Raw genomic sequence first — 55,361 nt, 5'->3', positions numbered from 1 at the left:
GTTCGCCGCCCAGGAAGCCCACGACCTGCTGGCCTGGCTCAAGGCCTGCGCCGAGCCGGACGTAGAACGCCCGCTGCGCGCCGCGTTGGCCTGCGTTACCTTGAACCTGTCGCTGCCGGAATTGGAGCGTCTGAACCAGGACGAACTGGCGTGGGAAACCCGCGTGATGCAGTTCCGTGGCTACCGCGCGATTTGGCGCACCCAAGGCGTGCTGCCGATGCTGCGGCGCCTGCTGCATGATTTCAAACTGCCGCAAACCCTGATCGCGCGCAGTGATGGCGAACGCGTGCTGACCAACCTGCTGCACCTCAGCGAACTGTTGCAACAGGCCGCCTCGGAACTGGACGGCGAGCAGGCACTGATCCGCCACCTCGCCGAGCACCTGGCGCTGTCGGGCCAGGCCGGTGAAGAGCAGATCCTGCGCCTGGAAAGCGATGAGCAACTGGTCAAGGTCGTGACCATCCACAAGTCCAAAGGCCTGGAATACGACTTGGTGTTCCTGCCCTTTATCTGCTCGGCCAAGCCGGTGGACGGCAGCCGCTTGCCGCTGCATTACCACGACGCGCAGGATAAACCCCAGGTGAGCCTGCGCCCGACCGCCGAGTTGATCGCCCGGGCCGACGACGAGCGCCTGGCCGAAGACCTGCGCCTGTTCTACGTGGCCCTGACCCGCGCTAAACACGCGTGCTGGCTGGGCGTCGCCGACCTCAAACGCGGCAATAGCAGCAGCTCCGTGCTGCATTTGTCTGCATTGGGCTATCTGCTCGGCGCCGGCGCATCCCTGGGCGAGTCCGCCGGGCTGGCGCGCTGGCTATTGGATTTGCAGGAGGGCTGCGCCGCCATTCATTACGCCCAGGTGCCCGACGCGCAAGACATCCTTTTCCACCCGCCGCGCAACGAAGCCAGCTTGCTCGCGCCGTTGCTGCCCAAACGCAAGGCCGCCGAAAATTGGTGGATCGCGTCCTACAGCGCCTTACGAATTGGCGACAGCATGAGCGCCGCGAGTCTCGAGGCTCCCGAAAGCCCACAAGCGCAGAAGCTGTTCGATGACGAGCGCCTGGACCCCGACGCACCGCGCGAAGTGGTGGCGTCTGGCGACGATATTCACCGTTTCCCACGCGGGCCCAACCCCGGCACCTTCCTCCACGGTTTACTGGAGTGGGCGGGTGAGGAAGGTTTCAACGTGACCCCGCAAGCGATCGAAAAAGCCGTGGGCGCACGCTGCAATCGGCGCAACTGGGAAGGCTGGATCGTCACCCTCAGCGGCTGGCTTGGGCATCTGTTGCAAACGCCGCTGCCGGTGGATAACGATCGAGTCAGCCTCAGCGGCTTGAAGCAGTACCAGATCGAAATGGAGTTCTGGTTCGCTAGCCACAAGGTCGACGTGCTCGCCCTCGACAAGCTCGTGTGCCAGTACACCCATAACGGCGTGTCCCGCGTTGCCGCCGAACCGGTGTTGCTCAACGGCATGTTCAAGGGGTTTATCGACCTGACGTTCGAACACGACGGCCGTTACTACGTGGCCGATTACAAATCCAACTGGCTCGGCCCCGACGATTCGGCCTACACCCATGACGCCATGGAGCAGTCGATCCTCGAGCATCGGTACGACCTGCAATACGTGCTTTACCTACTGGCCCTGCACCGCCAGCTCAAGGCACGCCTGCCGGACTACGACTACGACCGGCACGTCGGCGGCGCGCTGTACCTGTTCCTGCGCGGCACCCAGGCCGCCAGCCAGGGCGCGTATTTCACCCGGCCGCCGCGCGAGCTGATCGAAGGCCTGGACCTGTTGTTCCAGGGCAAGCCCATCCCGCCCAAGGTTGAGCCCGCCTGGGAACAAGGAGTGTTGTTATGAGCCTGTCGCCGTTACCGTTGGAAGCGCTGGCGCCGCTGAGCCACGCCGCCGACCTGCTGCAGCTATTGGAGCGTTGGGTTGAACGCGGCTGGCTGCGTGCGCTGGACAAAGCCTTCGTCGGCTTCCTGCACGAACTTGACCCGCAGGCCGACCCCTTGGTGCTGCTGGCTGCGGCGCTTACCAGCCATCAGTTGGGCCACGGCCACGTGTGCCTGGACTTGTTCGAAACCCTCAACGCACCGGACTTCGCCCTCTCATTGCCCCCCGAAGGCGACCTGCAGACCGGCGCCATGCTGCTGCCGTCGCAATTGCTCGATGGCCTCGACGGTGCGCATTGGTGCCAGGCCCTGGCTGCCAGCCACTTGGTCGCGCTGGCGGTGGATGGCAGTGAGTCCGCGCAAAGCCGCCCCTTGGTGCTGTCGGGCAAGCGCCTGTACTTGCGCCGCTACTGGACCTACGAACGGCGTATCGACACGGCTTTGCGACTGCGCCTCGCGACCCGGGAAACCGTCGCCGCCGATCTGCCGCAACGCCTCAACAGCCTGTTCGACCAGGCGCCGCCCGACGGCGTGATCGACTGGCAGAAACTCGCCTGCGCCTTGGCCACTCGCGGTGCATTCAGCATCGTCACCGGCGGCCCCGGCACCGGCAAGACCACCACCGTAGTGCGCCTGCTCGCGCTGTTGCAGGCGCCCGCCGTGGAAGCCGGCATCCCGTTGCGCATCCGCCTGGCCGCGCCCACCGGCAAGGCCGCCGCGCGCCTCACCGAGTCCATCAGCCAGCAAGTGCTGTCGCTGAAAGTGCCGGAAAACGTGAAGGAAAAAATCCCGACCCAGGTCACCACCGTTCACCGCCTGCTGGGTAGCCGCCCGGGCACCCGCCATTTCCGTCACCACCTGGGCAACCCGTTGCCGCTGGATGTGCTGGTGGTGGATGAAGCGTCGATGATCGACCTGGAAATGATGGCCAACCTGCTCGACGCCTTGCCGCCCCACGCCCGCCTGGTGCTGCTGGGCGACAAGGACCAGCTGGCCTCGGTGGAGGCCGGCGCCGTGCTCGGCGATTTGTGCCGCGACGCCGAAGCCGGCTGGTACAGCGCCCAAACGCGCCAATGGCTGCAAACCGTCAGCGGCGAAGACCTCGGCGCCAGCGGCCTGCACGAAGACCTCGACGGCAGCCACCCGCTGGCCCAGCAAGTGGTGATGCTGCGTTACTCGCGGCGTTTCGGCGAGGGCAGCGGCATTGGCCAACTGGCCCGCTGGGTCAACCAGCAAAACGCCGACGAAGCGCGCAAGCTGCTCGCCGCGCGCAGCCACGCCGACCTGTTCTGCGTCAGCCTCAAGGGCGAGCACGACACTGCCCTGGAGCGCTTGGTACTGGACGGCCAGGGCGGTGGCGCCGAAGGTTATCGCTACTACCTCAACCTGCTGCACAGCGCGCGCCCGGCCCTCGATACCCCGCGCGAAGACCTCGCCTGGACCCACTGGGCGCAACACCTGTTGCAAGCCTTCGACGCGTTCCAGTTGCTCTGCGCCGTGCGCAAGGGCCCTTGGGGTGTAGAAGGGCTGAACCTGCGCATCACCGCGGCCTTGCGCAAAGTGCGGCTGATCGAGGGCGACGAGCAATGGTATGAAGGTCGCCCGGTGCTGATGACCCGCAATGATTACGGCCTGGGCCTGATGAACGGCGATATCGGCATCGCCCTCAAACTGCCCGAAAGCGACGGCGGCCCTCAGGTGCTGCGCGTGGCCTTCCCACGTAACGATGGCCAGGGTGGCGTACGATTTGTACTGCCCAGCCGCCTGAATGATGTGGAAACCGTGTACGCCATGACCGTGCACAAATCCCAGGGCTCGGAGTTCACCCACACCGCGCTGATCCTGCCGGACGCCCTCAACCCGGTGTTGACCAAAGAGCTGATCTACACCGGCATCACCCGGGCCAAGCGCTGGTTCAGCCTGATCGAACCGCGTGGCGGGGTGTTTGAAGAGGCCGTGCGGCGCAAGGTCAAGCGCCTGAGCGGGTTGATGCTGGAGCTGGGGGCGGAGTAAGAAAAATCTTACGCTGTGCTATCGTTGCGGCATCACCCCGAAGACACCTGAGAGAATCGCTGCATGAACGTGGCTGTCTCATCCACAGAGCGTAGTTTGAGCTGGAGACACCTGCTGCTGATGGCGGTTCTGTGTCTGCTCGCACCTGACACTTTTGCCCTGGCCCCCAGCCCAGCCGACTCCCGCGCCCAGGCGGTGACCCAAGTGGTGCTGGGCATCCTCAGTTACGCGCGCTGGCCGGTAGAGCCTGTGCAACTGCGCCTGTGCATTGTCGGGCCGACCCAATACACCGACGACCTGGTCAAAGGCACCACCCAGGCCACCGGCCGCCCGGTGGAGGTGCAGCGCCTGCTGGCCGACAATCCCGATATCGCCAATGCCTGTGACGCCGTGTACATCGGCAAGCTCACCGGCGATGAACGCAGCCGTTTATTCGCCTCGCTGATCGGCCACCCGGTGCTCAGCATCAGTGAAGGCGGCGACCAGTGCACGGTGGGCAGCCTGTTCTGCCTGCGGGTGGCCGATGAGCAGGTGTCGTTCGAGGTCAACCTCGACTCGGTGGCGCGCAGCGGCGTGCGCATTCACCCCAGCGTGTTGCAACTTTCTCGCCGTCGGGCGCCCGCGCCATGACCATCCAGACTGTTCGCCCCACCCTGCGCTCGGTGATCGGCAGGGGGCATCTGATCCTCGCCCTGGTGGCCGTGACCCTGGCCAGCGTGTCCCTGACCCTGCTCGGCGTGCTGGCGCTGCGCGTGTATGCCGAGCACAACCTGCACCTGATCGCGCGCTCCATCAACTACACGGTGGAAGCGGCGGTGGTGTTCAACGACCGCGCGGCAGCCACCGAAGCGCTGAGCCTGATTGCCTCCACCGAAGAAGTCGCCGAGGCCGATGTGCTGGACGCCAATGGCAGGTTGCTGGCGCACTGGGCTCGGCCGGAAACCGGCGTGCTGTCACGGGTTGAGCTGCAACTGGCGCACGCGCTGCTCGAACAGCCGATCAGCCAGCCGATCCTGCACCAGGGGCGCACCGTCGGCAGCATCCACCTCACCGGGCACGGTGGCAGCCTGTTGCGCTTTCTGCTCAGCGGGCTGGCCGGGATTCTGGTCTGCACCGCCCTCAGTGCCTGGGTGGCCCTGCACTTGGCGCGACGCCTGCTGCGCGGCATCACCGGCCCGCTGCAAAGCCTCGCCGCCGTCGCCCACGCCGCCCGCAGCGAGCGCGACTTCGACCGCCGCGTGCCGCCGGCCCGCATCGCCGAACTCGACAGCCTGGGCAGCGACTTCAATGCGTTGCTCAGCGAAATGGAAGCCTGGCACAGCCACCTGCAAAGCGAGAACGAAACCCTCGCGCACCAGGCCAGCCACGACAGCCTCACCGGCTTGCCCAACCGCGCGTTCTTCGAGGGCCGCCTGATTCGCGCCCTGCGCAGCGCGGCCAAGGTCAACGAGCGGGTGGCGGTGCTGTTCCTCGACAGCGACCGTTTCAAAGACATCAACGACAACTTCGGCCACGCGGCCGGCGATGCGGTGCTGGTGGCCGTGGCCGACCGCGTGCGCGCGCAACTGCGCGACGATGACCTGGTGGCACGCCTGGGCGGCGATGAGTTCGCCGTGCTGCTGGCGCCGTTGCACAAGGCTGAAGATGCCCAGCGCATCGCAGACAAGATCATCGCCAGCATGGACACGCCGATTGACGTGCCCGGCAACACTCAGGTGTTGACCTCCCTCAGTATCGGCATCGCCCTCTACCCCGATCATGGCGCCACGCCCGGCACCTTGCTCAATGCTGCCGATGTGGCGATGTACCAGGCCAAGCGCTCGTCCCAGGGCGGCCAGCACACGGCGGCGCCGCAGAGCCCTGTCGTCAACGTACAACACAGGAGTTGATCCCTTGTTCTCGACTGCACGTTTTATGTTTATCACTTTGCTGCTGGCCTGCCTGGCCCTCGGCGGCTGCCAGAGCGCCCCGCCCAAAGGCCTGACCCCGGCGCAAGTGGCCGTGCTCAAACAACAAGGCTTTGAGCTGACCGACGAAGGCTGGGCGTTTGGGCTGTCCGGCAAAGTGCTGTTTGGCAGCGACGTCGAAACCCTCAACCAGCCCAGCACCGACATCGTCCAGCGCATCGGCAAGGCCCTGTTGGGCGTTGGCATCGAACGCGTGCGCGTCGACGGCCACACTGACGGCTCAGGTAAGGAAACCTACAACCAGCAACTGTCCCTGCGCCGCGCCAAAAGCGTGGCCACGGTATTGGTTGGTGTGGGCATGAAAGAACAAAACGTCCAACTGCGCGGCCTGGGCAGCAGCGAGCCGGTGGCGTCTAACGACACGGCGGCGGGGCGCACCGAGAACCGGCGCGTGTCGATAGTGGTGATGGCCGATTAAGCCGCCGTAGACACGGCGAGTGTTACCTCAGAGATACTTATCTGCCTGGGCGGAGGCTGCCTACAGTGGGCCTGTCAGTACCTTCGCTGACACAACTTCCGTCCAGATAGAGGTGACATCATGAGTATTGTAATTGTTGAAAAGAATCAGAACAGTGCACCCAATGACATTCAACTTCGAGGCGCCATTGAGGCCGGCGGCGGCGTTCTGGTCTCGGTAGAAGGAGACAACGCGTCGCGCACTGTCACGTTTACCGGCGAGATCAACCACACCGACTTTGAAAATAACCTCATCAATACGGTTCACGGCGCCAGGCGCACCAGCTGGAACTTTGTGTGGGGTGATGCAGGCTGAACCAGCTCGCCAGTTCCAATATGAAATGCAATCAAAGGTGGGAGGGGGCAAGCCCCTCCCACATTTTCAGTGTTCGCTTAACGTTTAATCCGCGAACGTTATCTCCCGCGTTTCCCCCATCAACAACCCCTGGTTCTGCTCCGTCACCTCGCGGATGTAATCCCACAACAACGTAATCCGTTTCAACTTCCTCAAGTCCTCCCGGCAGTACATCCAGAACTGCCGCGTAATCGCAATCTGCTCCCCCAACACCGGCAGCAATCGCGGATCCTGCGCCGCCAGAAAGCACGGCAATATCGCCATCGACCGGCCCTGCTGCGCGGCCACGTACTGGGCGATCACGCTGGTACTGCGCAAACTCGCGCTGGCGCCGGGCACTACGTTGGCCAGGTAGAGCAGCTCGGAGCTGAACGCCAGGTCATCCACATAGCTGATAAACGGATGCTCGGCCAAATCCGCCGGTTTGCGGATGGGCGGGTGCTGGTCGAGGTATTCCTGGGTCGCGTACAGCTGCAATTTGTAGTCGCACAGTTTGCAGCACACGTAAGGCCCGTGCTCGGGGCGTTCCAGGGCGATGACGATGTCGGCTTCGCGCTTGGACAGGCTGATGAAGTGGGGCAGGGGCAGGATGTCCACCGAGATGGCCGGGTAGGTGTCGACAAAGTGGCTCAGCTGCGGGGTGACGAAGAAGCTGCCGAACCCTTCGGTGCAGCCCATGCGCACGTGGCCGGACAGCGCCACGCCGGAGCCGGAGACCTGCTCGCAGGCCATGTGCAGGGTGCTTTCGATGGACTCCGCGTAACCCAGCAAACGCTGGCCTTCGGTGGTGAGCACAAAACCGTTGGTCCGGGATTTTTCGAACAGCAACGTGCCGAGTGACACTTCCAGCGAGCTGATGCGTCGCGACACCGTGGTGTAGTCCACCGCCAGGCGTTTGGCGGCCACGCTGGCCTTGCGAGTGCGAGCGACTTCGAGGAAAAACTTCAGGTCATCCCAGTTCAGGGAGCCCAATGATGTGATGTTTTTTTGCATATTGGACCGGCTTTTATGTGCGTTCTTATTAGAGATTTGCACATCTATACTCCAAAAACAGTCCGAACGCCTCATTCTTCAAGGCGATTCAACGCCTTGGTTCTCTAGCATAACTATAAGATTTGGAGACCACATGAACGCATCCGCCGATATTTCCGTGCAGCAGGTCAAGCTGCTGATCAACGGTGAATGGGTCGAGTCCAAGACCACCCAGTGGCAAGACATCGTCAACCCGGCCACCCAGCAAGTGCTGGCCAAAGTCCCTTTCGCCACCGCCGATGAAGTCAACGCCGCCATCGACGCCGCCCATACAGCCTTCCAGACCTGGAAGCTCACGCCGATCGGCGCGCGCATGCGCATCATGCTCAAGCTGCAAGCCTTGATCCGCGAACATTCCAAGCGCATTGCCGTAGTCCTCAGCGCCGAGCAGGGTAAGACCATTGCCGATGCCGAGGGCGATATTTTCCGTGGCCTGGAAGTGGTGGAACACGCGTGCTCCATCGGCACTTTACAGATGGGCGAGTTTGCGGAAAACGTCGCCGGTGGCGTCGACACCTACACCCTGCGCCAACCTATCGGCGTGTGTGCCGGCATTACCCCGTTCAACTTCCCGGCGATGATTCCGCTGTGGATGTTCCCGATGGCGATTGCCTGCGGTAACACCTTCGTCCTCAAGCCGTCCGAGCAAGACCCGCTGTCGACTATGTTGCTGGTGGAGCTGGCGCTGGAAGCCGGCGTGCCGCCTGGCGTGCTCAACGTGGTGCACGGCGGCAAGGATGTGGTGGATGCGCTGTGCACCCATAAAGACATCAAGGCCGTGTCCTTCGTCGGCTCGACCGCTGTTGGCACCCACGTGTACGACCTGGCCGGCAAACACGGCAAGCGCGTGCAATCGATGATGGGCGCCAAGAACCATGCGGTAGTGTTGCCGGATGCCAACCGTGAACACACCCTCAACGCGCTGGTCGGCGCCGGTTTTGGCGCGGCGGGCCAGCGGTGCATGGCCACCTCGGTGGTGGTGCTGGTGGGCGCGGCCAAGCAATGGCTGCCGGATCTGAAGGCGCTGGCGCAAAAGCTCAAGGTCAATGCGGGCAGCGAAGCCGGCACCGATGTCGGCCCGGTGATTTCCAAACGCGCCAAAGCGCGCATCCTGGAGCTGATCGAAAGCGGCGTGAAAGAAGGCGCCAAGCTCGAGCTGGATGGCCGCGACATCAAGGTGCCGGGCTTCGAGCAGGGCAATTTCGTGGGGCCGACCCTGTTCTCGGGCGTGACCACCGACATGCAGATCTACACCCAGGAAATCTTCGGTCCGGTGCTGGTGGTGCTGGAAGTGGCCACGCTGGATGAGGCCATCGCGCTGGTCAACGCCAACCCGTTCGGCAACGGCACCGGTCTGTTCACCCAAAGCGGTGCGGCGGCGCGTAAGTTCCAGAGCGAAATCGATGTAGGCCAGGTCGGCATCAACATCCCGATCCCGGTGCCGGTGCCGTTCTTCAGTTTCACCGGTTCGCGTGGCTCCAAGCTCGGCGACCTGGGCCCGTACGGCAAGCAAGTGGTGCAGTTCTACACCCAGACCAAAACCGTCACGAGCCGCTGGTTCGACGACGACACGGTCAACGATGGCGTCAACACCACCATCAACCTGCGCTGATTCCGGGAGACGACCATGAAGATCGCATTTATCGGCTTGGGCAACATGGGTGCGCCCATGGCCCGCAACCTGATCAAGGCCGGCCACGCGCTGAACCTGTTCGACCTGAACCAGGATGTGCTCAAGGAACTGGCCGAGCTGGGCGGCAGCATCAGCGACTCGCCGCGTGATGCCGCCCAAGGCGCCGAACTGGTGATTACCATGCTGCCGGCCGCGGCCCACGTTCGCGCCGTCTGGTTGAATGAAGACGGTGTGCTCGCCGGCATCGGCCAAGGCGTGCCGGCGGTGGATTGCAGCACCATCGACCCGCAGACCATCCGCGATGTGGCCGCCGCGGCGGCCAAACAGGGCGTGACCGTGGCCGACGCCCCGGTGTCCGGCGGCACTGGCGGCGCACAAGCCGGGACGTTGACCTTTATGGTCGGCGCCACCCCGGACCTGTTCGCCACCCTGCAACCGGTGCTGGCGCAAATGGGCCGCAACATCGTGCATTGCGGCGATGTGGGCACCGGGCAAATCGCCAAGATCTGCAACAACCTGTTGCTCGGCATCAGCATGGTCGGCGTCAGCGAAGCCATGGCCCTGGGCGATGCACTGGGCATCGACACCCAAGTGCTGGCGGGCATCATCAACAGCTCCACCGGGCGCTGCTGGAGTTCCGACACCTACAACCCCTGGCCGGGCGTGATCGAAACCGCGCCATCATCGCGTGGCTATACCGGTGGGTTTGGTGCCGACCTGATGCTCAAGGATTTGGGCCTGGCCACCGAAGCCGCACGCCAGGTTAAGCAACCGGTGATCCTCGGCGCCGTGGCCCAGCAGTTGTATCAATCGATGAGCCAGCGTGGGGAAGGGGGCAAGGACTTCTCGGCGATCATCAATAGCTATCGCAAGCCGTAACGCGAGCTTGCTCGAAAAAATTTGCGACCACCGCGTTCATTCTGAATGAACGCGGTGGCCTGAAAAGTCTTGAATTCATCCAGAACTCAAAGCCGTGTTCGATCTTGTTATGGTTTGCGCCGTTTTCAAGAATCTGATCGTTATGGCACGTCGCTACTCGAATTTTCTTAAATACCTGGTCTTCCAATCGCAATCGAGAAAGTCAGCATTGGCGGCTTTCGTTGAGCAATGGGCGCAATGGGGAGATCAGTCACTCGACGCTTCGAAAGTTCGCCTTGATGTCATTGATACCACGGCGATTGGGGCATTTAACCGCTGGGGAGGAGATAATCAATTTCCCTGGGAAGATGTTCCTGACTGGAAGGCGTTGGACGTCAAAGGGTTTGATTTGTCCATTTGGCATGATGAGCAGCTATGCGGCCTTTGTTATGCCACACCTCGCGACAGCAAAGTCACGATCAAAATCGTGCTCCTCGAAGGGAGCCCGGACAGTCAACATCCTTTGAAAGGCTTGATTGCTGCGCTTGCCCTTGGCTCCGTTGATGCCTATGCGCGTGTCATTGGTTGCTCATGCATCGAAATTCAAGAACCGCGGCCCGATGCCGTACCCACTTATGAGCGACTTGGCTTTGGGTTTGACGCCAGGCAACGCCTTGTGATTTCGGTCGAGCGCACCTAGTATTGGGCGCATACCCAAGGCTTACAGAGGCTTGATTTGATGAAAATGTCTCCCCGGAAAACCAATGCGCAACTGGTTGCGAGCTTTTCTGCCGAAGCTAAAAAACTCGGAGGATTGATGTCAGCTAACCAAAAAAGATTTTTCAGCGTTGCGATTGCGCATGGCAAAGACATGGAGCCTACAGGCCCCTTGGCTGGCGAGAGTCGCTAACCCATTCAAAAAAACCGCCTTCATGGGCGGTTTTTTTATTGAAGTGCGGTTGCGGATTACCCCCTCAAGCAAACACAAAATACTTACGCACCGTCTCGACCACTTCCCACGTGCCTTTCATCCCCGGTTCCACCACGAAGATATCCCCAGCCCGCAGGTGAATCGGCTCCATGCCTTCCGGGGTGATGATGCAGTAGCCTTCCTGGAAATGGCAGTATTCCCACTTCACGTAGTCCACGTACCACTTGCCCGGTGTGCAGATCCAGGTGCCCATGATCTTGCTGCCGTCTTCGCTGGTATAGGCGTTGAGGTTGACGGTGTGCGGGTCGCCTTCGAGCTTTTCCCATTTGCAGGCATCCAGGACCGGCAAAGGGTGGGTGTCGCGCAGTACGGTGATGGGCTTGGACATGATGTCTCCGAGGCAGGGGAACGAGAGTTGAACCCTATAGCGTCGAGGTGCGCGCCGGTGGTCTGAACTCGACATCTGGATGCCCAGAAGCGCAGGTGAATGCAATCCCCCAGGCCCAGTGCAGTCCATGTGGGAGGGGCGGTGCGACGATTCGACTTGCCCCCGATAGCTGAGTGTCGGCTGGCACAGGTGTCCACTGACCCACCGCTATCGGGGGCAAGCCCCCTCCCACATTGATTCTCGTACGGCAGTTCCGAGCGCGAATCAGCCATTTCCTCGCAGTAAGTGCGAAAGATTTCGCGCTTGGCGCAGGAATTCGCAAGAAAATTCGCAGCAGGCCCTCGTATCATTCACCCCAGTACCGACCGAGAGCCTTGAAATGAACCCAATAAAAACGTGGTGGGATATCAGCCCGCCCTTGAGCGCGGCGACCCCGACCTGGCCGGGGGATACGCCGTTTCAGGAAGAGCGTGTGTGGCAGTTCGGCCCCGAGTGCCCTGTGAATGTGGGGCGCGTGACCTTGTCGCCGCACACCGGCGCCCACGTGGACGCGCCGCTGCATTACAGCGCCGACGGCGCGCCGATTGGCGAGGTGTCGCTGGATGTGTACATGGGCCCATGTCGCGTGTTGCATTGCCTGGGCAGTGGCGCGCTGGTGCAGCCACATCAACTGCAAGGCCGTGTGGATAACCTGCCGGAGCGCGTGCTGCTGCGCACTTATCCACAAGCGCCGTTGACGCAATGGGATTCGAATTTCACCGCCATCGCGCCGCAAACCATTGAGCTGCTTGCCAGCCTGGGCGTGCGTTTGATCGGGATCGATACACCCTCGCTGGACCCGCAACAGTCCAAGACCATGGATTCGCACAACGCCGTGGCGCGCCATGGCATGGCGATTCTCGAAGGCATCGTGCTCGATGACGTCCCCGAGGGCGACTACGAACTGATCGCGCTGCCACTGCGCTTTGCCAACCTCGACGCGAGCCCTGTGCGCGCCATTCTCCGCCCGCTCAAGGAGCCCACGCGATGAGCCAGTGTCCCTTTTCTCCCGATTATCAGCCGCCCGAAGAATGGCATAACGCCGAGCTGAATTTCTCCGAGTCCATGAGCTACGGCGACTACCTGGACCTGGGCAAAGTGCTCAGCGCCCAGCACCCGCTGTCGCCGGACCACAACGAGATGCTGTTCATCATCCAGCACCAGACCTCCGAGCTGTGGATGAAGCTGATGCTCCACGAACTCAAGGCCGCCCGTGAACACGTGCGCCTGGGTGAGCTGGCGCCGGCGTTCAAGATGCTGGCGCGGGTGTCGCGGATTTTCGACCAACTGGTGCACGCCTGGGCAGTGCTGGCGACCATGACGCCGTCGGAATACAAGGCGATCCGCCCGTTCCTGGGGCAGTCGTCGGGGTTCCAGTCGTTCCAGTACCGTGAGATCGAATTTATTCTCGGCAATAAAAGCGCGGCGCTGTTGCGGCCGCACGCCCACCGGCCCGAGTTGCTGAACGAGTTGAAAGTGGCGATTGCCACGCCGTCGCTGTATGACGAGGCGGTCAACCTGATGGCCAAGGCGGGGCTGGCGATTGACCCGGCGCGCGCCGAACGCGACCCGACGGCCGCCACGGTGCACGATGAATCCGTGGAGGCGGCGTGGCGCGAGGTGTATCGCGACCCGAGTCGGTATTGGGATTTGTATCAGTTGGCCGAGAAGTTTATCGACCTGGAGGACTCGTTCCGCCAGTGGCGCTTCCGGCATGTGACTACGGTGGAGCGGATTATCGGCTTCCAGCCCGGCACCGGCGGTACTGAAGGCGTGGGGTATTTGCGCAAGATGCTCGACACGGTGCTGTTCCCAGAGCTGTGGCGAGTGCGTTCTACCCTGTAAATGCAATCAAATGTGGGAGGGGGCAAGCCCCTCCCACAGGGTTACTGCGCTACGGCTACTTTCGCGTTTCTGACCCGCAACCGGTAGGCAACATAGATAACCCCCACCCACACCGGCATCGCATACACCGACTCGCGAATACCCGGGATCGCCAGCATCACGCTGATGATCATCAGCATGAACGCCAGGCACAGGTAGTTGCTGAACGGGAACCAGAAGGTCTTGAAGAGCGGGGTCACGCCTTGCTCGCCCATGGCCTTGCGGAACTTGATGTGGGTGATGCTGATCAGCGCCCAGTTGATCATCAGCGAAGCAACCACCAGCGCAAACAGCAGCTCCAGCGCGCTCTGCGGTGCCACGTAGTTGACCACCACGCAGAGCATCGTCACCAGGGCCGAAATCGCCAGGGCACGCAGCGGTACGCCTTGCTTGTTGAGCTTCATCAGCGCCTTGGGCGCGTCGCCTTGCTCGGCCAGGCCGAACAGCATGCGGCTGTTGCAGTACACGCCGCTGTTGTACACCGACAGCGCCGCGGTCAGCACCACGAAGTTGAGGATGTGCGCAGCGGTGTCGTTACCGATCAGCGAGAAGATCTGCACAAACGGACTGCCGCTGTAGGCATCGCCCGAGGCGCCGAGGGTTTGCAGCAACTGGTCCCACGGGTACAGCGCCAACAGCACGGTCAGTGCGCCCACGTAGAAAATCAGGATGCGGTACACCACCTGGTTGATCGCCTTGGGGATCACCTTGCGCGGCTCGCTGGCCTCGGCGGCGGTGATGCCCACCAGTTCCAGGCCACCGAACGAGAACATGATGAAGGCCATCGCCATCAACAGCCCCATGCCGCCATTGGGGAAGAACCCGCCGTGGCTCCACAGGTTGCTGATCGAGGCTTGCGGGCCGCCGGTGCCGCTGAACAGCAGGTAGCAGCCGAGTACGATCATGCCGACAATCGCCACTACCTTGATGATCGCGAACCAGAACTCGGCCTCACCGAAGAACTTCACGTTCAGGGTGTTGATCAGGTTCACCGCCACGAAAAACACCAGTGCGCTGACCCAGGTCGGGATTTCCGGCCACCAGAACTGGATGTACTTGCCCACGGCCGTCAGTTCGGCCATGCCTACCAGCACGTAGAGCACCCAGTAGTTCCAGCCCGCCAGGAAGCCTGCGTAGCCGCCCCAGTATTTGTGCGCGAAATGGCTGAAGGAGCCGGCCACCGGCTCCTCGACGATCATTTCGCCGAGCTGGCGCATGATCAGGAACGCGATAAAACCGGCGATCGCGTAGCCCAGGATCATCGACGGCCCCGCCGACTTGAGCACCCCGGCCGAGCCGAGGAACAGCCCCGTACCAATCGCCCCTCCCAAGGCGATCAGCTGAATATGCCGGTTCTTCAGGCCACGCTTGAGGCCTACCGGGTTAACCATGTCATCCGCCATTAACATTCCCTTCTACTTGTATTTCTCTGGGTTGAGCCCATCAGAAGTGCTGAGGGGTCAGATATTACTCTGCGTAAACTTTTCGTAATACAGCTGAACGCCATCAAGTGCCTGATCCGCCAGCCATTGTTGGATCGATTCGACCATCGGCGGGGGCCCGCACAGGTACATATCCGCCGATGTGTCCCGCAATTCGGCCAGGTCGAAATGCTCGGTGAGGTAACCGCGCTTGCCGGGCCAGTCTGCCGAGGGCGCGCTGAGCACTTCGGTGTAGCGAAAGCCCGGGATTGCCCGGCCATAGGCCTGGATGCGCGCCGCCTCGCACAAGTCCTCGGCACCGCGCACGCCGTAATAGAGGTGCACGGGCTGCTCGCAGCCATTGGCGACCAGTTCATCGAGCATGCCCAGCAGGGCCGACAGCCCGGTGCCGCCCGCCACCAGCACCAGCGGTTTGGTCACGTGGCGCAGGTAGAACGCACCCAGCGGCGCCTCCAGCAGCAGTTCATCACCGACCTGGCAGCGCTCGCGCAGGTAGTTGCTCATCACCCCATCCGGCAGCAGGCGGATGAGGAATTGCAACTGATGGCCCGGCAGGTTGGCGAAGGAGTACGAGCGCCAACTGTCGGTGCCGGGCACCGACAGCCGCGCATATTGGCCGGGCAGGAAATCCAGCGCCTGGTCCACCTGCACCTGCAGGATCGCCGTGCTGGCCGACACCTGCTGCACTGCGCTCACCATGCCGCGCACCTGCACCGGGCCCGGCGCGTTGCACAGGCTGGAATCGAAGTCGAAGTAGAACGCGGCGTCGGACTGCACGCGGGTCTGGCAACTGAGCATCTTGCGCTGTTGCAGGTCGAGGCTGGAGAGGGCTTCCTCATCCACATAATCCTGGGTGTAATCGCCCGACTCGCAACGCCCCTGGCACGTGCCGCACACACCTTCGCGGCAATCCAGCGGGATTTTGATGCCATTGCGCAGCGCCGCGTCCAGCAGGATTTCATTCGCGCCCACCGGGAAAAACAGGGTCTTGCCATCGGCAAAGCTGAAGGCCACTTTGTGATTCATCTGAAAGCTCCGGTGCCTAAAGGTGATAGAAATCCAGCACCGAGTTGATGGTGTCGTTGAGCAGCAAGGCGTGTTTGCGGGTGATCAGCCAGCTGTCGCCATCAGGCTTGAGGGTGTAGGTGGCAGGCCCGTAAAACTGCTCCGACGTGGCCAGGCGATAAAACAGCGTGTGCCAGTTCACCTTCACCTCCAGGGTGCCGTCTGCCTGTTCGGCGATGCGCACGTTGTTGATCAGGTGTAAGGTGCGCGGCATCGGCGTGGCCGACGCGGCCTTGCCGGTGCGCAGGCGGAAGATGCGGTCTTCCAGGCCCGAGCGGTTGGCGTAGTAGATCAGCGACATCTCGCGCTTGGGGTCGCGGGTGTACACGTGCTCCGAATCCCACTGCGGCAGGTGGAACTCACTCTGCGGGTCGAACAGCTGCACGTAGGCGTCCCAGTCTTGGGCGTCGCACAGTTCGGATTTACGGTAGAAGAACTGCTCGATCTGGTACTGCAATTGGGCATTCATCATTCCACCTCCCGCAGGATCAGCGCTTGGCGGTCCAGGCCCTTGAGCAGGAATTGCTGCCAGTTACGGTGCTGGTTGACGTACAGGCCTTCATGGGTGAATTCGGTGCCGGTCATGGCTGGTGTAATGCCGATGGCTTCGCTGTTCGGCGTGGGCCCTGTTTCCCAGCGATGGCTGCCACGGGAGATATCGCTCCAGCGTTCAAGCCTGCCCTGGAAACCGCGCTGGGCTTCGCGAAATTCCACCAGGTCATCCGGCGTGCCCATGCCCGAAACGTTGAAAAAATCCTCGAACTGGCGAATGCGGTTTTCGCGGTCGGCGTCGGACTCGCCCTTGACCCCCAGGCACTGGCTGATGATCTCGGTCTTGTTCCACGCCACGGGGCGGATGATGCGCAGCTGCGAGCTGATCTGGTCGAGGAAGAACAGGCTCGGGTAAATGTTCAGGTTGCGCAGGCGGTGCATCATCCACTCGGCTTTTGGCTGGCCGTGCTCGGCCACCAGGCGCGGCATGATGGTGGCGTAGCCGGAGCGTACGCTGGGGTTGGGCATGTCACTGAACAACAGGCTGTGGCCGTTGTTGAAGGCAAACCAGCCGTCATCGGTATTCGCGTCGCCGGCGCCGAGCTTGCTGTAGTCCAGGGTGCTGCCGGCGCCGGTGCCGTTCTCGGTGTTCACCTGCTGGCGATGCTGCACCGTGGCCACGTAGTTGTAGTGCACGGTACTGACGTGATAACCGTCCAGGCCGTTTTCGTTTTGCAGCTTCCAGTTGCCGTCGTAGGTGTAGGCGGATTTACCCGGCAGCACTTCCAGCTCACCGGTGGCCGACTGCGCGACCATCATGTCGAAGAACACTTTGGCGTCGCCGAGGAAGTCCTCGAGGCTGTCGCTGCCGTTGACGTCGAGGCTGATGAAGACGAAGCCCTTGTAGCTGTCGATGCGGGCTTTTTTCAGGCCGCGCGTGGCTTTGTCGAACCCGTCCGGGTATTCCCCCGGCGCCTTGACCTTCACCAGCCGGCCGTCACTCTTGTAGCACCAGGCGTGGAACGGGCAGGTAAAGGTCGACTGGTTGCCCTTGCCCACGCGGGTGAGGGTGGTGCCGCGATGCTGGCAGGCGTTGATCAACGCATTGAGCCGGCCCTCGCCGTCGCGGGTGATGATCATCGGCTGGCGCCCGGCGCGCATCGTTACGAAGTCGTGGTTATTGGCCAGTTCGCTTTCGTGGCAGGCGTAGATCCAGTTTTTCTCGAAGATCAGTTCCATCTCCAGGTCGAACAGCTGCGGCTCGGTGAACATGTCGCGGGCGATGCGGAACACTTCATCGGCGGGGCGAAAATCCAGGCAGCTTTCGATAAAACTTTTCCATTGCTCGACGCTTCTTGCACCACTCATGGGAGGCACCTTGGGTTAATGGCTAAACGGGTAGGCCATTAAGAGGCTGCGACGCGGTGGCGGGCTATCCGCTTAGTGGGGGAAGGTGGGCCGGATAATTGGGCAGCAACTACCCAATACGGTGCGACGCGGTGACGTGTTGCGCTACTGTCTTCCCAGGCTGCTGTAGGAATGGTCGTGTTCTTATCCACATAGTCGGCCGTTGCTATCCACCCCGTTGCATTTGTGCCGGCGTGGCGTAGAACTTGCTGTTCAACAACAATAACGACGCGCCGTCAGAGCGCGCGAAGCCTAACCGCCGTGGGTGCCCCTGATGAGTAGCCATACACGCGATATCCAGATTCAACGCTTCGACCTGGAAGGCGCCCGCAGCTGGATGTCCGGCATCTGCGGGCCGCACCGCCTGGCGACGGCCACGCCCGAGCGCTTGCGCTTCAACCACAGCGCCAATGTGTTCAAGTCCCGGGCCACCACCCTGGGCGTGATCGAATACGGCACTGATGTGACCATCGATATCGAAGACGCCGAGCAGTTCAGCAGCTACAGCCTGAGCCTGCCGCTGGTGGGCGAACAGGAACTGAGCCGTAACGGCGAGCGCCTGAGTTCCAACCGCGATCAGGGCGTGATCATCTCGCCCAACGAACACCAGGTGCTGGAGATTTCCGGCGATTGCCGCAAGCTGCAGGTGGTGATCACGCGGGCGGCCATGAGTGAATCACTGGAGGGTTTGCTGCAACGGCCGATCGAGGCGCCGCTGCGCTTTGAGTCGGTGATGGACGCGGTGGACGGCGCGTCGGCGTCGTGGTGGCGCATGGCGCGCTACTTCATCGCCGAGCTGGAACGCAGCAGCGAATTGTATGAACAGGCGGCCTTTACCCGCGACCTGGAAAGCTCGCTGATCAAGGGGCTGATCCTCGCCCAGCCGAATAACTATTCCGAAGAATTGCGCGATGTGCTCGGCGTGAAGCTGCCGCACTATCTGGTCCGCGCGCGGCAGTACATCCACGACAACGCCCGCGAGGCCGTGCACCTGGAAGATTTGGAGGCCGCTACCGGGGTTTCGCGGTTCAAGCTGTTCGATGCGTTTCGCAAATACTTTGCGCTGTCGCCCATGGCTTACCTGAAGAAGCACCGGTTGGGTGGCGTGCGTCAGGAAATTCTTGAGCAGGGCTCGATTCGAACCATTTCCGAGATTGCCCTGGGCTGGGGGTTTACGCATTTGGGGCGGTTTTCGGCGGAGTACAGAAAGCTCTTTGATGAATCCCCCAGCCAGACCCTGCAGCGCAACCGCCTGCGCAGTCTCTGATCCTGATGAAGATAAAAATGTGTTGTTTGCGAGGTCTCAGATCAACTCTTCAACCAGCTGCAAACAATGACTCAGCCCCGGCGACTGATCATTCACCCGCCGGCTCAGAATGATCGGCGAAGTCGCCGTCGCTTCCACCACCGGCGTATAGCCGATATCCGCACGGTGCAGCACCTGCACCGACGCCGGCACCAGCGTCACACCCATGCCCGCGCCGACCAGGCCGATGGCGGTTTGCAGTTCGTTGGTCCACTGCGCCACCTTGAGGCTCAAGCCATGGGCGTCGAACAGCGCGATTACATGGTCTGCGTAGCTCGGCCGTGGGTTGCCCGGGTACAGCACAAACGGTTCGGCGGCCAGTTGGGCGAGGGTGGCGGGGGCGTCGAGCAGCGGGTGGCCGGCGGGCAGTACGGCCACCAACCGGTCTTCGACCAGCACGCGCTGGACGATGGCCGGGTCGTCGATACGAATGCGCCCGAAACCCACATCAATGCGCCCGGCCTTGAGCGCTTCGACCTGCTGCAAGGTGGTCATTTCCGACAGGCCCAACTCCAGCTCGAGGGTGTCGTGGTTGCGCAGCCGGCGAATCAGCTCGGGCAGCACGCCGTACAGGGTCGACGGCGCAAAGCCGATGCCCAGCCAGGTCTTCTCGCCCTGGCCGATACGGCGGGTGCTGTCGCAGACTTTGTTGAGTTGTTCGAGCAGCACATTGGCGTGCTCATAAAAAAACCGCCCGGCCTCGGTCAGCCGCAACGGGCGGCCACGCTCGAGCAAAATCACCCCCAACTCATCTTCCAATTGCTGGATCTGCCGGCTCAACGGCGGCTGGGCGATGTGCAGGCGTTCGGCGGCGCGGGTGAAGTTGAGGGTTTCCCCCAGTACCTGGAAATAGCGCAGGTGACGCAGTTCCATGACGGCTCCTTTCATACCTTGAGGGTATTGCGTGAGACTAATTCTATATTGGCCGCCTGGAAAGATGCGGGACAAAATCGGCTCAAACCTATAAAGAACCCAACGGGTATTGCCATGCCGATTTGCGCCATCGAGTCGATCGACACCATCATCGTCGACCTCCCCACCATCCGCCCGCACAAGCTGGCGATGCACACGATGCAAAACCAGACCCTGGTAATCATCCGCGTGCGTTGCGCCGACGGCATCGAAGGCATTGGTGAGTCCACCACCATCGGTGGCCTGAGCTACGGCAATGAAAGCCCCGACAGCATCAAGATCAATATCGACCGGCATTTTGCGCCGCTGCTGGTTGGCCAGGATGCGAGCAATATCAACGCCGCCATGTTGCGCCTGGAGCGCAGCATTCGCGGCAACACTTTTGCCAAGTCCGGTATCGAAAGCGCCTTGCTCGATGCCTTGGGCAAACGCCTGAACCTGCCGGTGAGTGAACTGCTCGGCGGCCGCGTGCGTGATGCCTTGCCGGTGGCCTGGACCCTGGCCAGCGGCAACACCGAGCAAGACATTGCCGAAGCCGAAAAGATGCTCGACCTGCGGCGCCACCGCATCTTTAAACTCAAGATCGGCGCGGGTGAAGTCAGCCGCGACCTGGCCCATGTGATCGCGATCAAAAAGGCCTTGGGCGACCGCGCGAGTGTGCGCGTCGACGTCAACCAGGCCTGGGACGAAGCCGTGGCCCTGCGTGCCTGCAAGGTGCTGGGCGACAACGGTATCGACCTGATCGAACAACCGATCTCGCGCAACAACCGTGGCGGCATGGCGCGGCTGAACCTGTCGAGCCCGGCGCCGATCATGGCCGACGAATCCATCGAATGTGTGGAGGACGCGTTCAACCTGGCCCGCGAAGGCGCGGCCTCGGTGTTCGCCCTCAAGATCGCCAAGAACGGCGGCCCCCGCGCGGTGTTGCGCACGGCGGCGATTGCCGAGGCGGCGGGCATCGGCCTGTACGGCGGCACCATGCTTGAAGGTGGCATCGGCACCCTGGCCTCGGCGCATGCCTTCCTGACCTTGAACAAGCTGGCCTGGGACACCGAGCTGTTCGGCCCGCTGCTGCTGACCGAAGACATCCTCACCGAGCCGCCGCTTTACCGGGATTTCCAGTTGCATGTTTCCACTTTGCCGGGCCTGGGCCTGGCCATCGATGAAGAGCGCCTGGCGTTCTTCCGTCGTGACAAACACTAAGAGGCGCCTGCCATGTTGTTCCACGTAAAAATGACCGTGAACCTGCCCGTCGACATGAACCCCGAGCGCGCCGCCGCCCTCAAGGCCGACGAGAAAGCCCTGGCGCAGCGCCTGCAAGCCCAGGGCAAATGGCGCCACCTGTGGCGCATCGCCGGGCTCTACGCCAACTACAGCGTGTTCGACGTCGACAGTGTGCAGGAACTGCATGACCTGCTGATGCAACTGCCGCTTTACCCCTACATGGCGATTGAAGTGAACGCCCTGTGCCGGCACCCTTCGTCGATCCATGAGGACGACCGCTGAGCCTGTTTTTGCACCTGATAATTACAAGATGAGGATTGCATCATGTCCATCCGACTGTCCCAGACTGCCCACGCCCAACAGTTTCTCGAAGAAGCCAGCGGCAACCTCAACGACGCCGGCAACCCGCGCACCAAGGCGCTGGTCTACCGCATCCTGCGCGATACCGTGAACATCATCGAAGACCTGGAAGTGACCCCGGAAGAGTTCTGGAAGGCGGTCAACTACCTCAACGACTTGGGCAAGAACCAGGAAGCAGGTTTGCTCGCTGCCGGGTTGGGCCTGGAGCATTACCTGGACTTGTTGATGGACGCCGCCGACGAACAAGCCGGCAAATCCGGCGGTACCCCGCGCACCATCGAAGGCCCGCTGTACGTGGCCGGCGCGCCGCTGAGCCAATACGAAGCGCGTTTGGATGACGGCACCGACGCGGCGGCGCCGCTGTTTATGCGCGGGCAAGTGCGCGACACAAACGGCAAGCCGTTGGCCGGGGCGATTGTCGATGTGTGGCAAGCCAACACCGGCGGCACCTATTCCTGGTTCGACCCGAGCCAATCGGAATTCAACCTGCGCCGTCGCATCGAAACCGACGCCCAGGGCAACTACCGGTTTCGCAGCATCGTGCCCTCGGGCTACGGCTGCCCGCCGACCGGGCCGACCCAGCAATTGCTCGACCAACTGGGGCGCCACGGGCAGCGGCCGGCGCACATTCACTTCTTTATCTCGGCGCCGGGGCATCGGCACCTGACCACGCAGATCAACCTGTCGGATGACCCGTACCTGCATGATGATTTTGCCTACGCGACGCGGGATGAATTGATCGCCGAGATTCGCTTCAGTGAGGATCAGCAACTGGCGCGGGAGTTTGGGGTGGAAGGGCGGTTTGCGCAGATTGATTTTGACTTTGAGTTGCAGCCTGCGGTGGCGCCGATAGAGCAAAAGCGCATGCAGCGAGTGCGCGCCCTCGAAGATTGAATGCATTTAAAAATGTGGGAGTGGGCAAGCCCCCTCCCACATTTGTTTTGTGGTGTTGCGGTTATTTGCGGATGACCAAGTCCAACACCTCATCCCGATCCTTGATCTTCTGCAACACAATCTCCGAGCGAATATCCATCACCCCCGCCGTGCGGTTCAGGTGGTTCACGATAAAGTCCGAAAAGTGCTTCAAATTCCTCGCCTGCACCCGCAGCACGTAGTTGCTCGCGCCGGTGATCACATAGGCACTGGCGACCTCCGGCCAACCCTGCACCTTCTTGATAAACGTCTCGTGCCAATCCTCCACATCCTGGCGCAGCGACAGATGCACGATGGCCTCCAGCTCGATCCCCAGTTGCTCGGCATTCAACACCGCGCGATAACCGCTGATGATTCCTTCGCTCTCCAGCAGGCGCAAACGGCGCAGGCAGGCGGAGGGCGACAGGGCGACTTTTTCCGCCAGTTCCTGGTTGCTGATACGGCCATCCTGTTGCAGGAAATGCAGGAGGCGCAGGTCGGTGGCATCAAGAATCATGGTTAGAATAAATCCGCGTGTTTTGGGGTTAAATTCGAATTTCCTACAGCTTAATTAGCCTGTTGCCTGCCACTTTGCACGAAAATTCTGTAAATCTTCGTTCATTATTTGGTCCATCTTCACTTATAAGAATCAGGATCGCCCATGACCACTCGAAGCCACTGCCAAACCCTCGACGCCCAGGACCCGCTGGCGCCACTGCGCCATCAGTTCGCCTTGCCGGAAGGGGTGATCTACCTCGACGGCAACTCCCTCGGCGCGCGCCCGGTGGCAGCGCTCGCTCGGGCGCAGGCGGTGATTGCCGAGGAGTGGGGCAATGGCCTGATTCGCAGCTGGAACAGCGCCGGCTGGGCGGATTTGTCCCAGCGCCTGGGCAACCGCCTGGCGCCGCTGATCGGCGCGCGCGACGGCGAAGTGGTGATCACCGATACCACCTCCATCAACCTGTTCAAGGTGCTCAGCGCCGCGTTGAGCGTGCAGCGCCAACGCCAGCCGCAACGCAAGGTGATCGTCAGCGAAGCAAGCAACTTTCCTACCGATTTGTATATCGCCGAGGGCCTGGCCGAGCTGCTGCAGCAGGGCTATTCGCTGCGCCTGGTGAACAGCCCGGCCGAGCTGGCCCAGGCCGTCGACGCCGACGTGGCGGTGGTGCTGCTCACCCACGTCAACTACAAGACCGGCTACATGTACGACATGCAGGCGCTCACCGCCTTGAGCCATGAATGCGGCGCGCTGAGTATCTGGGACCTGGCCCACTCGGCGGGCGCGGTGCCCATCGACCTGCACCAGGCCGGCGCTGATTATGCGATTGGCTGCACCTACAAATACCTCAATGGCGGGCCGGGCTCCCAGGCGTTTGTGTGGGTCAACCCGGCGCTGGTGGACCTGGTACGTCAGCCGCTGTCGGGCTGGTTCGGGCATACCCGACAGTTCGCCATGGAATCGACCTACGCGCCCAGCGCCGGAATCGCACGCTACCTGTGCGGCACCCAGCCGATTACGTCGTTGGCCATGGTGGAATGCGGCCTGGACATTTTCGAACAGACCGACATGGCCAGCCTGCGCACTAAATCCCTGGCGTTGACCGACCTGTTTATAGACCTGGTCGAAGCCCGCTGCGCCGCCCATGACCTGGTGCTGATCACCCCGCGCGAACATGCCCGACGCGGCAGCCACGTGAGCTTCGAACACCCTGAAGGTTATGCGGTGATCCAGGCGTTGATTGCCCGTGGCGTGATTGGTGATTACCGCGAGCCGCGCATCATGCGCTTTGGGTTTACGCCGTTGTATACGAGCTTTACCGAGGTGTTTGACGCGGTGGAAATCCTCGGCGAAATCCTTGATGAGCACACCTGGGACCAGCCGCAATTCAAAGTTCGTCACAGCGTTACCTAAGGGCAACACCGATCAAATGTGGGAGGGGGCTTGCCCCCTCCCACAGGAGATTTGTGACATCAGTTAAATCGTGCAACCACAATAATAAAGGGGCACACCACGTGACCACACCCGACAACGGCTTTGCCGAAATCACCCACCGCGAACTGGGCCTGCGGCGCCAGCTCACTTCCGGCCAGATGAGCATGATCGCCATCGGTGGCGCCATCGGCACCGGGCTGTTCATGGGCAGCGCCTATGCCATTGGCTACGCCGGCCCCAGCGTGCTGGTGAGCTATGCCATCGGTGCCTTGATCACCTTGCTGTTGATGGGCTGCCTGGCGGAGATGACCGTGGCGCATTCCACCTCCGGCTCATTCGGCGCGTACGCCGAGTTCTACATCAGCCCGTTGGCCGGCTTCCTGGTGCGGTATGCCTACTGGGCGGCGATTGTGCTGGCGGTGGGCGCCGAGGTCACGGCGGTGGCGATGTACATGAAGTACTGGTTCGCCAACGTGCCCGAGTGGGTGTGGATCGTATCGTTTTCCAGCGTGCTGATCCTGCTCAATGCCATCAGCGTGAAGACCTTCGGCAACTTCGAATACTGGTTCTCCACCATCAAGATCAGCGCCATCGTCGGCTTCATCATCCTTGCGGTGTATGTGGTGTTCGGCTCCGGCAACCCGGACTACGGCGTGCAGAACTACACGGCCCATGGCGGGTTTTTCCCCCATGGGTTGAGCGGCATGTGGATCGCGGTGATCGTGTCGATCTTCAGCTACTTGAGCGTGGAGATGATCGCCGTGGCCGCCGGTGAAGCCGCCGACCCGGAGCAGGCGGTGAAAAAAGCCTTTCGCGCGACCATCGTGCGCCTGGTGGTGTTTTACCTGCTGACCCTGGCGCTGATGCTGGCCATCGTGCCGTGGAACCAGGCCGGGCAGACCCAGAGCCCGTTTGTGACGGTGATGCAGACCATCGGCATTCCCGGTGCCACCGGGGTAATGAATTTCGTGATCCTGATCGCCGCGCTGTCGGCGATGAACAGCCAGCTCTATATCACTACGCGCATGATGTTCAGTTTGTCCCGCGCGGGGTTTGCACCCAAGTCCATGGGCGCCTTGAGCAAAAGCGGGATCCCGCTGAATGCATTGCTGCTGTCCAGCTCAGGGATTGCCCTGGCGACTTTGCTTAACCTGGTGTACCCGGAAAGCTCGTTCACCCTGATGATGGCGATCTCGATGTTTGGCGCGATCTTCACCTGGTTCATGATTTTCCTCACGCACCTGTTTTTCCGTCGCTATCGCAAACGCCATGGCGGCGCGAAGCTGTCCTTCGAGCTGCGCCTGTTTCCCTACAGCACCTTGCTCGGCCTGGTGCTGATGGGCGCGGTGATGATCACCACGTATTTCACCGATGCGTTCAAGATGACCCTGGTGTTTGGGGTGCCTTTCCTGCTGATTCTGTCGGCGGTGTATTACGGGTTCTTCCGCAAGGGCAGGGCCAAGGCGTCGAACAAGGCTTTGGCGTAACCGGGCAGTTGCTCAAACGAGCGCGCGCATAACAGCAGCTTGCGGCAGGCCCACTCTTCTTGCAGGGGGTGGGCCTTGAAGCTGCGCTCCGATGGCCAACGTTCCAGGGCTGCCAGGGGCACGATGCCGAGGCCGGCGCCACGGGCGACCATGCGGATCACCCCATCAAAACCCTCGGCGCGGATGCGTGTTTGCAGGCGAAAGCCGGCGTGCAGCGCCTGTTCTTCCAGGTACACCGAGAGTGCGCTATTGGCGGTCAGACCGACGTATTCATATTGCAGGCTGTCGATGAAACTCGCGGTGGCCAGTGGATGGTCGAGGGGCGTGATCAGCACCAGCGGGTCGTCGCGAAATGCCAAAGTCTGCAGGCCGTGGGTGTCTACCGCGTCGGAAATGATCCCCAAGTCCGCAGTACCTTGTCGCAAGGCCTGGGTGATGCGCAGGCTGGGCAATTCCTGCAGGTCGATGTCGAGGTTGGGGTGCTCGCGCAGAAAATCCGCCAGCAGTTCCGGCAGGTATTCGCTCAGGGCGGTGGTGTTGCACAGCAGGCGCACCTGGCCTTTGACGCCGTTGGCGTATTCGGCCAGGTCCTGTTGCAGGTGCTCGGCTTGTTGCAGCAACAGGCGCGCGTGGCGGGCCAGGGCCTTGCCGGCGGGGGTGGGAGTGACGCCACGGCGACCGCGTTCGAGGAACTCGATGCCCAGCGAGGCTTCCATCGCCCGGATGCGCGCGCTGGCGGCGGCCAGGGACAGATGGCTGCGGGCCGCGCCGGCGGTGATGTTGCCGGTGTCGAGGATGTGCAGGTAGAGGCGCAGGTCGATCAGGTCGAAGTGCATGGCTGGGGTTTTCCTGTGGCTGGACGGGCCTCATCGGGGGCAAGCCCCCTCCCACCTTTGAATGTATTCACAAATCAAAATGTGGGAGGGGGCTTGCCCCCGATGGCGATCTCAGCCTCACACAAAACAAGAGGCTGCCTCAGTATATGGCGCATTTGCGGCGATATCGAAAGGCGCCACAATCCCCCCATGACTACCTTCCTCGCGTTCTACCAAAACCTCGGCCCAGCCCTGACCCTGCTGGTCATCGGCACGTTCCTGCTCGCCGGCACCGTCAAGGGCGTGATCGGCCTCGGCCTGCCCACCGTGGCCATGGGCATGCTCGGCCTGGCTATGCTGCCGGCGCAGGCTGCGGCATTGCTGATCATCCCGTCGACCGTCACCAACCTCTGGCAACTGGCATTCGGTGGCCACTTGAGCGCGTTGCTCAAGCGCCTGTGGCCGATGCTTTTGCTGATTTTCCTTGGCACCGGGCTCGGCACACTGTGGCTGGGCATGGACGGCGGCCATTGGGTGGTGCGCGCCTTGGGCGCGGCCTTGTTGCTGTATGCGTTGAGTGGGTTGTTCGTGCCCACCTTCAAGGTGCAGCCTCAAACCGAACGCTGGCTGGGCCCGCTGTGTGGGCTGGTCACCGGCATCATCACCTCGGCCACCGGTGTATTCGTGATTCCCGCCGTGCCGTATCTGCAGGCGCTGGGTTTGAATCGCGATCAACTGGTGCAGGCGTTGGGGCTGTCGTTCACCGTGTCCACCCTGGCGCTGGCCGCCGGGCTGGCCTGGCGCGGTACGCTCGGCGGCGGCGAGGTCAGTGCCTCCTTGCTGGCCCTGGTGCCCGCGCTGCTGGGCATGTGGCTGGGCCAGGTGCTGCGCCAGCGCATCAGTGCGGTGCTGTTCAAGCGCGTGTTTTTTATCGGCATGGCACTGTTGGGCGGGCACCTGCTGATCAGCGGTTAAGTTGCCCGGCCATCGAAGCCGACCTGGCGTGCTACGAGCAGCCTCTGGCGCATCTCGGTGTAAGCTGGCGGCAATCGATAACGAGGACAGCCTGTGAAAGCCCGATCCGACGAGTTACAGATCTTCGTCAGCGTGATTGAGTGCGGCTCGATTTCCGCGGCGGCGGAGCAGATCGGGCAGACGCCGTCGGCGGTCAGCCGCACCCTGTCGCGCCTGGAAGCCAAGCTCGACACCACGCTGATCAACCGCACCACGCGGCGCATGGACCTGACCGAGGAGGGCAAGTACTTCTTCGAACAGGCCAAGGTGATCCTGGCGCAGATGGATGAGCTGGAAGAGCGCCTGTCGTCCCGCCAGAAAAACCCGGCCGGGCGCCTGCGCATCAATGCCGCCGTGCCGTTCATGCTGCACGGGATCGTGCCGTACATTGCCGAGTTTCGTGGCCTTTACCCGCAGATCCAGCTGGAGCTGAACAGCGATGACTTGATCATCGACCTGCTGGAACAGAGCACCGACATCGCCATCCGCATCGGCGCCCTGGCCGACTCGACCTTGCATGCGCGAGCGCTGGGCAGCACGCCGCTGCACATCCTCGCCAGCCCCGCGTACCTCAAGCAGCATGGCACGCCGAGTACGGTGGCCGAGCTGGCCGGGCATACCTTGCTCGGTTTTACCCACACCGAAACCCTCAACCACTGGCCATTGCGCCATGTGGAGGGCGACCGCTGGCTGATCCAGCCGAGTGTGGCCGCGTCCAGTGGCGAAACCGTGCGCCAGCTGGCGTTGGAGGGGCAGGGGATTTGCTGCCTGTCGAACTTCATGACCATCGCCGACATTGAGGCCGGGCGCCTGGTGCCGGTGTTGGAGGGGTTCAACAGCGGTTATCGCCAGCCGATCCACGCGGTGTTCTACCGCAACTCGCAGCTGGCGTTGCGCATTCAGTGCTTCCTGGACTTCATTCAGGCCAAGCTGGCGCGGTATGCCAGTTGATTCGTGATCTGCGCGCAAGACTGAATTGGGCAACAGGGTCTTATTCGACGGGGAGGGGGCCTTGATACTGGGCCCATCACTTACCCAGTCAGGAGCACACTCCATGAACGTATTCATTACCGGCGCCGCAGGGTTTATCGGCGGCTCGATCGCCACCGGCCTGGTCAAGGCTGGCCATCACGTCACCGGCCTGGTGCGCAGCGCTGAACAGGCTACCGAGATGACCGCGTTGGGCATCGTCCCTGTGATCGGCACCCTCGACGACGCAGCCGTGTTGACCGAACAGGCTTCGAAGGCTGACGCCGTAATCAACGCCGCCAGCAGCGACCACCGCGCCGCCGTGGAAACCTTGCTGGCTGCGTTGAAGGGCTCGAACAAAGCCTTTCTGCACACCAGCGGCTCAAGCATCGTGGGTGATGCGTCGGGCGGCAAGGCCAGCGATGTCATCTATTTTGAAGACAACCTGCCAGAGCCGACCGTCGACAAGGCCGCCCGCGTGGCCATCGACAACCTGATCCTGGCCGCCGCCCAAGACGGCGTGAACTCGGCAGTAATCTGCAACACGCTGATCTACGGCCACAGCCTGGGCGTGAAGCGCGACAGCGTGCAATTGCCGCGCTTGCTCAAGCAGGCGCGCAAAAGCGGGGTGGTGCGCCATGTCGGCACGGGGCAGAACATCTGGTCCAACGTGCACATTGAAGACGTGGTGGCGCTGTACCTGCTGGCGCTGACCAAGAATGTGCCGGGCACCTTCTACTTTGTGGAAAGCGGTGAAGCGTCGTTTATCGACATGACCACGGCCATCGCCGAGGCGCTGAAGCTGGGCCAGTCGCAGGATTGGCCATTGGCCGAGGCTGAGGCCGAGTGGGGGTATGAAATGGCCAACTACGGCCTGGGCTCGAACAGCCGGGTGCGCGGCAAGCATGCGCGTGAATTGCTGGTGTGGGCGCCGAAGCGCACTTCGGTGGTTGAGTGGATTCGCAACGAGATGGTGTGATGTTCGCTTGATACCGAGGCGCTGCAATCGGGGGCTTGCCCCCGATTGAGGCGCCTCGGTCTCCCACACTAGCCCCACCCGCCGCAATTCCGTACCATTCCCCGCCTTATCCCCCGCAACTCCCTGGTACCCCATGAACCTCACCCGTCTGCGCGCCGATGCCCTGGCCGGCCTCACCACGTCTTTCGCGTTGCTGCCCGAATGCATCGCCTTTGCCCTGGTGGCCCACCTCAACCCGCTGATGGGGCTCTACGGCGCTTTTATCATCTGCACCCTCACCGCATTGTTCGGCGGGCGGCCGGGCATGGTGTCCGGCGCGGCGGGGTCGATGGCGGTGGTGATCGTCGCGCTGGTGGTGCAGCACGGCGTGGAATACCTGCTGGCTACGGTGCTGCTGGGCGGGTTGATCATGGTCGCGTTCGGCCTGCTGCGCCTGGGCAAGCTGGTGCGCATGGTGCCGCACTCGGTGATGCTGGGGTTCGTCAACGGCCTGGCGATCATCATTGCGCTGGCGCAGTTGGAGCATTTCAAAAGCGGTGAAACCTGGCTCAGCGGCACGCCGTTGTACGTGATGACCGGCCTGGTGGTTACGACCATGGCCATCGTCTACCTGCTGCCGCGCCTCACGCGCGCCGTGCCGCCGGCGCTGGTGGCGATCCTCGGCGTGGGCCTGGCGGTGTACCTGCTCGGCCTGCCGACCCGCACCCTCGGCGACATGGCCCACATCGCCGGCGGCCTGCCGAGCTTTGCACTGCCGCAGATCCCCTGGACCCTGGAAACCTTCACCCTCATCGCGCCTTACGCGTTCCTGATGGCCATGGTCGGCCTGCTGGAAACCCTGTTGACCCTGAACCTCACCGACGAAATCACCGAAACCCGTGGCTACCCCGATCGCGAAAGCGTGGCGTTGGGCGCGGCGAACATGGTCTCGGGCCTGTTCGGCGGCATGGGCGGTTGCGCGATGATCGGGCAAACCGTGATCAACTTAAGCTCCGGCGGGCGCGGGCGTTTCTCCGGGGTGTTTGCCGGGGTGATGATCCTGTTGTTCATTCTGTTTCTGTCGCCGCTGATCGAGCGAATCCCGCTGGCGGCGTTGGTGGGCGTGATGTTTGTGGTGTCCCAGCAGACCTTCGCCTGGGCGTCCCTGCGGGTGATCAACAAAGTACCGGTCAATGATGTGCTGGTGATTATCGCGGTGACGGTGATCACCGTGTTCACCGACCTGGCCACCGCCGTGCTCTGCGGCATCGTGATTGCGGCGCTTAACTTTGCCTGGCAACAGGCACGTGAGCTGTACGCCGATGAGCATCTGGAAGCCGACGGCAGCAAGCTGTATCGCCTGCACGGCACTTTGTTTTTCGCCTCGACCACGCCGTTTCTGAACCAGTTCGACCCGGCCAATGACCCGGCCCAGGTGACGCTGGATTGCCGCCACCTGAGCTTTGTCGACTACTCGGCGATTGCCGCGCTGATGACCCTGCGCGAGCGTTACAGCAAGGCCGGCAAGCATCTGCGGGTGCTGCATTTGTCGGAGCGCTGCAAGAAGTTGCTCAAGCGCGCCCGCGTTCATCATGAATAAGTGATCACGGCCCGACCAGGTCTTCGAGTTCCTGGGCACGGGTCTGGGTCATGTCCAGCACGCAACCGGAGCCGTTGACCTGGTCGATGGTGCCGCCAGTGGCGCTGCCGGCGAACGCGCAATTGGCATCGCGGTACTTTATCCACAGGCGCTGCAGGTCTTGCAGTTGCTGCTTGCGCGCCCCTTCCTGGGCGGCGAGGGCGGTCTTGTAGGCGCGGTTCAGGCGATCGTCCTGCACCTTGGCTTCCTTGGCGTTGCAACCGACCATGTCGGCGGTGGTGTTGGCGCTGTCCATGCATTTTTTCAGCGCGCCGTTATCGGCGGCCGAAGCGCCGCCGCACAAGGCTAGAAGCAAGGCGCCGGCGGTGAGGGAGGTACGAATCATGGTCGATTTTCCTGGGCATGAGTGGATGCGCATTCTATGACTCGATGGTGGCCATTGAGTTTCCAGCCTTCTTTGAACTTCATGTAAGAACACCCCCTGAATTTTCATACACGGGCGTTGGGCATATCCCACTGCGACAGCGCTTATCCGTGGGCGAAACTTACTTTCATAAAAATTGAAAATACTCCTCGGTAATGATTTATGAGTTTCACAACCAACTCGACGTGACCCTTTCCGAGGAGTACCGCATGGCCGCATCACCGGGCTTCGGGCTATTGGCATACGCTGCCATCGCCATCATTGCATTGATCGTGCTGATCGCACGTTACCGACTCAACCCTTTTATCGTCATCACCCTGGTGTCCATTGGCCTGGCGCTGATGGCCGGGATGCCGGCGGACACCATCATGGGTTCGTATGAGGCGGGCGTCGGCAAGACCCTGGGGCATATCGCGCTGGTGGTGGCGCTGGGCACGATGCTTGGCAAGATGATGGCCGAGTCCGGCGGCGCCGAGCAGGTGGCGCGCACGTTGATCAACCGTTTCGGCGAGCGCAATGCGCATTGGGCGATGGTGTGCATCGCGTTTCTGGTGGGGCTGCCGCTGTTCTTCGAGGTCGGTTTTGTGCTGCTGGTGCCGATTGCCTTTACCGTGGCGCGGCGCGTGGGGGTGTCGATCCTGATGGTCGGCCTGCCGATGGTGGCCGGTTTGTCGGTGGTGCATGCGCTGGTGCCGCCACACCCGGCGGCGATGATGGCGGTGCTGGCGTATAACGCGTCGGTCGGCCAGACGGTGCTTTACGCGATCCTCATTGGTATCCCGACGGCGATCATCGCCGGCCCGCTGTATGCAAAATTCATCGTGCCGCGCATCCAGCTGCCGGCGGAAAACCCGCTGGAACGTCAGTTCATCGAGCGCGAGCCACGCACCCGCTTGCCGAGTTTTGCGATGACCATGGGCACCATCCTGTTGCCGGTGGTGCTGATGATGATCGGCGGCTGGGCCAATGTGCTTTCCACACCAGGCACCGGGTTCAACCAGTTCCTGCTGTTTATCGGCAACTCGGTGATCGCGCTGCTGGTGGCGACCCTGGTGAGTTTCTATACCCTGGGCCTGGCGCAGGGCTTCAACCGTGAATCGATCCTCAAGTTCACCAATGAATGCCTGGCGCCGACCGCCAGCATCACCTTGCTGGTGGGCGCGGGCGGCGGCTTGAATCGCATTCTGGTGGACGCGGGCGTGACCCATGAAATCCTCGGCCTCGCCCATGCGTTCAACCTGTCCCCCTTGGTGATGGGCTGGCTGTTTGCCGCGTTGATGCGCATCGCCACCGGCTCGGCCACGGTGGCCATGACCACTGCCTCCGGCGTGGTGGCGCCGGTCGCCATGGGCCTGGGTTATCCACACCCTGAATTGCTGGTGCTGGCCACCGGTGCGGGCTCGGTGATCTTTTCCCACGTGAATGACGGCGGCTTCTGGCTGATCAAGGAATACTTCAATATGACGGTGATCCAGACCTTCAAGACCTGGACCGTATTGGAGACGCTGATTTCGGTGGTCGCGTTCGGTCTGACCTATGGTCTGTCCTGCATTCTTTGACCCGGAGCCCCCATGGACATCCTCTACCAGATCCGCGCCCGCCAGGCTTCCTTCAGCGCCGGCGAAGGGCGTATCGCCAAGCTGATGCTGGATGACGTGGGCTTTGCCGCATCGGCCAGCCTGGAAGAGTTGTCGCAGCGGGCCGAGGTCAGCACCGCCACCTTGTCACGCTTTGCCCGCAGCGTGGGGTGCCGAGACTTGCGTGACCTGCGCCTGCAGTTGGCCCAGGCCAGCGGCGTCGGTACTCGCTTCCTCGACCCGGCGGGGTTGCCGGAGCAGTCGGCGTTTCACCGGCAGATCCTCGGTGACATAGAAGCCACGTTGCGTCAGCACCTGTCGGGTTTCAACCAATCCAGCTTTGTCGATGCGGTGAGCCTGCTGGGCAAGGCGCGGATGATTCACGCGTTTGGCATGGGTGGCCCCTCCAGCCTGTGCAGCGACGAATTGCAGGTGCGCCTGGTGCGGCTGGGTTACCCGATTGCCGCCAGCCATGACCCGGTGATGATGCGGGTCACGGCGGCGACGCTGGGCCCGGAACACGTGTTGATGGTGTGTTCGCTGACCGGCCTCACCCCCGAGCTGCTGCATGTGGTGGAACTGGCGCGCAACTACGACGCGCGCATCATTGCCATCACCCTGGCCGACTCACCCCTCGCGCGCTTGGCCGACGTTGTGCTGCCGCTGCAACCGGCCGAAACCAGTTTTATCTACAAACCCACGGCGGCGCGCTACGGCATGCTGCTGGCCATCGACCTGCTGGCCACCGAGCTGGCGCTGGCCCTGCCCGACGCCAACCAGGAACGCCTGCGCCGGATCAAGCTGGCCCTCGACGATTATCGCGGCGGCCCCGACAGCCTGCCGCTTGGAGACTGATATGAAGTACGACACGCTGATTCGCCAGGCGCTGATCATCGATGGCAGCAACACCCCGGGTTATGTCGCCGATGTGGGCCTGCGCGACGGGCGCATCGTAGCGATCGGCGACCTCGCTACGGCGCAGGCCACGGATGAAATCGATGGCACCGGCCGCGTGCTGGCACCGGGTTTTATCGACGTGCACACCCACGATGACACCGTGGTGATCCGCCACCCGCAGATGCTGCCCAAGCTCAGCCAGGGCGTGACCACGGTGATTGTCGGCAACTGTGGCATCAGCGCGTCGCCGGTGAGTTTGCGCAGTGACCCGCCGGACCCGATGAACCTGTTGGGCAAGCGCGAGGCATTCACCTACCCACGTTTTACCGACTACCGCGTTGCGGTGGAAAACGCCCACCCGGCCGTCAACGTCGCCGCGCTGATCGGCCACACGGCGCTGCGCAGCAACCATATGGACGACCTGCACCGCAGCGCCACACCGGATGAAATCGCCGCGATGCGCGTGCAGTTGCAAGAGAGCCTGGCGGCGGGCGCCCTCGGGTTATCCACCGGCCTGGCCTACGCCAGCGCGTTTAATGCCGAGACCGATGAAGTGCTGCAACTGAGCGAAGAACTCACGGCGTTCGGCGCGGTATACACCACCCATTTGCGCAGCGAGTTCGAACCGGTGCTGGAGGCGATGGACGAAGCCTTCCAGATCGGCCGGCATGCCCAGGCGCCGGTGATCATTTCCCACCTCAAATGTGCCGGCGCCGGTAACTGGGGGCGTAGTCCGCAGCTGTTGGCGGCGCTGGAGCGGGCGGCGAAAACCCACCCGGTGGGGTGTGATTGTTACCCCTACGCGGCCAGTTCTTCGACCCTGGACCTCAAGCAAGTCACCGATGCGTTTCGCATCACCATCACTTGGTCGACGCCGCACCCGGAAGTGGGCGGGCGCGACTTGCAGGATATCGCCGCCGAGTGGGAGGTTTCGCTGCTGGACGCAGCGCGTCGCCTGCAACCGGCGGGGGCGGTGTACTACGGCATGGATGAGTCGGATGTACGCCGCATCCTCGCGCATCCGCTGTCCATGGTGGGCTCGGACGGGCTGCCGGAAGACCCGTTTCCGCACCCGCGTCTGTGGGGTGCGTTTCCACGGGTGCTGGGGCATTTCAGCCGGGATGTGGGGTTGTTTGCGTTGCACACGGCGGTGCACAAGATGACCGGCTTGTCGGCCGCACGTTTCGGGCTGGCCGAGCGCGGTGAAATCCGCGAAGGGCACTGGGCCGACCTGGTGTTGTTCGACCCGTTGCGGGTACGCGATGTGGCGGACTTCAAGGAACCGCAGCGGGCGGCGGAGGGCATTGAAGGCGTGTGGGTCAATGGCGTGTTGAGCTACAGCGATGGGCAGGCGAATGGTCAGCGGCCGGGTCGGTTTCTGGCGCGTAGTGGGGATTTGCGTCGCGGGTTTTCGCCTCTATAGTGGGCGCTTTCATACACGGAGCGGTTGCCATGCACTTAGGAAAAGTCATCCCCATTTTGCGGATTTTCGACGAGGGCAAAGCGTTGGAATTCTACGTCGACTTCCTGGGGTTCAAGGTCGATTGGCAGCATCGTTTCGAGGCGAATTTCCCGCTGTATCTGCAGGTGTCGTTGGGTGAGTGCGTGCTGCATTTGTCCGAGCACCATGGCGATGCTTCCCCGGGCGCGGCAGTGCGGATTCAGGCGCAAGGGGTGGATGCTTACCAGCAGCAGTTGCAGGGCAAGGATTACCGTTATGCCAAGCCTGAGGTTGAGAACACACCTTGGGGCTCGCGGGAGATGAGCATCAAGGATCCGTTTGGTAATCGGGTTGTGTTTGTCGAGGAAGGCGAGGGCTGAGGGGCAAATCGCAGGTAATAAAAAACCGCCTTGGTAGGGCGGTTTTTTATTGCAATCCCAGTTTGCGGGTGGGGTTGCGGTTTCACAGGAGCACTGACGTGCATCCGAAGGCTCACATGTTCCGGTAAGTGCGCTGGAGGTAAGGCCCCACTTATGGAGGGCCGAGTATGTCTAAGTTTGCACGACGTACGTGGGACCTCGTAGTGAATGCCCTGCGTGTTTATCACGTATGGGTATTCCTGCGGGACAGCTTCGACGACCTGTAAGGTCTGAGAGGTGGGGCCGCCTCGGCTTAAACCGGGGCGGCCTTTTGGTTTCTTAAACCCGGAAATGACTCACCATCTGCTGCAACTGGCTACCCAAACGCGCCAGTTCCACACTCGATTTCGCCGTCTCGTCACTGGCGGTGGCGGTCTGTTCCGACACGTCACGCACATTCACGATGCTGCGGCTGATCTCTTCGGCCACGGCGCTTTGTTGCTCGGCGGCGGCGGCGATCTGTTGATTCATCGACTGGATGTTCGACACCGTACGGGTGATGTTTTCCAGCGACACACCGGCCTTGCGCGTCAGCTCGACACTGCTGTCGGTGAGGCTGCGGCTGTTGTTCATCACGTTGGCCACTTGCTGGGTGCCGTTCTGCAAACCGGCGACCAGGCCTTCGATTTCCTCGGTGGATTTTTGCGTACGCTGGGCCAGGCCGCGTACTTCGTCGGCGACCACGGCAAACCCACGACCGGCTTCACCGGCACGTGCCGCTTCAATCGCGGCGTTGAGGGCCAGCAGGTTGGTCTGTTCAGCGACGGCCTTGATCACGTCCATTACGCTGCCGATCTTGTTGCTCTCTTGTTGCAGGTGCGTCATGGCGTCGGTAGAGCGCGCCACTTCGGCGGCCAGGCGTTCGATCTGGGCGATGGCTTCGGCCACCACTTTGTCGCCAGCGCGGGCCTGGCCGTCAGCATCGGCGGCGGCCAGGGAGGCCTGTTCGGCGTTGCGTGCCACTTCCTGCACGGTGGCAGTCATTTCATGCATGGCGGTGGCGACCTGGTCGGTCTCGATCTTCTGGCTGTTGACGCCGGCGCTGGTCTGCTCGGTCACGGCCGACAGCTCTTCGGCGGCGCTGGCGATCTGGGTCACGCCGTCACGAATGCCGCTGATCAATTCACGCAGGGTGGTGCCCATGCGCTGGATGCCTTGTTGCAGCACGCCCAGTTCGTCGCGGCGGGTCACCTGGATGTTGTGGCTCAGGTCACCGGAGGCAATGCGCTCCACCACCGCCAGGGTTTCCTGGATTGGGCGGGTGATCTGGCGGGTGATGATCAGTGCCGCAATGACACCGACCAGCAGGGCCAGCAACGTGCTGATCAATTGCAGGCTGCGCGCTTGGGCGCTTTCGGCATCACGGCGATCCAGCTGGATGTCGTAGAGCTTGTCGCTGATGCTGACGATATCGGTGCCCTGGGTGGTCATTTCCGCACGGGCAGTCACGATGTTGGCGTTGGCAGCCTTGTAGTTCTGTACGGCGGTGCGATAGGCGCCGAGAGCGGTTTCCAGCGCGGTCAACGCGCTCTGCTGACTGGCGCCGAAGGCAGCACTGAGGTCTTTCAACCCGCCGATGGCTTTTTCGATCTGTGCGGCGGCGCGGGCTTCGGTGTCTGCGTTGACGTTGCCGGTGTAGCCGCGCACTTCGTAGCGGGCCAACTGGAATTGCATCTTGGCATCGGCCACGGCCTGGAACTGCGCGAGGTGCTCCGAGCTGTCAGGCATTTGCTTCACGCTGGTTTCCAGCGCGTTGATCTGTGCGTTGGCGATGTCAGCCTTGTCGCCCATCACTTGGCGTGAGGCGTTGCCGTTACGGTAGGCCTCGCGCATTTTGTTCAGCGACTGCTGATAGGCGGTGATGATGGCTTTCTGTTCGTTGAGCAGCTTGAGGTTTTCCGGGCTCTTGAACGTGTCCAGGAGTCTCTGCTGCTGGGCGGCGAAGGCATCCAGGTTGGTCTGCACATTCTGCGCCACGGTTTCGTCGCCGTTGGCCAGCATGTATTGCAGGCGCACGATGCGCAGCTTGGTCAGCGAGGCGTTGAGCTGGGTGATGTCGCTCATCCAGTTGCTGCGGTCGATCAGGCCGCCCAGGCTGGTCCAGCCGGTGAGGGCCAGGATCGAGGTGAGGACAAGCACCAGGCCGAAGCCCAGGCCCAGTTTGAGGTTGACGCTGATGTTACCGAACCAGCTGTTCATCGATTGCTCCGCAAGAGTGATGTCTGTTTGCTGGACGGTGTTGTTCTTTGAGCCAGCCAATGTTTGTAGGCCTTTATCGGCGGCAGGAAATGAATCTGAAATGCTTTTCTTACAGGTGCGACGAAGGGTCGCCATCACCGTGCAGTGATGGCGACGTTGATGGCTCAGGGGGCCGCTGGGGTGGGTATCACGGTCAGCCTGAGGCAAGAGGCGGCGCCTCGGCTCAGGTGTACGGTATTGCGTGCCACCCGTGGGTGATTGGCCTGGCCCGAGGGTTCGCCGCTGTTTGGGTTGACGTCAAAGCGCGGGAAATTGCTGCTGGCGATGTCCAGGCGCAGACGATGGCCACGCTTGAACAGATTGCAGGTAGCGAAAGGCTCGATCAGCACCTTGACCCGTTCACCCGGCGTGAGCGGCGTGGGTTGCTCCCAGGAATCGCGATAGCGGCAACGGCGTATGCCATCGGTGATATTCATCGCAAACCCATCGGGATAATCGGCGTTCGGCGGGTACACATCCACCAGTTTGGCGGTGAAGTCGGTGTCGGGCGCGTCACTGTCGATCCACAATTCGATCTGCACGTCACCGGCGACGACCAGGTCTTCTTCCAGTGGCTCGGTGTGGAAACTCAGCACATCTTCCCGTTCGTTCAGCGGGCGATTGTTGCCCCGTGTGCCGAAGAAGTCGGCGCGCTCGCGTTGATCGAAAGCCCCGCCCACAAATATCGGTGCGCCGGAGGTCAGCGCGCCACCGAGGGTCGGCACCGGGTGGGCGGGATCGGCGAGGTAAGTCATGCTGGCGCCAGCCTCGGTCGGTGCGATGCGGCTCAGTTGTTTTTGCGCGGTCAAGTACAGCGTCACTACCTGGTTGCCCGGCAGAGGCCATTGTGCCGATTGCAACCATCGCCCGCCGTGCTGCAGGCGCCCGTCAGCGTTGAGCTGGCCACTGCCGCCGCCCATCAAAAACACCTGCACACTGGGCGCCGCAGGTTGCGCCGAGGGCTTGAGGGAGTGCTCGAACCAGGCCAGGCGGCAACTCAGCCAATCCTGGTCGACGTGCCCATCGAACGCCGCGTGCGCGCCGAAATCCACATCCCCGCTGTGGCTGATATTGCGGTCGCCGTGCAGCCACGGGCCCATGACCAGGCGCTGGTTTTGCGTGCCGTGGCGGTTGAAGGCGCGGTAGTTGGCCAGTGTCGAACTGACGTAGGCGTCGTACCAGCTGGACATGAACAGCACCGGGATATCGGGCAGTTGCGGGTAATGGCCTTCGGCGTAGATACCGGACTTGCGCCAGTACTCGCTGAAGCTGCCCTGGGCCCACTGTTCCAGCACATAGGCTTCGTATTCCGGCACATGGCGCAGCGGCGACTGCCCGGGCTGCCAGGGCATTTTGGTAAACCACTGATGAATATCCTCCTGCTCCAGCGCCTCACGAATCACCGGGTCGGCCAGCGCCGCCGGGCTTTCCTTGGCCTGGCGGAAGGCCCAGGTGGCCTGCTTGAGCTCGAATGCACCGCCCTGGCGAATCCCGCACTGGTAGGCGTTGGCGAAACCGCCGCTGTCCAGCACCAGGCTGCTCAGGCCCGGCGGGTGCAGGCAAGCCATCGCCAGCTGCGTGTGGGCCGCGTAAGACAGGCCCATGCTGCCGATTTTGCCATTGCACCAGGGTTGCAGGGCGATCCAGGCCAGGGTGTCGAAACCATCTTCGCCCTCGGCCGTGTATTTGGTGAACACCCCCTCGGAGGCGTAGCGCCCACGACAGTCCTGGAAGATGGCGACAAAACCTTGCGCGGTGAAACGCGCCGCCATTTGCTCGCGGGAAATGTGTTGGCCGTCGAGTTGTTTTTCCGAGCGTGAGGGTTTGCTTTTATCGTAGGGCGTTCGCTCGATCACCACCGGAAAAGGGCCTGCGCCGTCCTCCGGCAGATAAATATCCGTGGCCAGGTAGATGCCATCGCGCATCGGGATCATTTGGTTGTGCAGGGTGTGCATGGAGAAAACACTCATCGACTCAGTACCCGCTCGTGACCGCGATGGCCAGCAGCACCATCGCCAGCACGGCATAGATCAAGAACAGCGGCAGGATGTAGCGGGCCCATTGGCCCCAGCCGACATTGGCGGTGGCGAGCAGCACCAGCAGGCCGCTGGAGGTGGGCGTGATCATGTTGGTCAGGCCGTTGCCCATCAAAAACGCGAACACCGTGGTCTGCGGGCTGACCCCGGACAACTGCCCCAGCGGGCCGAAAATCGGCATGGTCACGGCGGCCTGGCCCGAGGTGGACGGGATCAGCACATCCAGCCCCAGCTGCGCGAAGAACATGCCGTAGGCCGACACAATCGGGCCGTGATCGCCCACCAGGTTGGCCAGGCTGTTGACGATGGTGTCCAGCACCTGGCCGGTGCTGAGGATGATCTCAACGGCGGTGGCCAGGCCGATCAGCACGCCGGCGATCAGCACCTTTTTCATCCCGTCGACAAAGGCACTGGCGGCAGCACTCGCGCCAAGGCCGGCGATCACGCTGAAGGCTACGGTCAGCAACAGGTAGAACGCCGACAACTCATGGTATTTCCAGCCCCAGCGGTTGGAGGCGTAGACCAGGAACGCGATGCCCGTCAGCAGTACCATCAGGTTGATCAGGTGGCGCATGGGCAGGGGCGAGCTTTCAAAGGTGATCTGCGCCGTGGCGTCGAAACCCTGTTTGCGAATGCTCCATAGCACGAAGGCAATCCCCACCAGCAGGAAGGTGGCGTAGGCCAGGACACGCATGCTCAAACCGCTGAAAATCGGCAGCCCTACCATCGGCTGGGCTACCGACAACGCCACCGGGTTGGAAATTGATGCCAGGTAGCCGATCTTCACCGAAATGGTGACGATCGCCAGGCCGATCAGATTCGACAGCCCCAGCCGGTTGGCCATGGCCACCATCAGCGGCACGATCAGGATAAATTCCTTGGCGAGCCCCATGAACGTGCTGCCGGCGGAGAACACCAGCATCAGGCTTGGCACCAGCACGTAGATATTGCCTCGGGTCAGGCCCAGCAGGCGTTCCAGCCCGGCATCGATCACCCCGGCCTTGTTCAATACGCCAAACATGCCGCCAATGAACAGCACCATGAAAATCAGCGCCGCGCGTTTTTCGATGCCCTGGGGAATGGCCATGAAGCCTTCCACCAGCGACACCGGGCGGGCCACGCTGTCGCCCGCCTTGCGCGGTTCGAGGGCGAACAGTTGGCTGAAGGAGTCGTGTTTTTCCAGCACCTGGTAGGAGCCGGGAACCACCAGGCCATTCTGGCGCTGGAACGTGCCCGAGTTCACCGCATAGGTGAACGCCACTGCCAGCAAGACGATGCTCAGCAGGATGATGGCTGGGTTGATCTGCTTGCGTTGCGTGGGTTTTCCCACCGCCGCTTGGGTGGGGATGCTCTGTGATTCGCTCATGCTCATGGCCCCGGCGTGTGCCGTTATTGTTGTTGGGGTGATGCGTATGGGGCGGACACTAGGGCAAAGTTTTTACCGCGACAACGTTATGCGTACGCTGGGTTGGGCTATGCGTTTTGTGTGTTCAAGCGTTGCTTGAGGTGTTCGGCAAACGCAGTCACCACCGGGGATCGGGCTTCGTCGGCGCGAAAGGCCAGGCCGAATGCATAGGGCAGCGCCGGGCGAAAAGGCCGGGTCACAATCGGCAAATGCAGGAAATGGCTGGCGAGCAAACCATTGACGATCGACACCCCCAGGCCTTCGGCGACAAAGCTGCAGGCCGCCCCCACCGAGTGCACTTCGACGCGCACCTGGGGGGTGAGGTTGGCCGCGCGGAAGACCTGATTCAACTCGGCACGCAGGGCGCGTTGGCGGCCGAGCATCACCAGCGGCACGTTGCGCAAATGCTGCACTTCGATACAGGCGTGGCGGGCCAGTGGATGATCGGCCGGCATCACGCACACGCCCTCGGTGTGCAGGACCGGCTCGATGTCGAAGTCGGGAATTTCGGTGGGCAAGCGCACAAAACCCAGGTCGGCGGAGCGGTCGAGCACAGCGCGTTCGATCATGTCGTAAGAGCCGGTCAGCAACTCGACCACGATGTCGTCATGGCTCTTGAGAAACTCCGCGACGATCCGTGGCAACAGCTCCTGGGTCATGCTGGTGGGCACGCCAACCTTGAGCAGGCTCTTGCGCGAACGACCCACGCGCATCTCGTCGGCCAGGCGTTGGATGCGCTGCATGCCGTCCACCAGCCCGGCGACTTCGGCGAGCAATTCCTCGGCCTCGGGCGTAGCCATGAGGCGGCCCTTTTTGCGCAGGAACAACGCGAATCCCAAGTGCTCTTCCAGCTGGCTCAACAGGCGGCTCACGGCCGATTGCGACAGGCCCATGCGGGTGGCTGCGCCGATGGTCGAGCCGGTGGACATGATCGCCTTGAAGGCTTCGAGCTGCTTGAGATTCACCGTATTTTTCCTGTCGGTTGCGAGGTGCGCGCGGTGCTTTGCGCATAGCCTGATGCGCTTCTCGCATAACGTTGTGGGGCTGTCGACGAGCCGTTAGTGTCCGCCCCAACGCGCCATGCCGTCCAGCCTGGCGCGAGGTGCAACTGCCCATAAAAATCGACAACATGGCATTGAGGAAACGGTTATGCGTGAGTTTTTCACGAGGGGAGGCATGGTCTCGGCGGGGCTGCTGGCGGGGCTGTCACCGGCATTGATGGCTCAGGGTTTCTGGGAGGATTCCCATGGGCGATTGACCTTGCGCAACTTCTACTTCAATGACGATTACCGCGACGGTGGCGATGACCGCAGGGAGTGGGCCCAGGGCTTTCTGCTCAACCTGCAGTCGGGCTATACCGAGGGCACCGTCGGGTTCGGCCTGGATGCCTTGGGCCTGGCGGGGCTGCGGCTCGACTCCAGCCCCACTCATGCGGGAACGGGGCTGTTGCCGGTGCACGATGACGGGCATGCGGCGAGCGGGTTCTCCAGCCTGGGCGTCACCGCCAAGATGCGCTGGGGCGATGCGGTGGTGAAAACCGGCACGTTGCTGCCGAAAATTCCGGTGCTGGTCTACAACGATGGGCGCCTGCTGCCGCAAACCTTCCAGGGTACGCAGGTGGAGTACACCGGTATTCGGAACCTGTACCTGCACACCGGGCACCTGGATAAATTCAAACTGCGTAACTCCACTGACAGTGTGGACATCTACCCGCAGGGCTACGGCGGCAAGCAGGGCAGCGACTTCGATTTCGCCGGTGCCACCTATGCCTTTACGCCTACGCTGAGCGGCACTTGGTACTACGGCGAAATGCGTGAATTCTATCGCCAGCAATTCTTTGGCCTGGTGCACAAGCAGCCGGTGGGCAGTGGCACGCTGACCAGCGACCTGCGCTACTTCATCAGCGATAAAGCGGGCGAGGCGCGTAACGGCAACGTCGACAGTGACATGTTCAGCGGGCTGTTTACCTATCGCCTGGGGACCCAAGCGCTCGGCGTCGGCTACCAGAAGGTCAGCGGCGAAACCGCGTTGCCTTATGCCAGCGTGTCGACGGTGTATTCCTTCAGTAATGCGGGTGTGGGCAAATTCATCCAGGCCGGTGAGCAAACCTGGATGCTGCGCTACGACTATGACTTTGCTGCGGTCTTGCCAGGCTTGAGTTTCATGACGCGTTACTACAAGGGGCAAAACGGCGACTACAAAGGCCGTGAGGCGCGTGAGTGGGAGTCCGACACCAACCTGCGCTACGTGATCCAGAGCAGCCCCTTCAAGGGCCTTGGCGTAGAGCTGCGCAAAGCGACTTACCGCTCGACCTATGCCAGTGACCGGGACAACCACCGACTCTACCTGACCTACGAGCTGGCGCTCTGGTAGCCGGGGAGGGGGCTCATCATGGACCGGTCTTGTGTGCTAGTCTGCTGGCCCTTTTAGTTCTGGAGGGCGCGGGAAGTCGCGTCGTCCTACAGCGGAGCCTCTTCATGTCCGAAGTTAATCTGTCCACCGACGAAACCCGCGTCAGCTACGGTATCGGCCGTCAGTTGGGCGACCAACTGCGCGACAACCCGCCACCGGGCGTGAGCCTGGACGCCATCCTGGCTGGCCTGACCGACGCTTTTGCCGGCCAGCCAAGCCGTGTTGATCAAGAGCAAATGGCCGCCAGCTTCAAGGTCATCCGCGAAATCATGCAAGCTGAAGCGGCTGCCAAGGCTGAAGCCGCGGCGGGCGCTGGCCTGGAATTCCTGGCTGAAAACGCCAAGCGTGATGGCATCACCACCCTGGCTTCCGGCCTGCAATTTGAAGTGCTGACTGCCGGTGATGGCGCCAAGCCAACCCGCGAAGACCAGGTGCGTACCCACTACCACGGCACCCTGATCGACGGCACTGTGTTCGACAGCTCCTACGAGCGCGGCCAGCCTGCAGAATTCCCGGTTGGCGGCGTGATCGCCGGCTGGACCGAAGCTCTGCAACTGATGAATGCCGGCAGCAAATGGCGCCTGTACGTGCCGAGCGAACTGGCTTACGGCGCTCAAGGCGTTGGCAGCATCCCGCCGCACAGCGTTCTGGTGTTCGACGTTGAGCTGCTCGACGTTCTGTAAGACCTGCTGATTACCTGTTGGGGCGAACCTGTTCGCCCCAACAGGGTTTTGCGCGGTGGCTCATGGGTGAAACTTGCCATTGAGGTCCGTCGCCGGGCGCAACGCTCGGGCATAGCAGAACAGAAACAAGTTACGCACCACCTCTTTCAGCACACCGGGTTCACTTGAACTCAGGCCATTTACGTCCAGGTCGCCCTGGTCCTGCAGCTCACTCAGCGCCTCTTCTTCCAGCACTGCACAGACTTCGCCGGTTTCCCGATGCAGTATCCGCAGGTAAGGGTGTGGGCGGTCCAGCCAGGCATCTATCAAATAAGTCATGGGTCGCATCTCCTTGATGGGTTTCAATGAGAATAATTCTTATTCGTAGAATAGCAAGTGCCTATTGGCGATTTCCGTGTTTTTCTGTGTGGATATTGAGATCGGTCAAACAAGAGGGCGAAACGCCATCCCGCGGCGGGCGCGGGATGGAAGCAGCAGATTCAGACTTTACGCACGAACTCGGACTTGAGCTTCATCGGGCCGATACCGTCGATCTTGCAATCGATATCGTGGTCGCCGTCGCACAGGCGGATGTTCTTGACCTTGGTGCCGACCTTGACCACCAGGGAGGTGCCCTTGACCTTGAGGTCCTTGATCACGGTGATGGTATCGCCGTCCTGCAGGACATTGCCCACAGAGTCTTTCTTCACGGTTTCGTCGCCCGTCACGTCAGCTTCGCCAGTGGCGGACCATTCATGGGCACATTCCGGGCAGATCAGCTGGGCGCCGTCTTCGTAGGTGTATTCGGAATTGCATTTCGGGCAGGGTGGCAACGTGCTCACTAAAGCTCCTTGAAAGTCAGGATGGCTAAAAGTCGCACATTATATAGGGTTTTGTACGGGGGGCGGGTTCTTGAATTGGCAATACAAACCAAATGTGGGAGGGGGCTTGCCCCCGATTGCGGTACATCAGTCGATAGATTCAGCGACTGACACTCCGGTATCGGGGGCAAGCCCCCTCCCACATTGAACCGCATCAGTGCGTACGGGCTACCGCAAACTCACTCAGCTCCACCAGGGCATCCCGGTATTCGCTGGCCGGAAGGGCTTCCAGGCATTTGATTGCACGGGCCACGTAATCACGGGCCAGTTGCGCGGTGTAGTCCAGGGAGCCCGAGGCTTCCACGGCGGCGCGGATGCTTTCCAGGTCTTCGATCCCGCCTTTCTGGATCGCCTTGCGCACCAGGGCAGCCTGTTCCGGCGTGCCTTCGCGCATGGTGTAGATCAGCGGCAGGGTCGGTTTGCCTTCGGCCAGGTCGTCACCGACGTTCTTGCCCAGGGTTTCGGCATCGCCACGGTAGTCGAGCAGGTCGTCTACCAGTTGGAATGCTACGCCCAGGTGATCGCCAAAGGTGCGCAGCGCTTCGGCCTGTTCGGCCGTCGCGCCACACAGGGCCGCGGCGCTGTGGGTCGAGGCTTCGAAGAGCATCGCGGTTTTGCCGCGAATCACTTCCATATAGGTTTCTTCGGTGGTGCTGGCGTCGCGCACCTTGGACAGCTGCAGCACTTCGCCTTCGGCGATGATGCGCGTGGCCTGTGAAAGAATCTTCATCACTGGCATCGAGCCCAGCTCGACCATCATTTCGAACGAGCGCGAGTACAGGAAATCGCCTACCAGTACGCTTGGTGCGTTGCCCCACATCGCGTTGGCGGTCTCGCGGCCGCGGCGCATGCCGGACATGTCGACCACGTCGTCATGCAGCAGGGTGGCGGTGTGCAAAAATTCGATTGTGGCTGCCAGCAGGCGCAGGTCATCGCCTTCGCGGCCCAGGGCCTTGCCACACAGCAACACTAATAAAGGACGCAGGCGTTTGCCGCCCGCCGACGTAATATAGTCGCCAATTTTGGAGACCAGCGGCACTTTAGACGTCAGCTGCTGCTTGATGATGCCGTCGACGGCGCTAAAATCGTCCGCGACCGCGCGGTAGAAAGCTTGGGGTTGCATCAGCGACAGTCGCTCCAGAAGGGTTGCGCGGCATGCTAGGACCCTGACCCCGTAGTGTCAAGGCGCGATAGACGGCCACTTGCAAGCCTTCTATAGCTTGCGTACAATCGCGCACCCTGAACTTCCTGGGCAGCACCTGCCTTACGCAATTGCATTCGGGACGTCCATCCCATGCAGCCATGCCAGCCAATACCTTTTCTTATAAAGCGCTGGGTGAGCAGGATTATCGGAGAAATACCATGTCGTACGCAGTAATTGTTACTGGTGGCAAGCAATACAAGGTCGCCCCAGGTGAATACCTGAAGATCGAAAAACTGGAAATCGCTACCGGCGAATCCGTTACCTTTGATCGCGTTCTGTTGGTCGCCAATGGCGATGACGTGAACATCGGCGCTCCAGTTGTTGCTGGCGCTACCGTTGTGGCTGAAGTGATCTCCCAAGGTCGTCACGATAAAGTCCGCATCATCAAGTTCCGTCGTCGTAAGCACCACATGAAGCGTATGGGCCACCGCCAGTGGTACACCGAGATCAAAATCACCGGTATTCAGGCTTAATAGCCTAATTCCTCACTAGGAGAATTGACTCATGGCACACAAAAAAGCTGGTGGTAGTACCCGTAACGGTCGCGACTCAGAAGCCAAACGCCTTGGCGTTAAGATGTATGGCGGCCAGAAAATCATTCCGGGCAACATCATCGTGCGTCAGCGCGGCACCCAATTCCACGCCGGTTACGGTGTTGGCATGGGTAAAGATCACACCCTCTTCGCTAAAATCGAAGGCGTGATCAAGTTTGAAGTAAAAGGCGCGTTCAACCGCCGTTACGTGAGCGTTGTCGCCGCTTAATTGCGCGATCGCTGGAAAAGCCCTGTCTCGCGACGGGGCTTTTTCGTTTGTGGGGTGAGTCTCTTGCAAAGCTGTTTGTGATGGGCTCCAGCACTGGATTTGCAGGTGCTGATCGAGGTCTCTACGCTCATTTTTGCAAGAGTCTTATGTCTTGGTTTTTTAAGCTCGTCCGTGCGGCGAGAGGCGTTTTGTTATGAAGTTCGTTGATGAAGTTTCCATCCGAGTAAAAGCAGGCGACGGCGGTAACGGTTGCATGAGTTTCCGTCGCGAAAAGTTCATCGAAAACGGTGGCCCAAACGGCGGTGACGGCGGTGACGGCGGTTCCATCTACATGATGGCCGACGAAAACCTCAACACCCTGGTCGACTACCGTTACACCCGGCACTTCGATGCCGAGCGTGGCTCCAACGGCGGCAGCACCGACTGCACCGGTAAAAAAGGTGAAGACCTGGTACTGCGCGTACCGGTCGGCACCACGATCATCGACTCGGCGACCCAGGAAGTGATTGGCGACCTGACCAAGGCCGGCCAGAAGCTGATGGTTGTACAGGGCGGCTGGCACGGTCTGGGTAACACCCGATTCAAATCAAGTACCAACCGTGCGCCACGCCAGACTACCCCGGGCAAGCCGGGCGAGCAGCGTGACCTGAAGCTGGAAATGAAAGTACTGGCAGACGTAGGCCTGCTGGGCCTGCCGAACGCCGGCAAAAGTACCTTCATCCGTTCGGTGTCGGCCGCCAAGCCGAAAGTCGCCGACTACCCGTTCACCACCCTGGTGCCGAACCTGGGTGTGGTCAGCGTCGACCGCTGGAAAAGCTTCGTAATCGCCGACATTCCCGGCCTGATCGAAGGTGCTTCCGATGGCGCAGGCCTGGGGATTCGCTTCCTCAAGCACTTGTCGCGTACCCGTTTGCTGCTGCACCTCGTCGACATGGCACCGCTGGATGAAACCAGCGCACCGGACGCCGCTGAAGTGATCGTCAGCGAGCTGACCAAGTTCAGCCCGGCCCTGGCCGAGCGTGATCGCTGGCTGGTACTGAACAAGTGCGACCAGATCCTTGAAGAAGAGCACGAAGAGCGCGTCAAGGAAATCGTCGATCGCCTGGAGTGGGAAGGTCCGGTTTATGTGATCTCGGCCATCGCCAAAGAAGGCACCGAGCGCCTGACCCGCGACATCATGCGTTACCTGGAAGACCGCGCCGACCGCCTGGCGGCCGACCCGGTGTTCAAGGCCGAGCTCGCCGAACTCGATCAGCAGATCGAAGACGAAGCCCGCGCCCAGCTGCAAGCCCTGGACGACCAGCGTGCCCTGCGCCGCAGCGGCGTGAAGTCGGTCCATGACATCGGCGACGACGATTGGGACGAAGAAGATGTAGATGATGAAGACGGCCCGGAAATCATTTACGTGCGCGACTGATTCGTTGCGATAAACTTGAACGCCGCTCCCTATGGAGCGGCGTTTTGGTATCCGGGTTTAACGTTATGGGCGGCGCTGGGTCGCGCGGCCCTCACTCTAAGGTTGAAGATGATGCGGAGCAAAGTGACAGGTGCGCAGCGCTGGGTCGTAAAGATCGGAAGTGCGCTGCTGACGGCGGATGGCAAGGGGCTGGATCGCGCAGCCATGAGCGTCTGGGTCGAGCAGATGGTGGCCTTGCATGAGGCTGGCGTCGAGTTGGTGCTGGTGTCGTCCGGGGCGGTTGCCGCCGGGATGAGCCGCCTCGGCTGGACCGCGCGACCCAGCGCGATGCACGAACTGCAAGCCGCCGCCGCCATCGGCCAGATGGGCCTGGTGCAAGCCTGGGAATCCAGCTTTGCCGAGCACGGCCGCCACACCGCGCAGATCCTGCTGACCCACGACGACCTGTCCGACCGCAAGCGCTACCTCAATGCCCGCAGCACCTTGCGCGCACTGGTGGAGCTCAAGGTGATCCCGGTGATCAACGAGAACGACACGGTGGTCACCGACGAAATCCGTTTCGGCGACAACGACACCCTGGCCGCGCTGGTAGCCAACCTGGTGGAGGCCGACCTGCTGGTGATCCTCACCGACCGCGACGGCATGTTCGACGCCGACCCGCGCAACAACCCCGACGCCCAGCTTATTTATGAAGCCCGCGCCGATGACCCGGCGCTGGACGCCGTGGCCGGCAGCGTCGGCGGTGCCCTGGGCCGTGGCGGCATGCAGACCAAGCTGCGCGCCGCACGCCTGGCCGCGCGTTCCGGCGCGCACACCATCATCGTCGGTGGGCGCCTGGAGCGTGTGCTGGACCGCCTCAAGGCCGGTGAGCGCATCGGTACGCTGCTGTCGCCGGAACGCGGCATGCTGGCGGCGCGCAAGCAGTGGTTGGCCGGGCATCTGCAAACCCGTGGCACCCTGGTGCTGGATGCTGGCGCGGTATCGGCGCTGTCCCAAGGCAACAAGAGCCTGCTGCCGGTGGGCGTGAAACTGGTGCAGGGCAGCTTCCGCCGGGGCGAGATGGTGGTGTGCGTGGCGCCGGACGGTCGTGAGATCGCCCGGGGCCTGGCCAACTACAGTGCCCTGGAAGCGCAGAAAATTATTGGACAATCCTCTGATGCGATTGTCGGACTCTTGGGTTACATGGCCGAACCGGAACTGGTTCACCGCGACAACCTGATCCTGGTCTAACCAAAGGAATATACGATGCGTTTAGTGAAGTTCGCGCTGGGCCTGCTATTGCTGACGCCGCTGCTGGCCTCGGCCGAAGAAATTGGCCAGGTGTCGACGGTGTTCAAGTTCGTCGGCCCCAACGATCGCATTGTGGTCGAGGCTTTCGATGACCCCAAGGTCGACGGCGTGACGTGCTACCTGTCGCGCGCCAAGACCGGCGGCGTCAAAGGCGGCCTGGGGCTGGCCGAAGACCGTGCCGAGGCGTCGATTGCCTGCCGGCAGGTCGGGCCGATTCGCTTCAAGGGTGAACTCAAGGATGGCGACGAAGTGTTCAAGGAGCGTACCTCACTGGTCTTCAAGACCATGCAGGTGGTGCGCTTCCTCGACAAGAAGCGCAACACCCTGGTTTACCTGGTTTACAGCGACCGTTTGATCGAAGGCAGCCCGCAGAACGCGGTGACGGCGATTCCGATTTTGCCGTGGCCTACCGCTCAGTAGTCCGCAGGCGAGTTTTGTAATCGGCGTCTATGATTGCAGGCTTGCGGGTTGTAATCTCGAAACGCAGCTTTGCTAAGAACATCGGATATCTGGAGTTCGTCATGAGTGCTTTCCACGACCTGAAACTCAAAGCTTTGGACGGACAAGAGCTGCCGCTGGCGCCCTTCAAGGGGCAAGTTGTGCTGGTGGTCAACGTGGCCTCCAAATGTGGCTTGACCCCGCAATACGCGGCGCTGGAAAACCTCTATCAGCAGTACAAGGATCAGGGGTTTACCGTGCTTGGCTTGCCCTGCAACCAGTTTGCGGGCCAGGAGCCGGGCACCGAGGAGGAAATCCGCGAGTTCTGCAGCCTGAACTATGGCGTCACCTTCCCGTTGGGCAGCAAACTCGACGTGAACGGGCCTGACCGCCACCAGCTGTACCGCCTGCTGGCAGGCGAGGGCGCCGAATTTCCGGGGGATATCACCTGGAATTTCGAGAAGTTCCTGCTCGGCAAGGATGGGCGCGTGCTCGCGCGCTTCTCGCCGCGTACCCCACCGGATGACCCCGCGATCGTCCAGGCTATCGAAAAAGCCCTGAGCTGATCCTCGAGGCGAGCCCGCTCACCACACAAGCGGGCTCGCTTCAGTTTTACCCCTTAATCACCCAGATCAATAGTGCTACCCAGCACTGCACGCCACCCATATTATCCACATCATAAACCCCTCTTTGTGGAGTGCTCCCATGCCTGTCCAAGCCTTGTTCAAACCGTTTAAGCTCGGTGCACTGCAACTGTCGACTCGTGTGGTCATGGCGCCAATGACCCGTTCGTTCTCGCCGGGTGGCGTACCCAATTCCAAGGTAATCGAGTACTACCGTCGCCGTGCGGCTGCCGGCGTGGGCCTGATCATTACCGAGGGCACTGTGGTCAATCATCCGGCGTCCAACGGCTATCCCAACGTCCCGCATTTCTATGGCGAAGCGGCATTGGCCGGCTGGAAGAAAGTGGTCGACGCCGTGCACGCCGAAGGCGGCAAGATCGTCCCGCAGCTATGGCACGTGGGCAGCGTGCGCCGTATCGGCACCGAGCCTGACGCCAGCGTGCCCGCCTACGGCCCCATGGAGAAGCTCAAGGACGGCAACGTGGTCGTCCACGGCATGACCGCCCAAGACATCAAGGATGTGATCAACGCCTTCGCCCAGGCCGCCAAGGATGCCCAAAGCATCGGCATGGACGGCGTGGAGATTCACGGCGCTCACGGCTACCTGGTGGACCAGTTCTTCTGGGAAGGCAGCAACCAGCGCACCGACGAGTACGGCGGCAGCCTGGCCAACCGTTCGCGTTTTGCCATCGAACTGATCCAGGCCACCCGCGCCGCCGTGGGCCCGGATTTCCCGATCATCCTGCGTTTCTCTCAGTGGAAGCAGCAGGATTACACCGCGCGCCTGGTGCAAACCCCAGAGGCGCTGGGTGAGTTCCTCAAGCCGTTATCCGACGCAGGTGTGGATATTTTCCACTGCTCCACTCGCCGTTTCTGGGAGCCGGAGTTCGAAGGTTCCGACCTCAACCTGGCGGGCTGGACGCGCCAGCTCACCGGCAAGCCGACCATCACCGTGGGCAGCGTTGGCCTGGACGGTGAATTCCTGCAGTTCATGGTCAACACCGACAAGGTGGCACAGCCCGCCAGCCTGGAAAAACTGCTGGAGCGCCTGAACAACGACGAGTTCGACCTGGTGGCCGTGGGTCGTGCGTTGCTGGTGGATCCGGATTGGGCGGTGAAGGTGCGCGAAGGTCGCGAAGGCGACATCCTGCCGTTCAGTCGTGAGGCGTTGACGAGCCTGGTGTAAGCGGCGCTTGGTCTGACGCCATCGCGGGCAAGCCCGGCTCCCACAGGGAAACGCATTCCAATGTGGGAGCCGGGCTTGCCCGCGATGGCGATTTGACCGGCACCCCGCCTGTCAGATCGGGTTCGATGCCGCTGCAATCGCCGTCTGCTCGCCGCACGCACCGCGAAGTTGATGTTCGAACTGCTCGATAATCGCCGGCCAACCCTGGCGGCTGGCATGCTGGCGGGCATTCAAGCGCGCCCTGCGCAGGGTTTCGCGCTCCTCCAGCAGCCAGATGGCCGCATCGCAAAACGCTTCCTCATCCCCTGGCATCGCCAGCACGCCGTTGTAGCCATGGCGAATGTGCTGGGTGGCGGCCGCCTGGTCGTAAGCCACCACGCCGAGCCCGGATGCCATGGCTTCAAGCACCACGTTGCCGAAGGTTTCCGTCAGGCTGGGGAAGAGGAACAGGTCCCCCGAGGCGTAATGCCGCGCCAGCTCTTCACCGCGCTGGGTACCGCAGAATATGGCGTCGGGCAGCTCGCGCTCCAGCAGCGCGCGTTGTGGGCCATCGCCGACGATGATCAGCTTGAGCCGACGCTGTGGATAACTTGCCTGCACGGCGTCCACGCAACGCTTGAGCAGCCCGAGGTTCTTTTCCTGAGCCAGGCGCCCGACATGCATGATCGCAATATCGTCGTTTTCCAGGCCCCAGCTTTCGCGCAGGCCGCTGTCACGCTTGGCCGGGTGGAACAGCTGGCTGTCCACGCCACGCGCCAACATCCCCAGCCGCTCGAAATGCCGGCGCTCAAGTTCCAGGCGCTGGCTGGCGCTGGGCACCAGGGTCAGGGTCGAGCGGTTGTGAAACCAGCGCAGGTAGTGCGTGACCAGCCGGCTAAGCAGGCTCAGGCCGTACTGATTCGAGTACTGCTGGAAATTGGTGTGGAAGCCACTGACCACACTGATGCCCAAGCGCCGCGCCGCCCGCAAGGCGGATAGCCCGAGCGGGCCTTCGGTGGCGATGTACAGCACGTCGGGGCGTTGGCGCGTCCAGCGGCGCAGCAACTTGTGCATCGACGACTGGCCCCATTGCAGGCCCGGGTAGCCTGGCAGCGGCCAGCCGCGGCAGAGCAGCAAATCATCGTCACTCAACCGGCTCTGGTCCACGCCCTGGCGTGGTCGAACCAGCTCCACCTGATGGCCACGGGCGCGCAAACCCTCGCACAGGCGGCCAAGGGTATTGGCCACCCCGTTGATCTCAGGCGGGAAGGTTTCGGTGATCAGGGTGATGTGGAGCGCAGCTGTCGTCATGACCCACAGTGTCGCCGTGGGCCATGTCGCCAGTGTGTCATCCAGATGATGGATTTATGACTGGGTGATCTTTTGCGAGGCCATCGCCTCGGCGCCTTGCTCGCGTACCCAGAACAATGTGGCGCCGGCCACCGCCGCCGGCATCATCAACAGGTTGACCACCGGCACCAGCAGCACCAGGTAGACGATGCCGCCGAAGCTCATGCTCTGCCAGCGCTTCTGGCGCAGCCAGGCGAGCATTTCGTTCCAGCCCAGCTTGTGGTTATCCGCCGGGTAGTCGATGTATTGGATGGCCATCATCCACACCCCAAACAACAGCCACAGCGGCGCGGCGATCAGGTTGACCACCGGGATGAACGACAGGATAAACAGGCCGATGGCCCGTGGCAGGAAGTAGCCGAGCTTGCGCATTTCCCGGGCCAGGGTGCGCGGGACCATGGCGATCAGCTCGCCCCAGCTGAACGCGGGGAAGTCATCGGTGCCGCGCACCACCACCTCGACTTTCTCCGAGAGAAAGCCGTTGAACGGCGCGGCGATGATATTGGCGAGCATGGTGAAGGTGAAAAACACCATCAGCACCACCAGCACCACAAACAGCGGCCAGAGCAGGTAATTCAGAAAGCTCAGCCAGCTCGGCAAGGTCGGCATCAAGTGGTCGACCCACAGGCTGAACTGATGGCCGGCGAAGTAGATCAAGCCGACGAACAGTATCAGGTTAATCGCCAGCGGCAGCAGCACAAACAGACGCAGGCCGGGGCTCAACACCAGTTTGAGGCCTTCACGCAGGTATTGCGGGCCGGAAAGAGCAGGGGCGGGCATGGAGAACTCCGAACAGGATGACGAACGCGCCGACCTTACCGGCTTTAAACCAGCGGTGAAAGCGGCGACATCAACGGTAACAAAGGCGTCGATTAATCGGGCGCACAGCATAGAGACCACCTATGAGCTGGATTGTTATTCCGTATTTCCTTAATCTTGCCCCCCTCTATACGCTGCACCCATTATTTTCAGGACTCGCGAGTTCAAGCCTTCCCCAAGTGCTTCGCGGTCCTTTTTTATTCCAGCCGCCTTGTTGTCCGGGCGGTCGACAGGAGTGAGTCATGTCTGATACCCGTCATTCGCGAGTGATTATTCTCGGTTCCGGCCCTGCCGGTTACAGCGCTGCCGTTTACGCTGCCCGAGCCAACCTCAAGCCGCTGCTGATCACCGGCATGCAGGCGGGCGGCCAGTTGACCACCACCACTGAAGTCGACAACTGGCCGGGCGACGTCCACGGCCTGACCGGCCCGGTGCTGATGGAGCGTATGAAAGAACACGCCGAGCGTTTCGAAACCGAAATCGTGTTTGATCACATCAACGCGGTCGACTTCTCGAAAAAGCCCTACAGCCTCACCGGCGACAGCGGCGTCTA

56 protein-coding genes and 1 pseudogene (2 of these 57 only partly in view) are annotated in these 55,361 nt (G+C 61.9%); 37 read left to right on the top strand and 20 right to left on the bottom strand.

What is annotated here, in order from left to right; all coding sequences use genetic code 11:
* The 6 genes from recB to AC0IYH_RS22700 form a co-directional block, all read left to right on the top strand.
* Window positions 1-1,858, top strand: the 3' portion of a protein-coding gene (gene recB, locus AC0IYH_RS22725; protein WP_471836303.1) for an exodeoxyribonuclease V subunit beta. The gene continues 1,817 nt to the left of window position 1, outside the view; the window shows 1,858 of its 3,675 coding nt (coding positions 1,818-3,675); its start codon lies off the left edge, out of view; the stop codon is at window positions 1,856-1,858.
* Complete coding sequence (recD, locus tag AC0IYH_RS22720; protein WP_471836302.1) at window positions 1,855-3,909, top strand: exodeoxyribonuclease V subunit alpha; 2,055 nt, start codon at window positions 1,855-1,857, stop codon at window positions 3,907-3,909. The genes recB and recD overlap by 4 nt, the downstream gene beginning before the upstream one ends.
* Window positions 3,910-3,972: 63 nt before the next feature.
* A complete protein-coding gene (gene yfiR / locus AC0IYH_RS22715; RefSeq protein ID WP_471836301.1) occupies window positions 3,973-4,539 on the top strand; it encodes a regulatory sequestration protein YfiR in 567 nt (188 codons plus the stop codon).
* Complete coding sequence (gene dgcN, locus AC0IYH_RS22710; protein WP_122773563.1) at window positions 4,536-5,798, top strand: diguanylate cyclase DgcN/YfiN; 1,263 nt, start codon at window positions 4,536-4,538, stop codon at window positions 5,796-5,798. The genes yfiR and dgcN overlap by 4 nt, the downstream gene beginning before the upstream one ends.
* A gap of 4 nt (window positions 5,799-5,802) precedes the next feature.
* Window positions 5,803-6,294, top strand: coding sequence for an outer membrane lipoprotein YfiB (gene yfiB, locus AC0IYH_RS22705; protein ID WP_116630273.1), 492 nt, complete (start codon window positions 5,803-5,805; stop codon window positions 6,292-6,294).
* 120 nt (window positions 6,295-6,414) lie between these two features.
* Window positions 6,415-6,648 (top strand): hypothetical protein, encoded by a 234-nt coding sequence (locus AC0IYH_RS22700; protein ID WP_116630274.1) that lies wholly within the window; start codon window positions 6,415-6,417, stop codon window positions 6,646-6,648.
* A gap of 84 nt (window positions 6,649-6,732) precedes the next feature.
* Here AC0IYH_RS22700 and AC0IYH_RS22695 read toward each other — a convergent pair whose 3' ends face one another.
* Entirely contained in the window at window positions 6,733-7,680 is a 948-nt protein-coding gene (locus AC0IYH_RS22695; RefSeq protein ID WP_116630275.1) for a LysR family transcriptional regulator, read from the bottom strand.
* 133 nt (window positions 7,681-7,813) lie between these two features.
* Here AC0IYH_RS22695 and AC0IYH_RS22690 point away from each other — a divergent pair, with 133 nt between their 5' ends.
* The 4 genes from AC0IYH_RS22690 (at window position 7,814) to AC0IYH_RS22675 (ending at window position 11,120) form a co-directional block, all read left to right on the top strand.
* Window positions 7,814-9,331 (top strand): CoA-acylating methylmalonate-semialdehyde dehydrogenase, encoded by a 1,518-nt coding sequence (locus tag AC0IYH_RS22690; RefSeq protein WP_116630276.1) that lies wholly within the window; start codon window positions 7,814-7,816, stop codon window positions 9,329-9,331.
* Window positions 9,332-9,346: 15 nt separating this feature from the next.
* Window positions 9,347-10,231, top strand: coding sequence for a 3-hydroxyisobutyrate dehydrogenase (gene mmsB, locus AC0IYH_RS22685; RefSeq protein WP_471836300.1), 885 nt, complete (start codon window positions 9,347-9,349; stop codon window positions 10,229-10,231).
* A 94-nt stretch (window positions 10,232-10,325) separates the two neighbouring features.
* Entirely contained in the window at window positions 10,326-10,910 is a 585-nt protein-coding gene (locus tag AC0IYH_RS22680; protein WP_471836298.1) for an N-acetyltransferase, read from the top strand.
* A 39-nt stretch (window positions 10,911-10,949) separates the two neighbouring features.
* Window positions 10,950-11,120, top strand: a complete 171-nt coding sequence (locus AC0IYH_RS22675; protein ID WP_163821430.1) for a hypothetical protein — start codon at window positions 10,950-10,952, stop codon at window positions 11,118-11,120.
* Between the two features lie 64 nt (window positions 11,121-11,184).
* On the opposite strand, the gene AC0IYH_RS22670 is transcribed toward AC0IYH_RS22675, so the two are convergent.
* Window positions 11,185-11,529: a cupin domain-containing protein gene (locus AC0IYH_RS22670; protein WP_015885872.1), complete on the bottom strand. Its 345-nt coding sequence runs from the start codon at window positions 11,527-11,529 to the stop codon at window positions 11,185-11,187.
* A gap of 379 nt (window positions 11,530-11,908) precedes the next feature.
* Between AC0IYH_RS22670 and kynB the strand changes: the two genes are divergently transcribed.
* The gene (kynB, locus tag AC0IYH_RS22665) at window positions 11,909-12,559 is read left to right on the top strand and encodes an arylformamidase (protein ID WP_122773559.1); all 651 of its coding nucleotides are present in this window, start codon (window positions 11,909-11,911) and stop codon (window positions 12,557-12,559) included.
* The gene (gene kynA / locus AC0IYH_RS22660) at window positions 12,556-13,413 is read left to right on the top strand and encodes a tryptophan 2,3-dioxygenase (protein WP_116630279.1); all 858 of its coding nucleotides are present in this window, start codon (window positions 12,556-12,558) and stop codon (window positions 13,411-13,413) included. The genes kynB and kynA overlap by 4 nt, the downstream gene beginning before the upstream one ends.
* 41 nt (window positions 13,414-13,454) lie before the next feature.
* Here the strand turns inward: kynA and AC0IYH_RS22655 are convergent, their stop codons facing one another.
* Genes AC0IYH_RS22655 through antA form a run of 4 tightly spaced genes read right to left on the bottom strand, consistent with a single transcriptional unit; the run spans window position 13,455 to window position 17,819 of the window.
* Window positions 13,455-14,855 (bottom strand): amino acid permease, encoded by a 1,401-nt coding sequence (locus AC0IYH_RS22655; protein ID WP_116630280.1) that lies wholly within the window; start codon window positions 14,853-14,855, stop codon window positions 13,455-13,457.
* Between the two features lie 57 nt (window positions 14,856-14,912).
* Complete coding sequence (antC, locus tag AC0IYH_RS22650; protein ID WP_471836295.1) at window positions 14,913-15,920, bottom strand: anthranilate 1,2-dioxygenase electron transfer component AntC; 1,008 nt, start codon at window positions 15,918-15,920, stop codon at window positions 14,913-14,915.
* A gap of 16 nt (window positions 15,921-15,936) precedes the next feature.
* Window positions 15,937-16,428: an anthranilate 1,2-dioxygenase small subunit gene (gene antB, locus AC0IYH_RS22645; protein WP_471836294.1), complete on the bottom strand. Its 492-nt coding sequence runs from the start codon at window positions 16,426-16,428 to the stop codon at window positions 15,937-15,939.
* Window positions 16,428-17,819 carry an anthranilate 1,2-dioxygenase large subunit gene (gene antA / locus AC0IYH_RS22640; protein ID WP_471836292.1) on the bottom strand — a complete coding sequence of 464 codons (1,392 nt, stop codon included), beginning with the start codon at window positions 17,817-17,819 and terminating at the stop codon, window positions 16,428-16,430. The genes antB and antA overlap by 1 nt, the downstream gene beginning before the upstream one ends.
* A gap of 313 nt (window positions 17,820-18,132) precedes the next feature.
* Between antA and AC0IYH_RS22635 the strand changes: the two genes are divergently transcribed.
* The gene (locus AC0IYH_RS22635; RefSeq protein ID WP_471836290.1) at window positions 18,133-19,125 is read left to right on the top strand and encodes an AraC family transcriptional regulator; all 993 of its coding nucleotides are present in this window, start codon (window positions 18,133-18,135) and stop codon (window positions 19,123-19,125) included.
* A gap of 36 nt (window positions 19,126-19,161) precedes the next feature.
* Here the strand turns inward: AC0IYH_RS22635 and AC0IYH_RS22630 are convergent, their stop codons facing one another.
* Window positions 19,162-20,037, bottom strand: a complete 876-nt coding sequence (locus tag AC0IYH_RS22630; protein ID WP_122773556.1) for a LysR family transcriptional regulator — start codon at window positions 20,035-20,037, stop codon at window positions 19,162-19,164.
* 114 nt (window positions 20,038-20,151) lie between these two features.
* Between AC0IYH_RS22630 and AC0IYH_RS22625 the strand changes: the two genes are divergently transcribed.
* The 3 genes from AC0IYH_RS22625 to catA are packed head-to-tail and all read left to right on the top strand — an operon-like array spanning window position 20,152 to window position 22,554.
* A complete protein-coding gene (locus tag AC0IYH_RS22625) occupies window positions 20,152-21,279 on the top strand; it encodes a muconate cycloisomerase family protein (protein WP_116630286.1) in 1,128 nt (375 codons plus the stop codon).
* A 12-nt stretch (window positions 21,280-21,291) separates the two neighbouring features.
* Window positions 21,292-21,582, top strand: coding sequence for a muconolactone Delta-isomerase (gene catC / locus AC0IYH_RS22620; RefSeq protein WP_029299901.1), 291 nt, complete (start codon window positions 21,292-21,294; stop codon window positions 21,580-21,582).
* 42 nt (window positions 21,583-21,624) lie between these two features.
* Window positions 21,625-22,554, top strand: a complete 930-nt coding sequence (gene catA / locus AC0IYH_RS22615; protein ID WP_471836287.1) for a catechol 1,2-dioxygenase — start codon at window positions 21,625-21,627, stop codon at window positions 22,552-22,554.
* Window positions 22,555-22,615: 61 nt separating this feature from the next.
* Here catA and AC0IYH_RS22610 read toward each other — a convergent pair whose 3' ends face one another.
* Window positions 22,616-23,089: an Lrp/AsnC family transcriptional regulator gene (locus tag AC0IYH_RS22610; RefSeq protein WP_016974903.1), complete on the bottom strand. Its 474-nt coding sequence runs from the start codon at window positions 23,087-23,089 to the stop codon at window positions 22,616-22,618.
* A gap of 144 nt (window positions 23,090-23,233) precedes the next feature.
* Between AC0IYH_RS22610 and kynU the strand changes: the two genes are divergently transcribed.
* Together kynU and AC0IYH_RS22600 are read left to right on the top strand one after the other, a co-directional pair.
* Complete coding sequence (gene kynU / locus AC0IYH_RS22605; RefSeq protein ID WP_471836285.1) at window positions 23,234-24,484, top strand: kynureninase; 1,251 nt, start codon at window positions 23,234-23,236, stop codon at window positions 24,482-24,484.
* Between the two features lie 101 nt (window positions 24,485-24,585).
* A complete protein-coding gene (locus AC0IYH_RS22600) occupies window positions 24,586-25,992 on the top strand; it encodes an amino acid permease (protein ID WP_471836284.1) in 1,407 nt (468 codons plus the stop codon).
* On the opposite strand, the gene AC0IYH_RS22595 is transcribed toward AC0IYH_RS22600, so the two are convergent.
* On the bottom strand, window positions 25,938-26,828 hold the full coding sequence (locus tag AC0IYH_RS22595) for a LysR family transcriptional regulator (RefSeq protein WP_471836283.1): 891 nt from the start codon (window positions 26,826-26,828) through the stop codon (window positions 25,938-25,940). The two genes, AC0IYH_RS22600 and AC0IYH_RS22595, sit on opposite strands and share 55 nt — an antisense overlap.
* A gap of 189 nt (window positions 26,829-27,017) precedes the next feature.
* Between AC0IYH_RS22595 and AC0IYH_RS22590 the strand changes: the two genes are divergently transcribed.
* The 4 genes from AC0IYH_RS22590 (at window position 27,018) to AC0IYH_RS22575 (ending at window position 31,348) form a co-directional block, all read left to right on the top strand.
* Window positions 27,018-27,782 carry a sulfite exporter TauE/SafE family protein gene (locus tag AC0IYH_RS22590; RefSeq protein ID WP_471836281.1) on the top strand — a complete coding sequence of 255 codons (765 nt, stop codon included), beginning with the start codon at window positions 27,018-27,020 and terminating at the stop codon, window positions 27,780-27,782.
* Window positions 27,783-27,875: 93 nt separating this feature from the next.
* Window positions 27,876-28,772 (top strand): LysR substrate-binding domain-containing protein, encoded by an 897-nt coding sequence (locus AC0IYH_RS22585; RefSeq protein ID WP_471836279.1) that lies wholly within the window; start codon window positions 27,876-27,878, stop codon window positions 28,770-28,772.
* 103 nt (window positions 28,773-28,875) lie between these two features.
* Window positions 28,876-29,769: an NAD-dependent epimerase/dehydratase family protein gene (locus tag AC0IYH_RS22580; RefSeq protein WP_471836276.1), complete on the top strand. Its 894-nt coding sequence runs from the start codon at window positions 28,876-28,878 to the stop codon at window positions 29,767-29,769.
* Window positions 29,770-29,902: 133 nt separating this feature from the next.
* Window positions 29,903-31,348: a SulP family inorganic anion transporter gene (locus AC0IYH_RS22575; protein WP_116630295.1), complete on the top strand. Its 1,446-nt coding sequence runs from the start codon at window positions 29,903-29,905 to the stop codon at window positions 31,346-31,348.
* 4 nt (window positions 31,349-31,352) lie between these two features.
* Here AC0IYH_RS22575 and AC0IYH_RS22570 read toward each other — a convergent pair whose 3' ends face one another.
* Window positions 31,353-31,733 carry a lysozyme inhibitor LprI family protein gene (locus AC0IYH_RS22570; RefSeq protein WP_471836273.1) on the bottom strand — a complete coding sequence of 127 codons (381 nt, stop codon included), beginning with the start codon at window positions 31,731-31,733 and terminating at the stop codon, window positions 31,353-31,355.
* 248 nt (window positions 31,734-31,981) lie between these two features.
* Between AC0IYH_RS22570 and AC0IYH_RS22565 the strand changes: the two genes are divergently transcribed.
* Genes AC0IYH_RS22565 through AC0IYH_RS22550 form a run of 4 tightly spaced genes read left to right on the top strand, consistent with a single transcriptional unit; the run spans window position 31,982 to window position 36,067 of the window.
* Complete coding sequence (locus AC0IYH_RS22565; protein WP_241092310.1) at window positions 31,982-33,331, top strand: GntT/GntP/DsdX family permease; 1,350 nt, start codon at window positions 31,982-31,984, stop codon at window positions 33,329-33,331.
* A gap of 12 nt (window positions 33,332-33,343) precedes the next feature.
* A complete protein-coding gene (locus AC0IYH_RS22560) occupies window positions 33,344-34,204 on the top strand; it encodes a MurR/RpiR family transcriptional regulator (protein ID WP_116630298.1) in 861 nt (286 codons plus the stop codon).
* A 1-nt stretch (window position 34,205) separates the two neighbouring features.
* Entirely contained in the window at window positions 34,206-35,669 is a 1,464-nt protein-coding gene (locus AC0IYH_RS22555) for an N-acyl-D-amino-acid deacylase family protein (protein WP_471836271.1), read from the top strand.
* A 29-nt stretch (window positions 35,670-35,698) separates the two neighbouring features.
* Entirely contained in the window at window positions 35,699-36,067 is a 369-nt protein-coding gene (locus AC0IYH_RS22550) for a glyoxalase superfamily protein (RefSeq protein WP_116630300.1), read from the top strand.
* Between the two features lie 318 nt (window positions 36,068-36,385).
* Here the strand turns inward: AC0IYH_RS22550 and AC0IYH_RS22545 are convergent, their stop codons facing one another.
* The 5 genes and pseudogenes from AC0IYH_RS22545 to AC0IYH_RS22525 all read right to left on the bottom strand — a co-directional run bounded on the left by AC0IYH_RS22545 (window position 36,386) and on the right by AC0IYH_RS22525 (window position 42,750).
* Complete coding sequence (locus AC0IYH_RS22545; protein WP_392396921.1) at window positions 36,386-37,099, bottom strand: methyl-accepting chemotaxis protein; 714 nt, start codon at window positions 37,097-37,099, stop codon at window positions 36,386-36,388.
* Window positions 37,100-37,240: 141 nt separating this feature from the next.
* A pseudogene (locus AC0IYH_RS22540) lies at window positions 37,241-38,170 on the bottom strand (methyl-accepting chemotaxis protein); the annotation flags it as partial.
* Window positions 38,171-38,469: 299 nt separating this feature from the next.
* Complete coding sequence (locus AC0IYH_RS22535) at window positions 38,470-40,299, bottom strand: CocE/NonD family hydrolase (RefSeq protein WP_471836306.1); 1,830 nt, start codon at window positions 40,297-40,299, stop codon at window positions 38,470-38,472.
* Between the two features lie 19 nt (window positions 40,300-40,318).
* Entirely contained in the window at window positions 40,319-41,746 is a 1,428-nt protein-coding gene (locus AC0IYH_RS22530) for a YfcC family protein (protein WP_471836270.1), read from the bottom strand.
* 107 nt (window positions 41,747-41,853) lie between these two features.
* Window positions 41,854-42,750: a LysR family transcriptional regulator gene (locus AC0IYH_RS22525; RefSeq protein WP_471836269.1), complete on the bottom strand. Its 897-nt coding sequence runs from the start codon at window positions 42,748-42,750 to the stop codon at window positions 41,854-41,856.
* A 184-nt stretch (window positions 42,751-42,934) separates the two neighbouring features.
* Here AC0IYH_RS22525 and AC0IYH_RS22520 point away from each other — a divergent pair, with 184 nt between their 5' ends.
* Window positions 42,935-44,158 (top strand): OprD family porin, encoded by a 1,224-nt coding sequence (locus tag AC0IYH_RS22520; protein ID WP_471836268.1) that lies wholly within the window; start codon window positions 42,935-42,937, stop codon window positions 44,156-44,158.
* A 104-nt stretch (window positions 44,159-44,262) separates the two neighbouring features.
* Complete coding sequence (locus tag AC0IYH_RS22515) at window positions 44,263-44,880, top strand: FKBP-type peptidyl-prolyl cis-trans isomerase (RefSeq protein ID WP_122773542.1); 618 nt, start codon at window positions 44,263-44,265, stop codon at window positions 44,878-44,880.
* Between the two features lie 60 nt (window positions 44,881-44,940).
* Here AC0IYH_RS22515 and AC0IYH_RS22510 read toward each other — a convergent pair whose 3' ends face one another.
* The 3 genes from AC0IYH_RS22510 to AC0IYH_RS22500 form a co-directional block, all read right to left on the bottom strand.
* Window positions 44,941-45,198, bottom strand: coding sequence for a PA4570 family protein (locus tag AC0IYH_RS22510; RefSeq protein ID WP_116630307.1), 258 nt, complete (start codon window positions 45,196-45,198; stop codon window positions 44,941-44,943).
* A 161-nt stretch (window positions 45,199-45,359) separates the two neighbouring features.
* Complete coding sequence (locus AC0IYH_RS22505) at window positions 45,360-45,701, bottom strand: zinc ribbon domain-containing protein YjdM (protein ID WP_471836266.1); 342 nt, start codon at window positions 45,699-45,701, stop codon at window positions 45,360-45,362.
* A 193-nt stretch (window positions 45,702-45,894) separates the two neighbouring features.
* Entirely contained in the window at window positions 45,895-46,863 is a 969-nt protein-coding gene (locus AC0IYH_RS22500; RefSeq protein WP_032885595.1) for a polyprenyl synthetase family protein, read from the bottom strand.
* Window positions 46,864-47,102: 239 nt separating this feature from the next.
* On the opposite strand from AC0IYH_RS22500, the gene rplU reads away from it, so the two are divergent.
* The 7 genes from rplU to AC0IYH_RS22465 all read left to right on the top strand — a co-directional run bounded on the left by rplU (window position 47,103) and on the right by AC0IYH_RS22465 (window position 52,660).
* Complete coding sequence (gene rplU / locus AC0IYH_RS22495; RefSeq protein WP_003176051.1) at window positions 47,103-47,417, top strand: 50S ribosomal protein L21; 315 nt, start codon at window positions 47,103-47,105, stop codon at window positions 47,415-47,417.
* A gap of 31 nt (window positions 47,418-47,448) precedes the next feature.
* Window positions 47,449-47,706: a 50S ribosomal protein L27 gene (gene rpmA / locus AC0IYH_RS22490; protein ID WP_003176049.1), complete on the top strand. Its 258-nt coding sequence runs from the start codon at window positions 47,449-47,451 to the stop codon at window positions 47,704-47,706.
* Window positions 47,707-47,899: 193 nt separating this feature from the next.
* The gene (cgtA, locus tag AC0IYH_RS22485) at window positions 47,900-49,123 is read left to right on the top strand and encodes an Obg family GTPase CgtA (RefSeq protein WP_101272965.1); all 1,224 of its coding nucleotides are present in this window, start codon (window positions 47,900-47,902) and stop codon (window positions 49,121-49,123) included.
* Window positions 49,124-49,234: 111 nt separating this feature from the next.
* Window positions 49,235-50,353: a glutamate 5-kinase gene (gene proB / locus AC0IYH_RS22480; protein WP_057013120.1), complete on the top strand. Its 1,119-nt coding sequence runs from the start codon at window positions 49,235-49,237 to the stop codon at window positions 50,351-50,353.
* A gap of 15 nt (window positions 50,354-50,368) precedes the next feature.
* Window positions 50,369-50,833 carry a CreA family protein gene (locus AC0IYH_RS22475; RefSeq protein WP_099587254.1) on the top strand — a complete coding sequence of 155 codons (465 nt, stop codon included), beginning with the start codon at window positions 50,369-50,371 and terminating at the stop codon, window positions 50,831-50,833.
* Between the two features lie 101 nt (window positions 50,834-50,934).
* Window positions 50,935-51,417 carry a glutathione peroxidase gene (locus AC0IYH_RS22470; RefSeq protein ID WP_116630309.1) on the top strand — a complete coding sequence of 161 codons (483 nt, stop codon included), beginning with the start codon at window positions 50,935-50,937 and terminating at the stop codon, window positions 51,415-51,417.
* Between the two features lie 139 nt (window positions 51,418-51,556).
* The gene (locus AC0IYH_RS22465; RefSeq protein WP_122773539.1) at window positions 51,557-52,660 is read left to right on the top strand and encodes an NADH:flavin oxidoreductase; all 1,104 of its coding nucleotides are present in this window, start codon (window positions 51,557-51,559) and stop codon (window positions 52,658-52,660) included.
* Between the two features lie 111 nt (window positions 52,661-52,771).
* Here the strand turns inward: AC0IYH_RS22465 and AC0IYH_RS22460 are convergent, their stop codons facing one another.
* Complete coding sequence (locus tag AC0IYH_RS22460) at window positions 52,772-53,950, bottom strand: glycosyltransferase family 4 protein (RefSeq protein WP_471836260.1); 1,179 nt, start codon at window positions 53,948-53,950, stop codon at window positions 52,772-52,774.
* Between the two features lie 54 nt (window positions 53,951-54,004).
* Entirely contained in the window at window positions 54,005-54,769 is a 765-nt protein-coding gene (gene cysZ / locus AC0IYH_RS22455; RefSeq protein ID WP_471836258.1) for a sulfate transporter CysZ, read from the bottom strand.
* Here cysZ and AC0IYH_RS22450 point away from each other — a divergent pair.
* Together AC0IYH_RS22450 and trxB are read left to right on the top strand one after the other, a co-directional pair.
* Window positions 54,768-54,923 carry a hypothetical protein gene (locus AC0IYH_RS22450; RefSeq protein ID WP_163821429.1) on the top strand — a complete coding sequence of 52 codons (156 nt, stop codon included), beginning with the start codon at window positions 54,768-54,770 and terminating at the stop codon, window positions 54,921-54,923. The two genes, cysZ and AC0IYH_RS22450, sit on opposite strands and share 2 nt — an antisense overlap.
* A gap of 127 nt (window positions 54,924-55,050) precedes the next feature.
* Window positions 55,051-55,361, top strand: partial view of a thioredoxin-disulfide reductase gene (gene trxB / locus AC0IYH_RS22445; RefSeq protein ID WP_116630313.1) — the 5' portion only. It continues 652 nt past the right edge of the window; the window shows 311 of its 963 coding nt (coding positions 1-311); the start codon lies at window positions 55,051-55,053; its stop codon lies off the right edge, out of view.

The sequence above is a fragment of the Pseudomonas sp. AC463 genome, assembly GCF_979253585.1.
The sequence above is the reverse complement of the archived record's forward strand: the minus strand, read 5'-3'. Positions and strand labels throughout refer to the sequence as shown.

Bases quoted from the DNA above. Each gene is read 5' to 3' on its own strand.
- recD (WP_471836302.1), top strand. From the start codon at position 1,855: ATGAGCCTGTCGCCGTTACCGTTGGAAGCGCTGGCGCCGCTGAGCCAC.
- yfiR (WP_471836301.1), top strand. From the start codon at position 3,973: ATGAACGTGGCTGTCTCATCCACAGAGCGTAGTTTGAGCTGGAGACAC.
- dgcN (WP_122773563.1), top strand. From the start codon at position 4,536: ATGACCATCCAGACTGTTCGCCCCACCCTGCGCTCGGTGATCGGCAGG.
- AC0IYH_RS22700 (WP_116630274.1), top strand. From the start codon at position 6,415: ATGAGTATTGTAATTGTTGAAAAGAATCAGAACAGTGCACCCAATGAC.
- AC0IYH_RS22695 (WP_116630275.1), bottom strand. From the start codon at position 7,680: ATGCAAAAAAACATCACATCATTGGGCTCCCTGAACTGGGATGACCTG.
- AC0IYH_RS22690 (WP_116630276.1), top strand. From the start codon at position 7,814: ATGAACGCATCCGCCGATATTTCCGTGCAGCAGGTCAAGCTGCTGATC.
- mmsB (WP_471836300.1), top strand. From the start codon at position 9,347: ATGAAGATCGCATTTATCGGCTTGGGCAACATGGGTGCGCCCATGGCC.
- AC0IYH_RS22675 (WP_163821430.1), top strand. From the start codon at position 10,950: ATGAAAATGTCTCCCCGGAAAACCAATGCGCAACTGGTTGCGAGCTTT.
- AC0IYH_RS22670 (WP_015885872.1), bottom strand. From the start codon at position 11,529: ATGTCCAAGCCCATCACCGTACTGCGCGACACCCACCCTTTGCCGGTC.
- kynB (WP_122773559.1), top strand. From the start codon at position 11,909: ATGAACCCAATAAAAACGTGGTGGGATATCAGCCCGCCCTTGAGCGCG.
- kynA (WP_116630279.1), top strand. From the start codon at position 12,556: ATGAGCCAGTGTCCCTTTTCTCCCGATTATCAGCCGCCCGAAGAATGG.
- AC0IYH_RS22655 (WP_116630280.1), bottom strand. From the start codon at position 14,855: ATGGCGGATGACATGGTTAACCCGGTAGGCCTCAAGCGTGGCCTGAAG.
- antC (WP_471836295.1), bottom strand. From the start codon at position 15,920: ATGAATCACAAAGTGGCCTTCAGCTTTGCCGATGGCAAGACCCTGTTT.
- antB (WP_471836294.1), bottom strand. From the start codon at position 16,428: ATGAATGCCCAATTGCAGTACCAGATCGAGCAGTTCTTCTACCGTAAA.
- antA (WP_471836292.1), bottom strand. From the start codon at position 17,819: ATGAGTGGTGCAAGAAGCGTCGAGCAATGGAAAAGTTTTATCGAAAGC.
- AC0IYH_RS22635 (WP_471836290.1), top strand. From the start codon at position 18,133: ATGAGTAGCCATACACGCGATATCCAGATTCAACGCTTCGACCTGGAA.
- AC0IYH_RS22630 (WP_122773556.1), bottom strand. From the start codon at position 20,037: ATGGAACTGCGTCACCTGCGCTATTTCCAGGTACTGGGGGAAACCCTC.
- AC0IYH_RS22625 (WP_116630286.1), top strand. From the start codon at position 20,152: ATGCCGATTTGCGCCATCGAGTCGATCGACACCATCATCGTCGACCTC.
- catC (WP_029299901.1), top strand. From the start codon at position 21,292: ATGTTGTTCCACGTAAAAATGACCGTGAACCTGCCCGTCGACATGAAC.
- catA (WP_471836287.1), top strand. From the start codon at position 21,625: ATGTCCATCCGACTGTCCCAGACTGCCCACGCCCAACAGTTTCTCGAA.
- AC0IYH_RS22610 (WP_016974903.1), bottom strand. From the start codon at position 23,089: ATGATTCTTGATGCCACCGACCTGCGCCTCCTGCATTTCCTGCAACAG.
- kynU (WP_471836285.1), top strand. From the start codon at position 23,234: ATGACCACTCGAAGCCACTGCCAAACCCTCGACGCCCAGGACCCGCTG.
- AC0IYH_RS22595 (WP_471836283.1), bottom strand. From the start codon at position 26,828: ATGCACTTCGACCTGATCGACCTGCGCCTCTACCTGCACATCCTCGAC.
- AC0IYH_RS22590 (WP_471836281.1), top strand. From the start codon at position 27,018: ATGACTACCTTCCTCGCGTTCTACCAAAACCTCGGCCCAGCCCTGACC.
- AC0IYH_RS22580 (WP_471836276.1), top strand. From the start codon at position 28,876: ATGAACGTATTCATTACCGGCGCCGCAGGGTTTATCGGCGGCTCGATC.
- AC0IYH_RS22575 (WP_116630295.1), top strand. From the start codon at position 29,903: ATGAACCTCACCCGTCTGCGCGCCGATGCCCTGGCCGGCCTCACCACG.
- AC0IYH_RS22570 (WP_471836273.1), bottom strand. From the start codon at position 31,733: ATGATTCGTACCTCCCTCACCGCCGGCGCCTTGCTTCTAGCCTTGTGC.
- AC0IYH_RS22565 (WP_241092310.1), top strand. From the start codon at position 31,982: ATGGCCGCATCACCGGGCTTCGGGCTATTGGCATACGCTGCCATCGCC.
- AC0IYH_RS22560 (WP_116630298.1), top strand. From the start codon at position 33,344: ATGGACATCCTCTACCAGATCCGCGCCCGCCAGGCTTCCTTCAGCGCC.
- AC0IYH_RS22555 (WP_471836271.1), top strand. From the start codon at position 34,206: ATGAAGTACGACACGCTGATTCGCCAGGCGCTGATCATCGATGGCAGC.
- AC0IYH_RS22550 (WP_116630300.1), top strand. From the start codon at position 35,699: ATGCACTTAGGAAAAGTCATCCCCATTTTGCGGATTTTCGACGAGGGC.
- AC0IYH_RS22545 (WP_392396921.1), bottom strand. From the start codon at position 37,099: ATGCATGAAATGACTGCCACCGTGCAGGAAGTGGCACGCAACGCCGAA.
- AC0IYH_RS22535 (WP_471836306.1), bottom strand. From the start codon at position 40,299: ATGCACACCCTGCACAACCAAATGATCCCGATGCGCGATGGCATCTAC.
- AC0IYH_RS22530 (WP_471836270.1), bottom strand. From the start codon at position 41,746: ATGAGCGAATCACAGAGCATCCCCACCCAAGCGGCGGTGGGAAAACCC.
- AC0IYH_RS22520 (WP_471836268.1), top strand. From the start codon at position 42,935: ATGCGTGAGTTTTTCACGAGGGGAGGCATGGTCTCGGCGGGGCTGCTG.
- AC0IYH_RS22515 (WP_122773542.1), top strand. From the start codon at position 44,263: ATGTCCGAAGTTAATCTGTCCACCGACGAAACCCGCGTCAGCTACGGT.
- AC0IYH_RS22510 (WP_116630307.1), bottom strand. From the start codon at position 45,198: ATGACTTATTTGATAGATGCCTGGCTGGACCGCCCACACCCTTACCTG.
- AC0IYH_RS22500 (WP_032885595.1), bottom strand. From the start codon at position 46,863: ATGCAACCCCAAGCTTTCTACCGCGCGGTCGCGGACGATTTTAGCGCC.
- rplU (WP_003176051.1), top strand. From the start codon at position 47,103: ATGTCGTACGCAGTAATTGTTACTGGTGGCAAGCAATACAAGGTCGCC.
- rpmA (WP_003176049.1), top strand. From the start codon at position 47,449: ATGGCACACAAAAAAGCTGGTGGTAGTACCCGTAACGGTCGCGACTCA.
- cgtA (WP_101272965.1), top strand. From the start codon at position 47,900: ATGAAGTTCGTTGATGAAGTTTCCATCCGAGTAAAAGCAGGCGACGGC.
- proB (WP_057013120.1), top strand. From the start codon at position 49,235: ATGCGGAGCAAAGTGACAGGTGCGCAGCGCTGGGTCGTAAAGATCGGA.
- AC0IYH_RS22475 (WP_099587254.1), top strand. From the start codon at position 50,369: ATGCGTTTAGTGAAGTTCGCGCTGGGCCTGCTATTGCTGACGCCGCTG.
- AC0IYH_RS22470 (WP_116630309.1), top strand. From the start codon at position 50,935: ATGAGTGCTTTCCACGACCTGAAACTCAAAGCTTTGGACGGACAAGAG.
- AC0IYH_RS22465 (WP_122773539.1), top strand. From the start codon at position 51,557: ATGCCTGTCCAAGCCTTGTTCAAACCGTTTAAGCTCGGTGCACTGCAA.
- AC0IYH_RS22460 (WP_471836260.1), bottom strand. From the start codon at position 53,950: ATGACGACAGCTGCGCTCCACATCACCCTGATCACCGAAACCTTCCCG.
- AC0IYH_RS22450 (WP_163821429.1), top strand. From the start codon at position 54,768: ATGGAGAACTCCGAACAGGATGACGAACGCGCCGACCTTACCGGCTTT.
- cysZ (WP_471836258.1), bottom strand. From the start codon at position 54,769: ATGCCCGCCCCTGCTCTTTCCGGCCCGCAATACCTGCGTGAAGGCCTC.